The following is a 54,415-nucleotide window of genomic DNA, read 5'->3' on the forward strand; positions in this document are numbered from 1 at the left end:
TCGACGTGTCTGAGTATCTGGTCGAAGAGGGCCACAGCCCGACCACTGACCTGCCCGCTTGGATGAAGGAATGGGGTGTTACTGACCCGGCCAAGCACCGCTCGGGCCTTGCGCCGGAAGGGCCGCAACCCGAAGCGCCAAAACGTCAGGTCACGCTGCTGCAGCGCAAAAAACAGGCGCATGGCAAAGGTTTGGGCAAAACCACCGGCTGGATTCATCGCACGACACTGAAAATGAAGGACGTCAATTTCGTGGGCGGCGTGAACTATGAGCGTATCGATGATGAAGGCCTGCATGTCAGCTTTGGCGAAGAACGCGCCGACCCGACGGTGATTGCGGCGGACACGATCGTTCTGTGTTCCGGTCAGGTGTCCGAGCGCAGTCTGGCAGATGCGCTGATCGAACGCGGGATTACGCCACATGTCATCGGCGGCGCGGATGTTGCGGCCGAACTGGACGCCAAACGGGCAATCAATCAGGGCACGCGGCTGGCTGCGGCGTTCTAAGGAGACGACCCTTCGTTCGGCCTTTGTGGAAATTGGCCGCACACAGGTTTCGGTCTATATCTTAGGTGCTGCGCCCGTCTGCCGGGGCGCAGACCTGACCGGGTGCAACTGTGGAGAAGGCCATGGCAACGGGCGAAGACAATCGGCGCGGGTTTCTCACCGGCGCGGTCACTTTTATCGGGGCGATCTGGGCTGCAGGGCGCACCGCTGCCGCGCAACTGACGCCGAATGCGGCAGAGGGTCCGTTCTATCCCACAGAACCGATGCGCGCCGCCGATGCGGATAACGATCTGGTCAAAGTCGTCGGTCTGGTTCGGGAAGCCGGAGGTGAGGTGATCACCCTAAAAGGACGGATCTCAGACAAGGCCGGGCGTCCCCGGGCAGGATACCGGATCGAGATTTGGCAATGCGACGTGAATGGAAAATACATTCACCCCGGCGACAGGCGGAATGTGCAATACGACCGGGGGTTTCAGGGCTTTGGACACGACATCACGGACGCGCAGGGTCGCTATAGTTTCCGGACAATCAAGCCAGGCAGCTATCCGGGCCGGACGCCGCATATCCATGTCAAGGTTTTAGAAAGAGACCGCGAGGTTCTGACCACGCAGTTCTACGAGGCGGGAAACCCCGGCAATAAGCGGGATTCGCTCTATCGGCGTATGTCCCCGGCCGAGGCCCGCAACGTTTCGATGACATATGTCGAGGTCTCGGGCGGGATAGAAACGACAGTCAACATAGTTGTCTGACAGGAAACGTTGTCAGTATTGCATGGCTCTGCGCGCCAAAAATTTGCCCGCCGTGGTTAACGGTGATTACCGCAAAGTTCGGTGTAAGGCGTTACTCCACCGTAATCGTAATCACCTCGGACACAATCGGCGTCGCATGCGGTACGTGGCCCGCATCGCCCAAAACCAGTTGCAGCGTGTGTTCGCCCGGCTCAAGGTCCAGCGTTACCTGGGTCTGGCCGCCACCGAAATGCAGGTGATTGTCGTCTGCGGGCAGGCCATAGGACAGCTCGTCCGCTCCATCCTCGCCCTCACCCAATGGCGGGCGATCGATCAGCAGGTGGTGATGGCCGGTGTTTTCCTTTTCCGTCCCCGCAGGGGCAACCCCCATGCCGCTGAGGCCAAACACCACCGTGACCGGCGACTGGACGGTGTCACCATCCGCGAGATTGACAAAATAGACCCGGGCGTCGGGGTTTGACGGCGTTTCACCCTGGGCCAACGCAAGCGAAGCGGACAGGCAAAGCGCGGCAACACCAATAAATGTTTTCATGATTCCCTCCCTGGACACAAATTTGCCATTCTCAACATAGCACGATTGGGCAATTGCCCCCTGATTTGCTGACAATGCACGTCCTGTAGCGCGCATGGAAACCACTGTTTCAGCGTTTCCCATGTGCAAACGATCCGAATCAAATCCCAGATATTATCCCATGTCTGCCCCGTTTCCGCCCAAGTTCAGGGCCATGGTCAGGCAAAGAACCAAGACCTGGGGTACGCGAATGGACCGATTGACCGAAATGGAAGCCTTTTCCAATGTAGTGGATCAGGGCGGCTTTACAGATGCGGCCAAAAAGATGGGCATCTCCAAATCGGCTGTCTCCAAGCATGTATCGAGCCTTGAGGCACGATTGGGTGCTAGACTGCTGAACCGGACAACGCGCCGCGTTTCGCCCACCGAGATCGGGCTGGCATATTATGATCGTGCCCGCCGGGTGCTGAATGACGCAGGCGAAGCGGACGCGCTGGTGACATCGATGCAGTCCGCCCCGTCGGGTCTGCTGCGGATCAGCGTGGCCACGGATTTTGGTGTGAATCACCTGTCGCCTGTGTTGTCCGGCTTTTTGTCGGCCTATCCCGACATCACCGTGAACATGGTGCTGAACAACCGGTACGTGGAGCTGATCTCAGAGGGGTTCGACGTCGCAGTGCGAATCGGAGAGCTGGAAGACAGCACGCTACGCGCGCGCAAGCTGACCGAAACCGTCAAACGGATGGTTGCGGCCCCCAGCTATATCGAGAAATACGGACGCCCGCAGAAGATTGACGATCTGAACGAACACAAGCTTCTGCACTATTCCAGCCAGTCATCCGGCAATGTCTGGAAACTGACTGCACCCTCGGGCGAAAAGCGGCAGGTTCGCACCGCCGGATGGCTGAGCGTCAATGACGGCCAATCCCTGCTGAACGCCGCCATCTCAGGGTTGGGTATCGCCTATCTGCCCAGCTATCTTTATGCCGACGCGATGAAGTCCGGCGCGGTGCAGGACGCGATGCCGTCCCTGCCGGATGAGGTACAGGGCGTCTATGCCGTCTACCCGCCCGGCCGCTTCACGCAGCCCAAGGTACGAGCATTCATTGATTTTCTCGCTGATTCATTCAGCGACAAGGGTCCGATGGACTGGTAAATTCTCCCCGTGGAAACTGAACGGCCCGCACGCCTTTTGTGCGGGCCTTTTTTTGTCCCAGCCTAGGCAGGACTGTTAGGTACCTAATTGATCAGCAAAACCGCCTCGACCCGGCGATTTAGATCACGGCCTTCCGGCGTTGCATTCGAGGTGATCGGTGCCAGATATCCAACCCCTTCCGCCTCGATCCGGTCCGGCGCGACGCCATGTGCCTCGATCAGGCGGGTACGGACCGACTGGGCGCGTTTTGTGCTGACCGAGATGTTGGCTTGCAGGTCGCCGGTGTCATCGGTGTTGCCCACAAGCGCCAAGCGCAGGTCGGGATTGTCGCCCAGAAACCCCGCCAGCAGCGCCAACGAGGCAAACGGACCCTCACCCAAATCAACTTCCCCTGTGTTGAAATGCAGGTCGTCCAGAATGACATGCCCATTCTGCTGCAAGTCCGCCAGCAGGCCACCTTCGGTTTCGACGGTTTCCTCGACCACGACCGGGGGCGGCGCGGTTTCCGCCACGGGTGTAACACGGATCATCTGCACGTACCCGTCGGGCGGATTGCGGCTGACCAGAAGGCTCAGCACTTCCTGATCCCGCGAGGCGGACAGAAAACGATAATCCTGAATGGCGACATACATATCAGGCGTCGGTACCACTTCGATGCCAAAGCGGAAATCGAAACCGCCACAGGCGCGGGCCTCACATTCGAACCCAATATCAAAGCCCTGCGCGACAAGCTGATCCCTGAGCGGGGCCAGAATCTGCAAGGTCGTGCTGGATCCGGCCTGAAGCTTCCAGGTAAAGCGTTCGACCCGCCCCTCGACCTCGCGTGTCGGGACTGCGCCATCGGCGAACGGACCGGTCGGCAGCGCGTAACTGTCCAGCGGGCTGGTACGGTCGCTGATCTGACGGGCACCGGTTGGCATCGTCAGGTCCTGCGCCGCTGCCGGAGCGGCCAGCATCAACAGGCAAAGGGCAACGCGGCGGATCATCTGAACTGGGCGTGATATTCGTCGTTCGGGACCATACCCGTGGCGCTGGCCACCCGGTTCGACATGTTGAAAAAGCCGGTCACGTTGGCGATGTCCCAGATATCACGATCCGAGAAACCAACGTCACGCAGCCGCTGGCGGTCGGTTTCCTCGATCTCAGCGCTGGCTGTCGTCATTCTGGCGGCGAAATCCAGCATCGCACGCTGCTTGTCGTCCAACGGCGCCACGCGGTAGTTCATCACCAGCATCTCGCCCAGCTGCGGGTTGCCGGACAATTGCCGGACGGCTGCGCCATGGGCCACAAGGCAATAGAAACACTTGTTGATGGACGAGACCACAACCGCGATCATCTCGCGTTCCAGCTTGGTCAGCCCGCTGTCTGCCAGCATCAGATCGTTGTACATCGCGGTGAACGCGTTCAGCTTGTCGATATCAAACGCATTGGCCTTCAGCACGTTTGGCACCATGCCCAGCTTTTCGACGCAGATGTCGAAATACTTCTGTGTCTCGGGCGGCAGCGGGTCGACCATGGGCAGGTTCAGCGCTGTGGGCATGTCTTGATCGGGCACGGCTGTCTTTCTCCTCAGGCCAGCTGGCGGTAGTGATACTCTCCGGCGATCTCCATCCCAAGAGAGTGATAGAGACGATTGGCGCCGGTATTTGCCTTGGTGCAGATCACGCTAAAGGTATGGGCGCCGTTGTCCAGCGCCCAAAAGGCCGCGGCGCGCATGGCCCATTGTCCCAGACCCTGTCGGCGATGTGCGGGCAGGATTTCCAACGCATGCATCATGGCAACCCCTTCATGTACCGCCACAAATCCAACCCCCGCCGGTTGGTCCTTGCGCCGCAGAAGCAGGCCGGTCTTCGGGCCATCCGCCCGATCCATGACGGCCAGACGTTGCGGCCCGATACCGGCCGTCGCCCAAATCTCGCACATGATCGCAAGCGGTTTCCAGATGGTAAAAACAGTCACGCGCGGCACCGGCACGTCCGTCAGGTGCCCGACCGGGCAGGCATAGATGTTGACCGGATCAAGCACCGTGTAGCCGCGTCCGGCAAGCTGGGCATCCAGCGCGTCGTTCCCCGGACGCAGACAGAAGAGGCGTTTCTGCCCCAGTTCCACCATAGCTTTCTCGGCCGCATCAATATCGGCTTCGGTCGCGGAAGAAGTCGCACTGGCGGCGGACACCCGAGAGCCGCCACCCTGCCCTTGCCGCAGCCGGAACGGCCCGATTGTTTCGTAGGCGGCGGCCGGCCATGTGCCATCCACTACGGCCTCCCAGTTGACGCTCAAAGCTGAAGCTCTTTCGCGAGGCGGGTGGTTGCGGCGTCGATGCGGGCACCATCGGTGCCGCGCACAACGACATTGGCACCAAAGACCCCGTTGATCTGGAACGGGTAGCAGCCGATGGTCAGATCGGAAAACTCCTCGGCCAGCGACGCCAGGGTTTGCGCGATATCCCCTTCACCGCGGTCAATGCGCAGGGTCTGCGACAACAACGGGCTGCCGCCGGTCAGCGTGGGCAGAACACTGGCCACCATGGCCTGAAAGACGGAGGGCACCCCAGCCATCACATGCACGTTTTCGATGGAGAAACCGGGCGCCGTCGAAACCGGGTTTTCGATCAGTGCGGCACCGTCCGGAATGCGCGCCATGCGCAGACGGGCAGCGTTCAGGTCCAGCCCCGACTTGTCGTAATGCGCCTCGAGCAGGGCGCGCGCGTCGGCGCGAATGTCAATTGGGGTGTCAAACGCGCGGGCGATGCAATCGGCGGTGATATCGTCATGGGTCGGGCCGATGCCACCGCTGGTGAAGACATGATCGTGCGCATCGGACAGCGCCCTGACCGCCGCCTCGATGGTCGGTGCCTCATCTGAAACGATGCGGACCTCTTTCAGGTCGATGCCGTGCTTGGTCAGCTCCTGTGCAAGATAGTGCATATTGGCGTCGCGGGTGCGGCCGGACAGGATTTCATCCCCGATCACCAGCATTGCGGCGGTTGGATTGGCCATGTGCGCTCCCCTCTTGATCGACCGTTTGGGCAGGTATAGGCCGTGAGACATGCGATTTGAAACCCCTCTTGTCCCCGCCCGCCTGATCCGCCGATACAAACGCTTCTTGGCCGACTGCACGTTTGAGGACGGGCGCGAGGTTACAGCCCATTGCGCCAACCCCGGCTCGATGATGGGACTGGCCGAACCGGGTGAGCAAATCTGGCTGGAGCCCAATGACGATCCGAAGAAAAAGCTGAAATACGGCTGGCGGCTAGTCGATCACGAAAACGGACATTTCACCGGGGTCGATACATCGGTTCCGAATAAAGCCCTGCGCGCAGCACTGAACGCCGGTGAAATCCCGGAACTGGCGGCATATGAAACCATCCGAGCCGAGGTGAAATACGGCCAGAACAGCCGCATCGATTTCCTTCTGACCGGGCCTAGCCTGCCGGACGCCTATGTCGAGGTCAAAAGCGTCACCCTGTCCCGCCAGCCCGGTCTGGCCGAGTTCCCAGACAGCGTCACCGCGCGCGGCACCAAACATCTGGGCGAGCTGGCGGCGATGGCCACACAAGGACACCGCGCCATTATGCTTTATCTGGTGCAGCGCACCGATTGCGACCGGTTTGCGCTGGCCGACGATATCGACCCCGCCTATGCGGCCGCCTTCGAGGCCGCGCAGGCGCAGGGCGTCGAGCGGCTGGTTTACGGAACGCGGATTTCGCCGGAAGGTGTTTGGGTAAACCCGAGACCCATTCCCACCTAAAGACGCCTTGCACGGCGCAGGCGTTTCGTTTCAACCCAGATTTGGATCACCACGCAGATACCGACGGGTTACCTGCGTTTCCTGACAAGGTGGAGTTCATGGGTCTCCTTGAATTTGGGCCTCTTACTTCACGGCGTCTTGAGCCTCTTCGTACACCTCCGGCCAAAGCTCCGCATCCAGTCGCTTCACAAATGGCGCCAAGTGATCCGCCACCTCGCGCCAACGCCCGACCGACGACGTGCTGACGGGCCGGCGGACCTGAAGGCTGCTGGCGGTTTTGACCGCGTCCGATGAGGATTGCGGCGTCAGCATGCTTTCTTCGAACGACAGGTCGCAAACTTGGGCAAGCTCGGCTGCCGCGTCCTGCAGATTGTTGACCAGATACTCGTACCGGATGTCGTGAATACGGCCCGGCAGTTCCTTGTGCCAGTGCTGCATGTAGCGGCGGTAACGGTTGGCCTCGGCCGCCATCCATTTGAAGTCATGCGTGAAATACATCCCCTGCGCGCCGAAATTCTCGCGCCACATCGACAGGGCGACGTCCCTTGGATCGCGCTGGACGTTCAGGATCAGCGCATTGGGAAAGGCCTGTGCAATCGCGCCGAGATAGGCGTAGTTGCCCGGCATCTTGTCCACAAAGGCCGCGGCGTCCCGGTTCAGCTCGGGCAGGCGCTCGACATAGTAATCCGCCAGTGGTTGCGCCTGTGAATGCAGGCTTTCCTCTTTCATCACCCAGAACTGAACGGTGGCAAGCTCTCCCAGCCCCTGTACCTGTGAATGTGCCGACAGGATACGCTCGACCAGAGTTGTGCCCGATCTGGCAAGGCCGACAACGAAGATCGGTCGGGGAATGTCGGTTCGCGGGTCCGAAGATTCCTTCGGCAAAGGCGCAGCAAGACGGTCGCGGCATTCCTTCTCGCGGCTCTCCTCCAGACTTTCCAAACCGTCGCGCCGCAGTTCGTGCGCCTCGTCCAGATGATGCATCTCCTGCGCCAGGTCCTTGTCCAGACGCGCAAGGCTTGCGGCAGCGAAGTGAATCAGCGAGGCACTTTCACGGTTGGCGATCGGCCCCTCGCCGAGGAATTTTGAGACCTGAGCCTGCAAGGCAGGCAGATCGTCCTGCTTCAGGCCCGGCAGCTTGCAAATGAACTCCAGTGTTTCCGGATGACCGGGCGCCAAGGCAAGCGCTAGACGTGCGTGTTTCAGGGCTTCGTCCAGCCGACCGACCCCGGCCAGAGCCTTGGACAGTCGCAATTGCCCGTACTGAAATTTGGGATGCTGTCTGACAAGCGCCGTCAGGAGCCCGACCGCATCATCCCAGCGGCGCAATTCGTCCAGAATGTCGGCTTTCAGGCACTGCGCCTCGAGATTGCCGGGCTGGCGCTTCAGCACCAGATCAACGGCTTCCAACGCCTTTTGTTCCTTCTGCTCTCGCAGAAACGCCATCGCGCGAATGAACTGCTGGGGTGGCGTCAGGGGTGCGCGTGTGCCGATTTTGTCAATGAACGCTAGCGCCTTGCCAGCGTCGCCACCCTGAACAAGGCTCATGCCGTAATTCTGGATCAAATCCGCGTTTCCGGGTTCCAGCCGCCATGCCCGTTCGAAATAAGTCTGGGCCAGAGGGAATTTGCCCTGCTGGATCGCACACAGACCGGCAAGTCTTGGTAATGCCGACACGTTCGGCCATTTCTTGGCCGCCTTGGTTGCCCGTTTGAAAGCCCGATCGGCCCGGCCTTTCCTGAGCAGATCGCTGATGCTGGCGATTTCGGCCCTCAGCTGATCAGCTTTTTGCATTGCCATGCCTTTCTGTCATTTGCGCAAACCCGGCGGCTTTTGCCATGTGCTATTTCATTCTACCCGCAGGGTCTACCAGAGATGAGGCAACCCTCCGACTGCAGGTGCTACCCTGCACCCTCTGGTACTTTCTGCGCAAGCAGCGTAAAAGGAATGCTGCGCGACACATTTGGAGCTTAGCGTCGATGAAAGAGCATCGTGGCCGTCTGACCAAGGACGGCATCCGCATTTATGAACAGGGTGACTTTGCCGGGATGCATGCGGCAGGGGCGCTGGCGGCGCGGATTCTCGACGACATTGCCGACCATGTTTTTCCGGGCCAGACCACGGGCGCGATTGACGGTCTCATCACGCAGATGGTCGAAGATGCGGGCGCGACTTCGGCTACTATCGGTTACAAGGGCTATCAGCACGCAAGCTGCATCAGCGTGAACCACGTGGTCTGCCACGGCATCCCCGGCGACAAAAAGCTGAAAGACGGCGATATCCTCAATGTCGACGTCACCGTCATTGTTGATGGCTGGTTCGGCGACACGTCGCGCATGTTTGTTGCGGGTAAACTGCCGCGCAAGGCGGAACGGCTGATCCAGGTAACCCATGACGCATTGTTCAAGGGCATCGAAATGGTCAAGCCCGGCAATACGTTCGGCGATATCGGCCATGCCATTCAGACCTATGTCGAGGCCCATCGGATGAGCGTTGTCCGCGATTTCTGCGGCCACGGTCTGGGCCGGGTCTTCCACGCCCCGCCGAACGTGCTGCATTACGGTCGCCCGGGTACCGGAGCCAAACTGGAAGAAGGGATGTTCTTTACCATCGAGCCGATGGTGAACCTGGGCCGCCCCGAAACCAAGACACTGGCCGATGATTGGACCGCCGTGACCCGCGACAAGTCGCTGTCGGCGCAATTCGAGCATTCGGTAGGGGTGACTTCGGACGGGGTCGAGATCTTTACCCTGTCACCGGGCGGAAAGTTCCACCCGACCTATTCTTCCTGATCGGCAGCCTGCTCGCGCAGCAGTTTCAGCAGCATCGTCTCGTCACCCCACGGGGTGATGGCGTCGTGGATAAACACGGGCGCGCGACGCGGTTTTGGCGGCGGGCCGGTCGTTGTGTCGGTATCGGATGTGATCGTCCAGAACGGAGACGGTAAGGCGCGGTCCATATCAGGGATGGTAGCACGCCCGGCTCAAATTCCCAAAAGCTGCGGGGCGTCGGCCATGTCGTGAAACACCTCGGCCCCCAGTTGCGCCAGAGATGCCCCGTCATCATGGGCGGCAAACCCCAGGCACCGCATTCCGGCACGAATGGCGGCAGTGACGCCATTCACACTGTCTTCGATCACCACCGGGGACATCGAACCGAAACGTTCAGCGGCGGCCAGAAACATATCCGGCTCGGGTTTGCCAGTTCCCAGCACATGGGCGGAAAACATCACATCGCTGAACCGGTCCCACAGCCCATTCTGGCCCAATGTGATCCGCATCTTGTCCGGGCTTCCATTGGACGCGACACAGAACGAAATGCCCTTCTGATCCAAAAGCGTCAGCAGGCTTTGCACACCTGCCACCAACGGCACGCTCGCTCGCAGCTTTTCGTATGTTTCCGCATAAACCTGATCGGTCCAGTCCTCGGGCAGGTCCGCGCCCAAAGCCCGCGCTTTGTCCCGGACACCTGCCATGGTTCCACCCACGAACAGAGACATACACTCCGGCAGTGACAGGCTCAGCCCATATCGCGCCAGATTTTCCATCAAGACCCGGTTCGAGATGACCTCACTATCAACCAGAACTCCGTCGCAATCGAATATGACCAGATCGTGCATGGGGTCCTCCGCCTTTTTCGGTTGAGCTAGCCGAGGATCGACCAGCCTGCAAATCTGGGCTCGGCGTCACTCCGCGCAGGCCGTTTCAATCTGAAACGCCACGCTGCATCAATGAGATATGGGTGTCGCCGTATTTCCGTGCATCCAGCAGGCTGAACCCCTCAGGTACAACCATGGCAGAGTTTTCTTCCCAGACCAGAACCGCGTGGTCGCTGATCCAGCCGCCGGTCAGGGCAGCGGCGATTGCCTTCTGGCCCAGCGCCTTTCCGTAAGGCGGATCCAGAAAGATCAGATCACAGGGCGCGCCGGGGTTTTCCCCCAGTCGGGTCGCATCGCGGCGGATCAGGTTGGTGCGGTCGGCACTGCGGGTCAGGTCGATATTGCGTCGGATCAGCCCCTGCGCCACGCGCCCGTCATCGACAAAGGTCACATGAGATGCTCCGCGTGACAGCGCCTCGAGCCCCAATGCGCCTGTGCCCGCGAACAGGTCCAGCACCCGCAGGCCGTCAAATTCGATCTTGTGGGCCAGAACGTTGAACAGGCTTTCGCGGACCCGGTCCGTGGTGGGGCGCAAATGCGCGCCTGCGTCCCCCTTGCCGACCGGGGCCAGCGCGCGGCCCCGGAAGTCTCCGGCGATGATCCTCACGCCTTGAGCAGCGGTTTCAGGTCCGCGTCGGGGTCGGCCACAGTCGCCGGATCCGCCGTCTTGCCCATTTCGATCAGGCGCTTGCCGACCATGTAGGCGCGCGGGTCGTTCATCGCATCAACGGCAATCAACCGATCCCCGCTGTAATACCAGAACGACACCGTCTGACCCTCGCCCTTTCGGGTCACAACGCGGTCATAACCGGTGTTCAGCCCCGCGATTTGCAGTTTCACATCGTACTGGTCTGACCAGAACCACGGCGTTGCAACATAGTCCTTTGCAGCGCCCAGCATGTTCTGGGCCACGATTTCAGCCTGATCGATGGCATTGGGAACGCTTTCCAGGCGGATACGATCGCCCTTGTGCGGGAAGGACGCGCAGTCGCCCGCCGCCCAGATCGACGGGTCCGAGGTGCGGCCATGGGCGTCGGTTTTGATGCCATTGTCCAGTTCCAAGCCTGCCATTTCAGCCAGTTGGGTCGAGGGGGAGATACCAACGCCGACCACCACGAAATCAACCGCAAGCTCGGTGCCGTCGGTCAGTACCGCGCCGGTGACCTTGCCGTTGTCGCCAACCAGACGGTCCAGCCCGACGCCTTCGCGGATGTCGGCGCCATATTCACTGTGCAGGGCGCGGAAATAGTCGCTGGTCTCGCGGGCAGCGACCCGTTGCAGGATGCGGTCGGCCATCTCGACCAGCGTCACCTTGACTCCGCGCTTCGCGCAGACCGCCGCAGCCTCAAGGCCAATGTAACCGCCGCCCACGATCAACGCGCGTGCGCCGTCTGTCACACGGGGCTCCATCTCGTCGATATGGGCCAGATCACGCACCACGTGCACGCCGTCCAGATCCCCGCCTATGGATGCGGGCAGGCGGCGCGGGTCCGATCCGGTGGTCAGTGCCAGCTCGTCGTAAGGAATGACCTCATCGCCCAGAGTAACGGTTTTTGCGTTTGGGTCGATGGCGGAGACACGCTGGCCGAGACGCAGGGTGATATTGTTCTCGGCATAGAAGCTTTCGGGTCGCAGGAACAGGCGTTCCAGCTCCATCTCACCCAACAGGTAGGCTTTGGACAATGGCGGGCGCTGGTAGGGCAGATGCGGCTCGGCCCCGATCAGGGTAATGTCCCCCTCAAACCCGTCCTTGCGCAGTCTGGCAACAAGCGAAGATCCGGCCTGACCGGCACCAATCACGACAATATGGCTCATGTTCCTCCCACCCTGTCGAATTCCCGTGGTTAACTTGATCCGCTCACCTATATTGCGGCAGGGACCGACTCTGCAAATCCAAATGACAGGAGCGCTAAAATGATTTCAACAGGTGATATGCTGCCCGAAGCCACGCTGACCCAGATCGGTGCGGAAGGCCCGGAAGAGGTTCGGGTGTCGGACAAGACCAAAGGGCGCAAGGTGGTGATCTTTGCCGTACCGGGCGCATTCACGCCGACCTGCCATTCGGCGCATGTGCCCAGCTTTATGCGCACCAAGGATCAGTTCAGCGCCAAAGGCGTCGACGAGATCATCTGCATCTCGGTCAACGATCCGTTCGTGATGAAAGCATGGGGCGAGGCGACGGGCGCCTCGGATGCGGGCCTGACCATGCTGGCCGATGCAGCATCCGAGTTCACGAAAGCCATCGGAATGAACTTCGACGCCCCGCCCGCGGGTCTGATCGCGCGGTCGAAACGCTATGCGATGCTGGTCGAAGACGGCCGGGTCGTGGCGCTGAACCTCGAAGAAAGCCCGGGCGCATGTGAAATTTCGGCCGGCGAAGGTCTGCTGGACGTCATCTGAAATTGGCTGGCCCCGGGGCAAGCCGGGGCCGGTTAAAGTGCATTTAACTTGATGCAACGCCCCGAAGTGCGAATACTTGGCACATATAACCGGGGAGTTTGTTTATGATGCTAAAGATTTTTCCTTTGATTTTAGGTGGCGCAGGCTTGTTGGCGGCCTGTGGACCGGCCCCCACACCGCAGCAGCAAGCCGCACGGCAGCATGAGATTGCGTGCCTCAGCGGGACCTTGGGTGGTGCGCTGATTGGCGGGGCCATCGGCAATCAGTTTGGCGGCGGATCGGGCCAAACGATCCTGACGGCAGCCGGTGCGGCAGCCGGTGGCGTGTCCGGTCAACGTTACGCGTGCTGAGGAGAGGCAGGATGAAACGTGGTATTATAGTGATCATGGCCATGATGATGGCCGGTGCCGTTTCCGCGGAAAGCGTCGCCGAATTGCATGAGGGCGAGTTGAACGCCATCGACGGAAACAACGACGGCTTCCTGTCGCGGGACGAGTTCAACGCCTTTTCCGACTATGCCTTTCAGGCAATGGATGAGGACAAGAATGGCACCCTGGGTCAGGCCGAAGCGAAACCCTTTCTAAGTCTCGACATGTTCCGGAAAGTGGACCGCAACAACGATAGCCAGGTTTCTCGTGCCGAATATGACGCACAGATGAACCAAGATTTTCTGGCCGCCGACCAGGACGGCAATGGCCAGCTGGACTGAAACGGACCGGCCGCGGAACAACCGGGGCTGATCTGATGGGACAGGAGCCTTTGATGAACAAATGGATTGGCCTTGGTGTTCTGAGCGTGATGGCGGCCTGTAACGTCCCGCAGGCCCCGGTAGTGACAGGCCCCGACGGGCAGGCGCGTATCCAGATCAACACCAATGGTCTGACCTGTTATCAGACACGTTGTCTCGATATTAACCCGGCGGCGCGCAGCGTCCGGTCGATCGGCAACAAGACAACCCGGATTCCAGGCGGCATCAATGTCAGCGATGGCACGGTTACTCCGGCTGAATTCGAACAGATGGGCGTAGCCGCATCTTTGGCGGGCGGTGTGGGCTCGGGTAGCGACCGGGGCTAGAGCAGACTGTCCATCTTGCGCGCCAGCTTGGCATCCAGCGCGGAAAGGCCGCCTACGTCATGGGTGGACAGGACCACTTCGACCGTGCGGTAGATATTCGACCATTCGGGGTGGTGGTTCCACTTTTCCGCAAAGATCGCCACCTGCGTCATCCAGCCAAAAGCGTGGACAAAATCCTCGAAGATAAAGGTTTTTGTGATTGCATCCCGGTCATCGACCATCGTCCAGCCGTTCCTGAACAACGGATCCAGTAGCGGGCCGCGTGTCTCGGTCGACAGTAGTTCGGTCATTGCTGTTCCTCCGGGTTCGATTTTCTGAACGGGCCATAGTCCGTCAGAATCTCAATCTCTTCTCCCACCGCGCGGGCTTCGGCGTCCAGATAATTCTGCACAGCGTCCGCAAATCCCGGATCGCCGATCCAGTGCAGACTGTGCGTACGCGTGGGCAGATAGCCGCGGGCCAGCTTGTGCTCGCCCTGCGCGCCCGCCTCGACCCGTTTGAGGCCATGAGCGATGGCGAAGTCGATCGCTCTATAATAGCACAACTCGAAATGCAGACAGGGGTGATGCTCGACACAGCCCCAATAGCGTCCGAACAGCGTTTCACGCCCGATGAAGTTCAGCGCCCCGGCAACCGGATACCCATCGCGTTCAGCCAACACCAACGCCATGTCATCTGCCATGGTTTCCTGTGCAATATCAAAGAACTGGCGCGTCAGATAGGGCGCGCCCCACTTGCGCGACCCGGTATCCTGGTAAAAGCGCCAGAAAGCGTCCCAGTGGTCGGGATGCAGATCCGTGCCCGTCAGTGTGCGAATGTCTCCGCCGAAGCCGTTTGCCTGTGCCCGTTCCTTGCGGATGTTCTTACGCTTGCGGGACGACAGTGCCCTCAGAAACGCATCGAAATCGGTGTAGTCGTCGTTGAGCCAGTGAAACTGCTGCGAGGTTCGGTGCATCAGTCCCATCTGCTCACCTGCACGCGCCTCATCATCGGTACAAAAGGTTATGTGGATTGACGAGACCCGGTTGTCGGCTGCCAGCTGCACCGCGCCCTGAACCAGCGCCGACGTGCCGACACCTTCATAGCCGGGGCGCACCAGAAAACGGCGCCCGGTTGCCGGGGTAAAAGGTACTGCGATTTGCAGCTTCGGATAGTAGCGCCCGCCGGCATTCTCATAGGCATGGGCCCAGCTATGGTCGAAGATATACTCGCCCTGGCTGTGCGATTTGGCATACATCGGGGCGGCAGCAATCAGCATCCCGTCCAGATAAGCCGCCAGATATTGCGGCTGCCAGCCGGTACCGCGCCCGACCGAGCCGCTCTCTTCGAGCGCCAGCAGGAACCGGTGCGTGGTGAACGGGTCCAGCGGACGCCCACCATCATCAGTCTCGGGACAAGCGCAACTGTCCCACTCGACCGCAGGTATCTGCGAGAGCGACCCAAGAACCCGAACCTCAATCTGTGCCTGATCCATATCCCCTCCCGCGTCTGTTCTTTATCTGTGACGGCCCGGGGCGGGATCAACCCGGATGTGCCGCCAGATACCCCTCGAAGGTCACGTTGTCGGCAACCTTGCGCGCCTCGGCCTCCTGCTCGGGCGAGCGAACGGTCCAGCACAGGATCGGCACGCCACGCGCCTTGAGTTCAGCCACGCGGGGACGGGAAAGGTCCTCCGCCTCGTGACTGATGAAAGCGGCACCGACCCGGTCGAAATCCGGGATTTCGCGCAAGTGGTCGCAAACCTTTTGCGGCAGAAGCTCCACCTTTGGATCGTAGGAACACGTGACCAGACCACGTGGCAGATGCGGGGCAAGCCGCGCCAGTTCCGCAACGCTGTTGGGGTTGAAGGACATCAGCGCCACGGGGCCTTCATACCCGCGCAGTGCCCGCACGGTGTCGTGTTCCAACGGCCCGATATCAGTGCCCATGGCACCGTCCTGATCCTTGAGCTCGATCAGCAGTGGTACCTTGCCCCCAATCAGCTCCAGCACTTCGTCCAGCGTGGGAATACCGTCATCGCCATGCAGTAGATGCATGGCCTTCGCCTGAGCGCAGGTGGTCTGGCGTATCGGGCCAGGCTGCCCGGTCAGCCGGGTCATGTCATAGTCGTGAAATACCATGGCCCGGTCATCGGCCGTCAGTTGCAGATCAACCTCGATGCCGTACCCGGCCGCGACAGCCGCGCGAATGGCCGCCCGGCTGTTTTCCGGGCGGTGATCCGCAATGTCGTGCAACGCCCGATGTGCAATCGGGGCTCGCAGGAACTCTGCTGGCAGAGATGGCGTCATTGGACTTCGAAAATGCCTTCGATCTCGACCGCGACACCTAGCGGCAGGGATGCCGCACTGACGGCCGAGCGCGAGTGGCGACCGGCTTCGCCCAGCGCCTCGACCAGAAAATCGGACGCGCCGTTGATGACCTGCGGCTGGGCCGTGAAATCAGCGGTCGAGTTCACAAAGCCGGTCAGCTTGATAACGCGCACGAGTTTCTCGATATCGCCGCCACAAGCCGCCTTGACTTGGGCCAGCAGGTTAATGGCGCACACCCTGGCTGCAGCTGCGCCTGCCTCGACATCCATGTCGTCGCCCAGTTTGCCGGTGATCAGATCGTCGGCCTTGGAAATCTGACCCGAGACATAGACGATGTTGCCAACACGTACGAAGGGCACGTAGTTCGCGGCCGGTGCGGGTGCGTCGGGAAGGGCAACGCCCAGGCTTTCCAGTTTCGCTGCAATGCTCATGTGATGATCCTCACCTTGTTTGACTCGGGCGGACGCTAACCGCGAACACGCGGTTGGGAAAGCTGGAAACCGTCATTTTTCATCGCTGATCGGCCTTGGCGAAACTTTTCTTATTCTGAACTGTTGAACTTGAGTCACTTTACCTACTTCCTTTCGGCGGGTTAAACGCTATGTGTTTCAAAGTGATTGCGAAACACATATGTGACGGCGAATTGGGCCTTGAAGCGCTGAAAAAGGCCACATTGATTAAGTATCCGGTGTACCCGCAACGGATGTATTGGAGTAACGAAGACCGTGTCGAGTAAATTCAGCCTGAAATCTCTGATCCTGCTGTCTGTGTTTGCTGTCCTGAGCGCCTGCGCATCCCAACCGCAGGACGAAGCCGCACGCGGAGAAATCTTTGATCCGTATGAAAATGCCAACAGGGGTATCCACAAATTCAACCTTGGCGTTGACCGGTTTCTGTTTCGTCCCGCCTCGAAAGGCTACGTGAAGATCGTGCCCGACCCGATGGTCACAAGCTTCAACCATTTCGCCGAGAACCTGACCATGCCCGGTCAGGCCCTGGACTATCTTTTGCAGGGCAATATCAAACAGTCCGGCAATGCGCTGCTGCGGTTTCTGATCAATACGACCGTGGGCGGTGTGGGCCTGTCCGACCCGGCAAGCGAATTGAACCTGCCGCCTGTGGATACGGATTTCGGTGAAACACTGCATGTTTGGGGGGTCGGTGAAGGCGCCTATGTCGAACTGCCTTTCTATGGTCCGTCGACCGCGCGGGACTCGGTCGGTGTGATCGTCAACCTGTTCTCGAACCCGATCAATTTCAGCCCGGTCCGCCCGGTGGACAACATCGGCGTCTATGCCGAAGTTGTGCGCCGGATGGGTGACCGGGGACGGTTTGCAGACACGGTCGACTCGATCCTGTATGAAAGCGCCGACAGCTATGCCCAGGCGCGCACGATCTACCTGCAAAATCGCCGCTTTGAACTGGCCAGAGACGATGAGGACGCCTATCTGGGTCTTTATACTGACCCCTATGCCGAAACCGGAACCGACCCTGTCAGGGACCCCTATCTAGACCCCTACGAGGACCCCTATGCCGAATAACCCTCTGAACAGACGCGATTTTGTTGCCACCGGATTGGCAGGCCTTGCGCTTGCCCTAGTCCCCCTGCCCGCGCTTGCCCAGACCGAAGCCAGTGCCAAGGCTTTGGTTGTCAGCGTTGTTGACGACATCAATCGCGTGATCGCCTCGGGCAAATCCGAAAATGCCATGTTGCGCGATTTTGAAAAGATCTTCGTGCAATATGCCGATGTGCCGATCATGGCGCGTTATGTGCTGGGCGCCGATGGCCGCGCGGCCAGCCCGACGCAGCTGAAACAGTTCACCAAGGCGTTTCAGGGCTACATTTCCACCAAATACGGACGCCGGTTCCGCGAATTCATTGGTGGCGAAGTAACTGTTCGCGACGCGCGGAAAATCAAGGCTGGCTACGAGGTCAGAACCTCGGTCAAGCTAAAGGGATCCGCGCCGTTCGATGTAACCTTTCTGGTCTCGGACAAATCCGGGCGTGACCGGTTCTTCAATATGTTCATCGAAGGGGTGAACATGCTGCTGACCGAACGGACCGAAGTCGGAGCGATGCTGGATGCGCGTGGCGGCGACCTGAACAGGCTGATCAAAGACATGAACCGGCTCAGCTGATCCCATTCGAGAGATCAAAAAAGCGCCGCGCGAAACCCTCGCGCGGCGCTTTTTCATTTCAGTTGAGGCGTTCGCCGGTCTCTTCGGCGAAATAAGACACTTTGCTCATGTCGAAGGCCAGGTTCAGCATCTGACCAGCCTGTGCGCTGGTTTCCGCATGCAGGCGCGCCGTGACCTGTTTGCCGCCCAGTTCCGAGACCACATAAGTGTCCGCGCCTGCAGGTTCGACCATATCGACCATGCACGCAGCCTCCTGTACGCCCGCTCCGGCACGAAAGCCTGCTTCGGCGATATCCTCGGGGCGCAGGCCAAGGATCACATCCTTTGGCAGGGACAAGTCGCGGGCATCGTTCAACACCAGCATCTCGCCCGCTCCGCGCGAGATAGCGATCTGGGTGCCTGACCCAGTGTTCGATGCTTTGGCCGGGATCAGGTTCATCGCGGGCGAGCCCATGAAGTCAGCGACAAACAGGTTGGCCGGGTTGTTATAGATCTCGGCCGGGCTGCCGATCTGCTGCACGATGCCGCCTTTCAGAACGACGATTTTGGTGGCCAGCGTCATCGCCTCGATCTGATCATGGGTTACATAGACGATTGAGGCATCCAGCGTCTGGTGCAACTTCTTGATCTCGGTCCGCATCTCGACCCGCAGCTTGGCGTCAAGGTTGGACAGGGGTTCATCAAAGAGAAACAGCTTGGGATCGCGCACCAGCGCCCGCCCCATCGCCACACGCTGACGTTGGCCACCAGACAACTGGCTGGGACGACGGTTCAGCAACTGCTCGATTTGCAGCAGTGACGCGACCTCTTTCAGTTTCGCGTCCTGCGTGGCCTGGTCGACGCCTCGCACCTTCATACCAAAGGTGATGTTTTTGGCGACAGTCATGGTCGGATACAGAGCGTATGATTGGAACACCATCGCGATGTCGCGATCCTTGGGGCTGACATGGGTCATGTCGTTGCCACCGATGGAAAGGGTGCCGCCCGAGATCGGCTCCAGACCTGCAATGCAGTTCAACAGGGTGGACTTGCCGCAGCCCGAGGGGCCGACCAGCACCAGGAAATCGCCCGGTTCGATCGAGATGTTGATGTCCTTCAGAATCTCGGTCGCACCGTAATTCTTATACAGGTTGTTGATATCGAGGATGGGAGCCATGGGTTATCCCTTCACGGAACCGGCGGTCAGGCCGCGGATGAAATACTTACCGGCAACGACATAGACGAGCAGCGTCGGCAGCCCCGCGATGATCGCGGCAGCCATGTCGACGTTGTACTCTTTGACGCCGGTGGTGGAGTTTACGATGTTGTTGAGCGCCACGGTCACGGGCTGTGTACCCGCCTGGCTGAACGACACGCCGAACAGGAAGTCGTTCCAGATTTGGGTGAACTGCCAGATCACGGTCACCACGATGATGGGCAGCGACAGCGGCAGGAAGATCGACCAGAAGATCCGCAGGAACCCGGCACCGTCGACCCGAGCCGCTTTGGTCAGTTCGGACGGAATGGTGACATAGTAATTGCGGAAGAACAGCGTGGTGAAGCCCAGCCCGTAGATCACGTGCACAAAGATCAGGCCCGGAATGGTCCCGGCAATCCCCATCATGCCCAACAGGCGCGCCATCGGCAGCAGGACAACCTGGAACGGGATGAAGCAGCCAAACAGCATCAGCGAGAAGATGATGTTCGCGCCTTTGAACCGCCATTGCGCCACGACATAGCCGTTCAGCGCGCCCAGCAGGGTCGAGATGGCCACGGCAGGCACCGCGATCAGGACCGAGTTCCAGAAATAGGGCCGCAGGCCCTCGCACTGGATACCGGTGCAGGCGCCGGACCACGCGGTTTTCCAGGCCTCAAAGCTGACCTCGCGCGGCAGGGAAATCAGGCTGCCCGTGCGAATTTCCTCAAGGCTTTTCAACGATGTGGTCAACATCACGAAAAGCGGCATCAGGTAATAGAGCGCGAACAGTCCCAAAAGGACATAAAGCAGCCAACGCAGGGCAATCTTGCCGGTGGCACTTTGGATGCGGGTTTGGGTTTGGGGCATCGACAGATCAGTCATTTTTCGCCCTCAGCTCTGAGTAAAGATAGGGAACCACGATGGCAAAGACGACCAGCATCATGATCATTGCCGACGAAGCCGCCTGACCGATATCGCCACGCGAAAACGCCATGGCGTACATGTAGGTTGCGGGCAGATCGGTCGCGTAGCCCGGACCGCCACCCGTCAGGGCGATGACAAGGTCAAAGCTCTTGATCGCAAGGTGCGCCAGCACGATGAAGGCAGACAGGAAGATCGGGGCCATCGAGGGGATAATGATTGCCGTATAGATGCGCCATGTGGGGATACCATCGACCTGCGCGGCCTTGATGATCTCACCATCCACCGAACGCAAACCGGCCAGGAACAGCGCCATGACAAAGCCCGAGCTCTGCCAGATCGCAGCAATGACGATGGTGTAGATGGCGTAATCCGGGTTCACCAGCCAGTCGAATTCGAAGTTCGGAAAGCCCCAGCCCTGCACCATCGCCTCGATACCCAGGCCCGGGTTGAGGATCCACTTCCACGCGGTACCGGTCACAATCATCGACAGCGCCATGGGGTACAGGTAGATCGTGCGAATGGCCCCTTCGACGCGGATCTTCTGATCCAGCAGAATAGCCAGCAACAGGCCCAGCATCATCGCGATTACGATGAACAGCGCGCCAAAGATATAAAGGTTGTTGATCGCCGTATCCCAACGGGGCGAGTCGAACAGGCGTTCGTATTGAATGAAGCCCTTGATCTCGTATTTCGGCAGAAGCTTCGATCGGGTCAGCGACACCCATGCGGTCCATCCGATAAAGCCGTAGACAAAGATCAATACGGCGATGAACGACGGTGCCAGCACCACCTTGGGCAGGTGGTTTTCCAGCCATTCGGACATTTTTTCCTCCGGGGAAAGATGCTCTGCCCCTCAGTATAGGGGGCAGAGCGTATTGGATCAGTAGCTGTTTGCCACCGCGTCCGCCAGTTGCTGAACCGCGTCAGCCGAGGACATATCCGAGTTGAAATGCGCGGTCACAACGTCGGTGATCGCACCAGCCTGCGCACCGCGCAGAGCCATACCATGCGCGTAAGAAGGCAGAAGCGAACCGCCTGCCGAGGTCGAGCCCATGTCTTCGGCCGAAATTTGCGCGCAGATGTCGAACGCATCCAGTGCAACATCCGTACGGGCCGGGATCGAGCCTTTGTTCAGGTTGAACACTTCCTGGAAGTTCGGCGCAACGATCAGCTTGGCCAGCAGTTCCTGGCCTGCGCGCTTGTCGTCACCTTCCACGTCAAACATGGCAAAGCTGTCGACGTTGTACAGGTAGCCGTCGCCGGGGGTCGAGGCGCACAGGAAGTCCTCGCCGGGCTTCTTGCCAGCCGCCAGGAATTCGCCCTTGGCCCAGTCACCCATGATCTGGAACGCCGCTTCGCCATTCATCACCATGGCGGTGGCCAGGTTCCAGTCACGGCCCGAGAAGTTTTCATCCACGAACCCGCGCAGGGTGCGCATCTGGTCAAAGACCTGAACCATGGTGTCCGAGGTCAGCGTTTCAGGGTCCAGATCAACAAAAGCCTTCTGGTAGAACTCGGGTCCTCCCAGACCCAAAGCAACCGCTTCGAACACGGTCGCGTCCTGCCACGCCTGCCCACCATGGGCCAGAGGGATCACACCGGCGGCCAGCAGTTTCTCGGCTGCGGCGTTGAACTCTTCCCACGAGGTGGGCATTTCGATGCCGTTGGCAGCCAGCACATCGGCGTTCGCCCAGATCCAGTCGATGCGGTGGACGTTTACCGGAGCGGCGCACCACGTGCCTTCGCACATCATGTGACCGGCGATCGACGCGGGCAGGACATCCGCCCAGCCTTCGGCCTCGGCCACGTTCGAGATGTCAGCCAGAACGCCTTCTTCGTACCATTCCTGAATGGCCGGGCCTTTCAACTGAACTGCGGTCGGAGCATTACCGGCCAGAACACGGGCCCGCAGCGCGGTCATTGCCGCATCACCACCGCCACCGGCAACGGGCATGTCAGTCCAGGTACCGCCATTCGAGGCGAATTCTTCCTGCAGAACGGCGACCGATTTAGCCTCGCCACCTGATGTCCACCAGTGCAGAACTTCGGCCTGCGGCTCGGCCGTAACCGAGGTGCCTGCGACCACAGCCAGAGTCGAAACTGCGGACAATGCAAAACGTTTCATAAAGGGATCCTCCCAGATACTTTTTTAGCCACCGGACCGGCGGCGATGCGCGATACTACGGATAGCGGACGGCCGTCTGGCAATGATTTTCCGGGGTAAATCCCGGCAATGGTGGAATTTTTCCCACCATTTGTTACAGCCTGTTACGTTGGACTTGAATCTGTTGCCGTTCGTTACAATTGGCGAGCCGGACAGAAACCGTGACAGGGAGGAGAAGCGTGACCATTTCGCGCTTGATGGTGGTGGATGACGACCCCGAAATGCGGTCGATGATGACCCAGTTTCTGCAACAGAACGGGTTCATTGCACTCCCCGCCAGCTCGGACAGGGAAATCCGCACGCATATGTCCTCGGGGCGCATCGATCTTATTTTGCTCGATGTCATGCTGGGGGATGAGAACGGCGTGGACATCTGCGCCCGATTGCGGCGCGAACAGGATGTCCCGATCATATTCGTGTCCGCCTTGTCTGCCGATCATCAGCGCATGGCCGGGTACGAGGTGGGCGCGGACGACTATATCGCCAAGCCTTTCAACCCGCATCTGCTGCTGGCGCGGGTGCGGGCCGTGATGCAGCGGACTCGGCGCACGCCGTCTCTGGCCTATCGCCGCCGCACCCGGACCTTTCGCTTTGCCGGCTGGGTATATGACGGAAAACGGGACGAGGTTTTTTCGCCCGAGGGCTATCTGGTGCCCCTTTCTCAGCGCGAAAGCGCTTTGCTCAAGGTGTTGCTGGCCAATCCGCATATCCCGCTGACCCGGGTCGAGATCGCCGCAGCGTTGGACGTCACCGGTGATGGCGACAAGAGCGAGGCACAGGGCCGCGCCATCGATATGCTGGTGGGACGTCTGCGTTCGAAGATCGAGGCCAATCCCAAAGAGCCGCAAATGCTGCGAACCGAACGGGGGCTGGGATATGTCTTTGCCGCGGACGTTTCGGTGGAAGAGGACGCATGAACAGGCCTGCGTTGCGTCTGCGCAGCCTGGGCTGGATCTGGACAATCGCCGCGTTTTCCGCCGGTTTGGTTTCAGCCGGACTGTGGTTTGCGTCTGCGCAGGCGTGGGAGGGTTTCCTGACGCGGGCGCAAGTTGCGGGCTTCGCGGTCTATGAGGACCTGCGTGTCGGCAAAACCCCGCCCTCCGGCATCACGATAACCCGATTGCCCGTGCCAAGCGCCGCTCTGGCCGAAGTCGGCCGGTTCGAACAACTGCCCGGCATGTCGGATCGCAGTTTTGTCACAAACCTGTCGATCTTCACCGACAGTTCCGCCCCGCTGAGCGGGCGCGAACTGACCCTGGCCGTCATGTCGGACCGCCTGGTTTACCCCGTTTCGGACATTCTCTCGGGCAGTGATCAGACTGGGCCGGAAAAGATGGGCAGCCTGACCCGGCTGCTGGCGACCTATTGCAGCGAACCGGTTCTGATCGCCCGCTTTGGGCGCAGTGCGTGGCAGATGGTGGACGGAACCGACGTCTGGGGCTGCGGTGCCGCACCAGCTGATCTCCGGCTGCCCGCAATTCTGGTGGCCGTTGTTGCGTTGGCGATCCTTCTTACCGCGGTCGGGAATGTCAGCGACACATTTACCCGGTTCTCACACGCACTGCGCGACCGAAAGCGGCGCGGCGGGCCGGACAGCTACGATACCGAGGGCCCAGGCGAACTGCGCGAAATCGTCGAGGCCGTGAACGACCATCTTGATGCGGAACGGGCGCAGCTGGAAAAGCGCGCCATTGTCTTGTCTGGCGTCAGTCACGATCTGGGCACACCGGCTACGCGCGTTCGGTTGCGCGCCGCCCTGATCCCCGACCGAGACCTGCGCGAGAAACTCGAGGCTGACGTGGACCAGATGACCGGAATGATCGAAAGCGTCCTGACTTTGACACGGTCCGAACTCAGTGTCGAGGAGCCACGTCAGATCTCGCTGACGGCGCTGGTTGAATCCGTGGTGGCCGATTACCAGGACATGGACCGGCCCGTCACCCTGAAACAGGCCGCCCCTGTTCTGGTCGAAGGCGGGCGTTCAGTTTTCATGTCGCGCCGCGGCCACGGCTCGATGCCTGAAACCCGGCGCATTCTGGTTATCGGGCGGCCAATTTCGCTGAAACGCGCATTGACCAATCTGATCGACAATGCTCTGAAATACGGGCGGCAGGCCGAGGTCGGGCTTGCGACAGATGCCCAGACGGCCACCATCACAGTCGAGGACAAAGGCGCCGACCTGAACGCTGCGGATATCGAGGCACTGATGGCACCGTTCCGACGCGGGTCGAATATCGGATCCTCTGACGGCTATGGCCTGGGCCTCACGATCGCCGCAACCATCGCCGAACAGCATGGTGGGACACTTAGCTTCGAGGCCGGAGAACAGGGATTGCGTGCCCGTCTGCACATCACACGGCAATAGTGGTCATTGTCAGATCGTGTAACTGCGCACCAACGCGCTTGCGATCAGGGACCACCCGTCAGCGATGACAAAAAAGGCCAGTTTAAACGGCAGTGACACGGTAGCCGGGGGAACCATCATCATGCCCATCGACATGAGAACCGCTGCGACCACAAGATCAATGATCAGAAACGGCAGGAAAATCAGAAATCCGATCTGAAAGGCCCGCGCAATTTCCGACAGCATGAAAGACGGCATCAGAACAGATGCCGGCGCGTCCGGCGACAGCGCAATCGTGTCGCCGCCCGGACGCAGGGCCGCCATGGCGTGAAACGTGTCCGGGTCGAGTCGTGCGGCCATGAAGGCGCGAAATGGAACCAGCGCACGTTCCACTTCCATTGTCTCTTCAACCATTGGGCGTATTCCGTTTTCCCAGGCCTCGGTGAAAACCGGCTCCATGATGAAATAGGTCAGGAACAGGGCCAAGCTGACAATCAACATGTTCGGCGGTGACTGCTGCAGGCCGATGCCCTGCCGCAATATGGCCAGAACCGTAACCAGAAACGGAAAGCACGTGATCATGATGGCCAGTCCGGGCGCCAGACTCAGCACGGTGATCAACAGGATCAGCTGCACTGTGCGCGCCGAGATCGATCCACCCTCGCCCAGCGACAAGGTCACATCCTGAGCCGCCGCCAAAGACGGGGTCAGCAGCGCCAGCGCCAAGGCAAGCCAGACCAGCGGACGCATCAGCCGATCCCGCGCTGAAGATCCGATATCTCGGTCAGGCGCACGGCCAGTTGACCGGCCTGATCGCCCTCCAATTCTTCCAGAAGCCCCCGCGCAACCAGCTGGTCGCCAACATACAGGTCAACGGGATCCTCGATACGCTTGTCCAGGGTCAGTACCGCGTTTTCGCCCAACGCCAGCAGGTCGCGGATCAATGGCCGCGCCCGACCGACCGAGACCGTCACTTCGATCGGGACGGTTTCAAACGGATTTAATTTGCCCTTATTTAGGGTCAGATTTTCGCTCATTTGACAGTGCCTTTCTTGCCTCGAACAGATAAGCGTCGAATGCGCTGGAAATCGACGCCAGCAAGGCGTTGCAATCCACCTCCTGCTGCGACATGCCAGCCTGCAGCCGCGCCGTCCCCGGTTCCAACGATGAATCCTCGATCACTTTTGGGGGTGGGCTCAGACCCGGCGGCACAAGAGCGCCGACACCATTCCCCTGCCCCACAGGAACCAGTATTTGCATGGGCTGACCGATCTGCTCGCCAGCCAATTCGCACAACTGCTCCACCAGACGGGTCCCAAAGCCCCGCTCCAGCATTTCCGGCAGAACAAGACGGACGAGCCCCTCGAACATCGGCTCAAGTGACAGCGACATCCGGTTCAGCGCCTCGTGATAGGTGAAGGACATGTCTTCAAGCGAGGCGGCCAGCGCAGCGGACGTCCGATCAAGGCTTTGTTCCTGTGCGGTCAGGGCATCCTCCCAACCTGCCTTGTAGCCGTGTTCAAATGCGGCAAGGCGATGCTCTTCCAGCGCCTCCTCGTCCAGCAGATGCACCTGAACACCACTGGCCTGTGCCGAGAAGTCTTCAAGGAGATGGGCGATGGACATCACACAGCCTCCTCACCTTCTTCAAGCCAGCTGCGCAGAATTTCGACTGTTTCTTCCTGCTTTTCGCCGATCATTGCGCGCAAGCGGTCAACCGGGTCAGCGCTGGCAGGCGACCTCAGCGCGGGAACCTCTGCCTGCTTCGCCTGACCGGGTATTTGCGCAAACTCTGCCCCATCCGCCGTCGCGATTTCACCAACAAGAAACGGAGCGGCCTCAGACTCGTCCGTACGGTCCGCAGGCAAAAGCGCGGTGGCCGCAACCGGCTTTGTTAGAATCGGGCGGATTACAAACAACCCCAGGATCAGAGAGACAATCGCCAGCACCGCCATCTGAATCAGAGACATGGCGTCCAGATGGAGTTTCGGCCAGAAGGAACCGGAAACCAGCACTCCTTGCGGCTCTATCAAAGGCATATCCATCGATTTGAGTGTAATCACGTCGCCCCGCGCAGCGTCGAAACCAACGGCAGACGCGACCAGCTCGCGAAGCGCGTCCAGCTCGGTCTGCGGCAGTGGCACAAAGCTTTCCGCCCCTTCATCCGTCACTTCCCTGGAACCGTTGACGAGAACTGCCACTGTCAGTCTTTTGACCGCACCAGGGGCGTTATGCACTTCCAGTTCGGTCTCGGACACTTCGTAATTCACCCGTTCCCGGGTCTGGGTCGCAGTGGAGTTAGATTCGTCACCGCCCGCCGCGTCGCCATCCGGAAGGTTCGACGCGACGGTCACATCCGAGGACTGGTTGCGCGCACTGTCCGTACGTTCTTCTACATCCGCGCTAATCGCCACGCGCGTTTCGGGATCGATGCGGCGTTCGCGGATCGATTCAGTTCTTGTCACCGTATCGACACTGACTTCGACCACTGCGTTTCCCGCGCCAACGCGGGCCTCGACCAGACGCAAAACCCGCTCGCGCAGGGTTCGGGCCTTGTCATCAGCCGTGTCTGCCGCGGCCTGGCTTTCCTGCGCGCCGATCACCGCTCCGTTTGAATCGATAACCGCCACGTTTTCCGGGGTCAGGCCACTGACCGCCGACGACACCAGAAAGCGAATGGCACGGGCCTGATCTGCTGTAATCTGACCACCCGAAGGCACCAGATACACCGATGCTGTTGGCGCGGCGCTGCGCTGGAACGGGTTGGAAGAACTGTTGGCGATATGAACACGGGCCTGACTGACATAGGCACTGCCGACGATGGTCCGGGCAAGCTCACCTTCCTTGGCGCGCCAGTAGGCGGCATCGAACATCTGCGACGTGGTGCCGAACCCGCTAAGCGAGTCGAGCAGTTCGTACCCGCGGTTGCCGTTTGCAGGCAACCCCTCGCTGGCGAGCGTCATGCGCAGTTCATCCCGCTGCGTTCCGGGGACATAAATCGAACCGCCGCGAATCTCGTATGCAACCCCGCGCTGATCCAGAGCCCGGACAATATCGCCAGCGGCCCCACTTTCGAGCCCGGCATATAACAACGTCATCGACGGTGCCGTCACCAGCCGGGACATGGCAAGAACCCCAAGAAAAACCAGCTCCACCGCACCGGCGACGACAATTTGCCTACGCCTGTCCAAATTTGCCCAGACAGTTCCGATCTGCTGCACGCTCACCTCCGACTCGCCGACATTCTGCCCGGCGCAACCTCTGTTTGGACGATTGCCCTTAACAATCGGTTAGTCCCTGCGGGGTTATGACGGTGGCCGAACGGATGGATGAGGACGCCATGGCGGACGCAACGGCTGAAGAAAGCGAAGCCCCGGTAAAACCGGGGAAAACGGGCCTGATCGTCGGGGCGGTTTTGGCCGTTCTGGGTGCGGCCGGCGGTTATTTTCTGGCAACGTCCGGCCTGTTGCCGCTGGCTGGCGACGGTGCCGAATCCGATGAAGAAATGGCTGAAATCTCTGCCGAAGCAGTGCCCGAGATTGGCTTTGTCGACCTGCCACCCGCGATCATTTCGGTGGATGTCGGCGATTCGCGTCATCTGAGGTTTCATGCCCAGCTTGAAGTGAATGCACCCTACATCGGTGATGTCGAAAAGATGAAGCCCCGCATCATGGACGTTCTCAATGGTTATCTCCGCGCGATCGAAGTCGAGGATTTGGAGGATTCGCTGGCTTTGATCCGCATCCGGGGACACCTGCTGCGACGCATCGAAATTGTCGTGGGCAAAGGGCGCGTCCGCGATGTTCTGGTGATGGAATTTGTACTGAATTAGGAGGCGAAATTGGAGCTGATTGCGGATGTTTTGCTTGTTGCAGGCGCTCTTGGCGCCGGTCTGTATTGTTTTGTGCTGTCGCGGCGGCTCCGGAAATTCACTGATCTGGAGCAGGGTGTCGGTGGTGCCGTGGCGGTTCTGTCTTCGCAGGCGGGCGAGCTAAAAAGATCGCTTGAGTCGGCTCGATCTGCCTCCGATCAATCCGGAGTTGCTTTAAAGGAGCTGACCCAGCGTGCCGAGTCCGTAGCCGGGCGGCTCGAACTGATGATGGCGTCGATGCATGATATTATCCCGGACAGGGACAAAGTTGGCCCAGGTCCGGAAGACCCTGAGCCCGGAGAAGCCGAGCCAGAAAACTCAGCGATTGAACCGGCGGTGGTTCCGGAGAACCCGGCGCCACAGGGTCCCACAAAGCAACCGGATACGGAGAAACACGAGGATACCGAGGTCGCGCCTCAGCCCAAGGGGCAGCCGGGAGGTCTGATGTTTTTCAGGCATGCCCGCAAATCAGGCGAGGCCACGCCATGAAACAACGAAAAACGCCAAGCAGGCGGGGTCGGTCTCGTGGCGGAGTATTGACTGTGATTTCCTTGCTGATGGTCGGGTCCGCCGTGATCCGATTGGGTCTGGAAGCCGGCCCTGCCCTTGCAAAGGCTGCCGACCCGTCTCAGCCACTGCTGCAACCTGCTTCTCAAAAGGCACCGGATGTTCAGGTTCTGCTGACCGAGCTGCTTCGACGGGAAGAACAGTTGACACAACGGGAGAACGCCCTTCTGAACAGGGAAAAGGCCTTAGAAGTTGCAGATCAAGCCATCGAATCCCGCCTGATTGCCCTGCAGCAGGCGGAACAGGACCTGCGAGCCACTTTGGCCATCGCCGACACAGCCGCCGAAAGCGATCTGAGCAAGCTTACGGACATGTACCAAAGCATGAAGCCGAAAGACGCCGCCGCATTATTCGAAACCATGGACCCGGTGTTCTCTGCAGGTTTTCTGGCCCGAATGCCTTCCGATGCTGCGGCCGGCATTCTTTCCGGGCTCCCGCCCGAGGTCGCCTATACGGTGAGCGTCGTGATGGCAGGTCGCAACGCTTCGGCCCCCGAAGAATGATGAAACTATTGGTCGTACCCAAAACACATTTTGCCGGAGAACGCAGATGATCGGACTTGTAGGAATCATCGTCATTTTCGTCATGGTTTTCGGCGGCTATCTCGCAGCTGGCGGCAAGATGGCTATCATTATGAAATCATTGCCTTTTGAAATGATGATGATTGGCGGAGCCGCTGTTGGGGCATTTCTGATCAGCAACGACATGAGCGCGGTCAAGCATACCGCCAAAGACATGGGAAAGGTATTCAAGGGACCCAAATGGAAACCGCAGGATTACCGCGACCTGCTGTGCCTTTTGTTTTCCCTGATCCGCATGGCCAAAGCCAACCCGGTCGAGGTTGAGCAGCATATCGAAGAACCCGAAAACTCTACTTTGTTTTCCGCATATCCGAAAATTCAGGCAGACCGGGAAGCGGTGGATCTGATCTGTGACACGATGCGATCAGCGGCCATGAATTATGACGATCCGCATCAGGTGGAAGAAGTGCTGGAAAAACGGATGGAGGCCAATTTCCACCACGCCATGCATTCCAGCCACGCGTTGCAGACCGTGGCCGACGGGCTGCCAGCGCTGGGAATTGTCGCGGCGGTTCTTGGTGTGATCAAGACGATGGGATCGATCGACCAGCCACCCGAAGTTCTGGGAAAGCTGATCGGCGGCGCCCTGGTCGGCACGTTTCTGGGTGTCTTTCTTGCCTATGGCCTAGTCGGACCGTTCGCAGGGAAACTGAAAGCCGTGGTCGAGGAGGACAACCATTTCTACCAACTGATCAAAGAGGTTCTGGTTGCCAACCTGCACAACCATAACGCTGCAATGTGTATTGAAGTCGGACGACAAAACACGCCAACGCACAACCGCCCCGGCTTTGCCGAACTGGAGGATGCGCTGAAGGAACTCAAACAGGCGGCGGCATGATCCGGGGTGCTCTTCTCGCTATTTCTCTGTTCGTGGTCGCCAATTGTGCCGCGGCACAATCCGTCACGGTTCGATCCGGCGAACATGACGGGCACACGCGGCTTGTCGCGCAGGTTCCTCATGGAACCGAGTGGGCTTTGACCCAGAAAAAGAACGGTGCGCGTCTGAAGGTGGCCATTGACGATGTCAGGTTCGAAACAGGGTCTGTCTTTGCCCGACTCTCAAGCACCCGTTTGAGCACGCTTTCTCAGGCTCGGTCTGGTGCCGAATTGGACATGGAATTCGGGTGCGACTGTGCCGCGTCCGCCTTTCTGTATCAGGAGACGATGATCGTCATCGATATTGCCCCGGTGGATGCCCTGCCACCACTTGGCCCATTGTTGGTGTCCGTGCCAGACATCTCGCAAGGTCCCGAGCAAGAACAATCCGCGTCTGACCGGGCGCCAGAGCCATTTGCACTGCCGCTTCTTGAACAGGGATTGCAAAGAATAGAAGAACGGCTTTCTACGCGGTTCGTGCAAGGCGCGGATCGCGACATTCTTGACCTGAACCTTGCCGGTCAGGGACTGCGCCGGGTGCCTGAGGTCCACGATTTGGAAGATTTGCCGGACCTGGAGCCGAACTTCCGGGTTTCGTCAGTGCTGGAGGACTTGCCGGGCTTTCCGGTGCCGGACATTCCACCGGTGCCTTCGCGCCCGGCCTGTCTGACGCGCGCGGAAATCGGGTTTGATAGCTGGTCAGATGGGCGTTCCTTTTCCGAACAGATAGCCGATCTGCGAGTCGGACTCTTTGAAGAGTTTGATCGTGTGGATTCGGAAACTGTCATGAAACTGGCAAGACTATACGCTTTCCACGGTTTCGGAATCGAGGCTTTACAGGTGCTGGATCTGACCACTTCGCTATCTTCCGATAGGGACCGGATCGCGGCCATTGCCCGGATCATTGACGATCAGACAGTCGCTGAACCGAACCCGTTCGAAAACCTTCAAAGGTGCGCCAGTGACGCCGCGCTCTGGTCGGTATTAAGTGAACAGAAATTGCGGGCCGATGCTGATCTGAAGGCCATTGAACAAGCGTTCCCGCGCCTGCCGGACCATCTTCAGCGCCACTTCGGCCCGTCACTGGCGAATATCCTGGTGGAGGGCCAGAAACTTGAGGCAGCGCGACGGATCCTGCGGACAACAGACAGAGTTGAGCCCGAAAGCCGGCCTGAGGTCAGTCGCGCGAAAGCTGCGGTTGCCAGTGCCGAAGGGGATGACCCGCAAACAGAGGCTTTACTGAACGAAGTCATCTCGTCACCGGATGCCGTGCTGGAAGCCCCGCTGGCGCTGGCGCAACTGATAGAAAAACGCTGGGGGGAAAGGGGTGCGGTCTCGGCTCAGGAAGTCGATCTGGCGGCAGCATATGTGCTGGAGTTCCGGAGATCGGAAATTGGGTCAATGATGTTGCAAGCCCATGCAGTGGCGCTGAGCCTGAGTGACCAGTTCGATGCGGCAGTGGATCTTGCCGAAAGCCTGCCTGCGGGTGAAGGCAGGGCGGGAACGCTGAACCAGGTTATGTTGATGGTGGCGGAACGCTCAGATGACGTGACATTCCTGCGCCGAACCCTAGGCTTGGCGGATGACTTCGTGTCGGATCTGAGCACCGAAACTGCCATCGCACTTTCCGATCGGCTGGCGATGCTCGGGTTTGCTTCAAAGGCCCATTTCTTCGCCAGCCGTCCGCAAGACAGTATCAAACGGTCGGAGCGTGCAAGACTGAGGGCTCGCGCGGCCTTGCTGGGCGGGCGTCCTCATCAAGCCATGCTCGAGCTTGCCGACGATGATAGCGTTCAAGCCGACCTTCTTCGGATTGAGGTGGCCCGTATTGTCGGAGATTTCGAAAAAGCCGGTGAACTATCGAAGAAGCTTGGGACGCTGAATGAAGCCGATAGGTATTTCTGGCTGGCCAATCTGACAGATCAAACAGCAGATCAAAACGGGCAGTTCGCAAAGATTGCCGCAACGACGCGGGCTTTGGCAAATCAACCAGCACGAAACCCGGCCAAACCGCTGGCAGATGCGGCATATCTTTTGAAAGATAGTGAAGATACGCGCCAAAAGATTGCCGAGTTGCTTGCCGCGCTTGATCCTTAACGAAAGCCACTGCCCACGATTGCATGAGTAGATCAAGGGAATAGGCGCATCGGCTGTTCGATCACAAACAGCACTGTTATGCTGTGGGAAAGGTAACTTTGGTCTTACCGGGCTTAATCTCTCCTTACCTTTTGGCAGCACTTTCTCGGTCGATTGATCTTGATGTACAGAGTCTAAGGTTTCGAGAAGCAGTAAGCTTCGATCAAATTTCATTTAGCAGACTGATCAAAAGCAGGCCGATCCGGGCACAATACAATTTGCGCGCATTGTCGCCGTTCAACCTGCCACTATCGGCGACGTGACCGAACATGGGTTGAATTCACACCGAATCGTTCCTTCATTTCCATTGGACGCGAAAAAGCGCGCCAAATTGCTCGCATGGCGAGGGGACAGGCTGGACAAATATCGGCTCAATCAGAAGCCGGTCAGCGGAAATCTTGAAAAGTTCCTAAAATGTTCTATATTTGTTCTCATGTGGAACGGAGGTTTTCGAGCTATGACCAACGCTGCCCGCCAAAGCTGGTTTGATGCGCCCAGCAACGACTATCACATGCTGCCGGTGACGGACCGGCAGATGCGCTATGCCCGTGCCATTGCGGAAAAGTCTGCTCTGGAAATTCCAGTTGAGGCGCAGCGAGACCGAAAATCAATGTCGGACTGGATTTCGGCACACAAACCTAACGATCCTTCACCCTTCGCAAATTACCCGACTGGCAAGCAGGTGGCCTTTGCCGAACGTATTTCACGCAGCAAACGCCGGCCTATTCCTTCCGAGTGCTTTCGCGACAAGCAACGCATGTCGCAGTGGATCGACAGCAACAAATAGACTCTTTTGCGAGGGTATTCAGGGGTCAGTGCGGATGCCTGTTGTGTTCGCGCCCATACAGCCCAACTGCCGCGGCCACGAACAGGCCCAGCAGAATGTAGCCGGTGATCGCTTCGGCCACTGCCAGGCCGCGGCACAGACCGGCGGGCTTCAGATCTCCAAACCCAACGGTCGTGAAAGTCACATATGAAAAGTACAGAACATCGGCCGGACCTTTTGCGCCGACAACACACAGGTCATAATAGCCGAACGCGCCGTAAGCCGCAGCGAACAGAAACGGCACCACCTGTATGAACGATATTCCCATCAACAACAGCTGACGACGGGGAGACGTGACCTGAGTCATGTAGTACCAGGTCTGCGAGATCAGCCACAGCACCAGCGCGCCCGAAGCAATCGTGCCAATCGTATTCCCTGCCGTGGCCTCGTTGAGACTGGAAAGAGCGTACCAGGCCAGAAAGCTGACCAGAACCAGCCCAAAGGCGGCGGCCAAAGTCGATTTCCATTCTTCCAGCGTTCTTGGTTCGGTCGACATGGGTGTTCCGGACAGTTGCGTATGCGCGATCATCCGCATTCCGGCGGAAATCGACAACCCTTAACGCGTGGCGATCAGTTTGCGCCCAAATGCGCGTCCCCACGGGCGCGGGCCAGTGCAATCTGTTTCTGCCGTTCGCGAAAGCGCATCTTGTCCGCCTCCGAGGTCTCATTGATGCAATGATGGCATGAAACGCCATGCTCGTATTCTGGCCGCTTCGTGTCATCCGGCAGAATCGGGCGCCGGCAGCCATGACACAGGTTATGCGGCCCTTCGACCAACCCGTGCCCGACTGAGACCCGGTTGTCGAACACAAAACATTCCCCCCGCCAGGTGCTGTCTTCGGCCGGAACCTCTTCGAGATACCGCAGAATCCCACCTTTCAGGTGATAGACATCGTCGACCCCCTGCCCCAGCAGGTAGTTGGTGGATTTTTCGCATCGGATACCACCAGTGCAGAACATGGCGACACGTTTGTTGTGGAAACGGTCCTTGTTTGCCTCCCACCAATCCGGAAAATCGCGAAAACTGGCTGTTTTAGGGTCTATTGCGCCCTCAAAAGTGCCGATCGCCACCTCATAATCGTTTCGCGTATCGATCAGCACAACGTCATCCGAGCGGATCAGGTCGTTCCAGTCTTCAGGTTCGACATAGTGACCGACGCGCGCCTGCGGATCGACATCCGGCTGCCCCATTGTCACGATCTCTTTCTTCAGGCGCACTTTCATCCGGCCAAAGGGCGGGTGATCCGACGAAGCCTCTTTCCATTCCAGATCGGCGCAACCCGGAAGGGCGCGGATATGGGCCAGAACAGCATCGATCCCGGATCGCGGGCCTGCAATTGTGCCATTGATCCCTTCTTGCGCCAGCAGCAGGATTCCTTTGACGGACTGCGCCTGACACAGTTCCAGCAATGGCTCACGCAGTGCGGCATGATCGGTGAATCGGGTAAAGTGATAGAGAGCGGCGATTGTGTACATGCGCGCGATCTAATATCACCCGCGCAGAGTCGCAAGAGAACGGATTGACGCCCCCCATCTGCCCGCCTACCGATAGATCGACGGAAGGAGGTCCGCATGACTCATGCCCTAATCGTGATCGATGTTCAGAACGATTTCTGCCCCGGCGGCGCGCTGGCTGTTCCCGGCGGCGACGAAGTAGTCGCCCCAATAAGCGACATGATGGACGACTTCGACGCGGTCATTCTGACCCAGGACTGGCACCCGGATGGGCATTCATCATTTGCAAGTTCGCATCCCGGCCGTAACCCATTTGAATCGATCGAAATGCCTTATGGTCCCCAGGTTCTGTGGCCGGATCATTGCATTCAGGGCAGCCAGGGCAGCGCGTTTCATGCGGAGCTCAGAACCGATGCAGATTTGATCATTCGCAAAGGATTTCGCCCTGCCGTCGACAGCTATTCGGCCTTTTTTGAGAACGACCAGAAAACACCCACCGGCCTGGAGGGGTATCTGAACACCCGTGGAATCACCAAACTGACGCTTGTCGGGTTGGCCACTGATTTTTGTGTTCAGTTTTCAGCACTTGACGCGGCGCGTCTGGGATTTGACGTGACTGTCAGGATGGCGGCCTGTCGCGCCATTGATCTGGACGGATCCTTGAAGGCGGCGGAAAACGCCATGCACAAGGCCGGCGTCACCCTGATTTAAGGCGTCGCGCCGGCTGCTGCCAGAAATCTGAGCAGGATAACCAACAGTACAGCCAGACCCAGCGCGATTCCAATGCGCCAGGGCAGCGTCCGCCGTTTGGGCGGCACCGGTTGCGGTGCGCTTTCCGGTTCAGGCTGAATGTAGGGCAGCAACTGTATTGGTGGTTTTCGGCGGCGTTTCCCTTGTGGGCGGGCGGTTTTGATGCCGTTCAGAAACGCCCACAAATCAAATTCACCACAATACTCACCCGCCAGGCCCGTGGCCTTGATATTGGCAAAAAGGCGCTGGATGACGAGGTTTCGCAAATCCTCGTCTTCTGCCCGATAGATACCATTGGGCAAACTGCTGTTCCGGGTTTCAAAATCGAACCCGGCATCCACAAACATCTTGCGGATATTCGGTGACGTGTCGCGCAGGGCTTCTGCCGTCTGAAAGTCGCGGAACAAGGCTCGAGCCCGCGTCTTCCCATTTTGCGAAGCTTCTGTGTCCGCCTGAGCTGGCTCCACTTCGTCCTGTGCAATCGTTACAATATCAAAGTCGTACTCGAGACCCATTCACTAAACTCAACTCACATGTCCATCCCCTCTTTTCACTAACCCGTGAAAAGCACACACAATTTGCCCGCAATGTGACTGGACCTTGTCATTGTCACCAATTGGGCCACTCTTGCCATTCATCGTTCCGATTGATCTAACAATGGAAATCGCAGGAGTTCCACATGGTCGATATTGCGACACGCGTGTACAATCACAAATGGAAGATCGACCCGATTGTCAGGTCTTTGATCGACACGGACTTCTACAAACTTCTGATGTGCCAGTCAGTGTTTCGAAATAAGCCCCAAACGGACGTCGTTTTTTCGCTGATCAACCGGTCGAATCACATTCCGCTGGCGAAACTCATCGATGAAGGCGAACTGCGCGAGCAGCTGGATCATATCCGCTCGCTCAGCCTCAGCCGCGGCGAAAGCACATGGCTGCGCGGCAATACTTTCTACGGAAAGCGGCAGATGTTCCGGTCGGATTTCATGGAATGGTTCGAAAACCTGCGCCTGCCGCCCTATCACCTGGAACGCAAAGGCGATCAGTACGAGCTGACCTTTGAGGGCAAATGGCACGAGGTCATGCTGTGGGAAATCCCGGCGCTGGCGGTGTTGATGGAACTGCGGTCGCGCGCGGTTCTGAATGACATGCGCCGGTTCGAACTGCAGGTACTATATGCCCGTGCGATGACCCGGGTCTGGGAAAAGATCGAACAACTGCGCGGTATTGGCGGCTTGGGGATCGCCGACTTCGGAACCCGCCGGCGTCATTCCTTCCTGTGGCAGGACTGGTGCGTTCAAGCGATGATCGAAGGGCTGGGCAGTTCGTTCACCGGAACGTCGAACTGCCTGATCGCGATGCGACGCGAGGTCGAGGCCATCGGCACCAATGCCCATGAACTGCCCATGGTTTATTCCGCACTGGCCGATAGCGACGCGGACCTGGCCCAGGCGCCTTATGACGTCCTGAGCGACTGGCACGAGGAACATGACGGCAACCTGCGGATCATTCTGCCCGATACCTATGGCACCAAGGGGTTTCTGGACAGCGCGCCCGACTGGCTGGCCGGATGGACCGGCATTCGTATCGACAGCGGCGATCCGGCCGCCGGAGCCGAGATTGCCATCGACTGGTGGAAATCCCGCGGCGAGGATCCGCGCCAGAAACGTATCATTTTTTCGGACGGGCTGGATGTTGCAAAAATTCAGGAATTGCACGGCCAGTTTGCGGAACGGGTCAACGTGTCCTTCGGTTGGGGGACCCTGTTGACCAATGATTTCCGGAGGCTCGTGCCAAATGATGCGCTGGCGCCGTTTTCGCTGGTGTGCAAGGCGGTTTCTGCCAATGGCCGACCGACAGTGAAGCTATCGGACAATCCCGAAAAGGCTATGGGTCCGGCGGATCAGATCGAACGCTACAAGCGTGTATTCGGTGTTGGCGCGCAAAAGGCGATCGAAGTGATTGTCTAGATCATCGCCCGTGGAACGCCGCCACTGTTTTCAGTTGCGAGAACCCGTACAGCGCCTCGAACCCTTTTTCGCGTCCGTGACCGGATTTTCCCACCCCGCCAAAGGGCAATTCGACCCCGCCACCTGCACCGTAATTGTTGATGAACACCTGTCCCGAACGCAATTGTTTCGCCAGCCGCATCTGCCGCGCCCCGTCGCGGGTCCAGATGCTGGCAACCAGACCATAATCGGTGCTGTTTGCAATATTTAGAGCCTGTTCCTCGGTGTCGAAAGGGATCAGAACCTGTACCGGGCCAAATATCTCGTCCCGGGCCAGGACGTGATCCGGCGGCACGTCCGAGAACAGGGTCGGACGAACATAAGCGCCACTTTCCGGCGCACCCTCAGCGATCCGCCCCTGTGCCGCGATGTTCAGATCGGAACCTTTTTCAAGAAACCCGGTCACGATCTGCTTTTGCCGGTCCGAAATCAACGGGCCAACCCGCAAATCCTGCATCGCCGGTCCGACAGACAACTGTTCATAAGCTTCGGCCATACGCGACCGGACCTGATCGTAAATACCGCGCTGCACCAATATGCGAGACGAGGCGGAGCAGGTCTGGCCGGCATTCTGAATCCCTGCGTTCACCAGAAACGGCAGCGCAGCATCCAGATCGGCATCGTCAAACACCAGTTGAGGGGACTTTCCGCCCAGTTCCAGCGTCACCGGCACCACGTTGCGCCCCGCCGCCTGCTGCACCAATGCGCCCGTGGCAACGGATCCGGTAAATGAGATATGGTCGACATCCGGATGTGCCGACAGCGCCGCTCCGGCCTCGGCCCCAAGCCCGGGCACGACGTTCAGCGCGCCGGGCGGCAAGCCGGCTTCAAGCGCCAGATGCGCAAAAGCCAGCGCGGTCAGGCATGCCTCCTCTGCCGGTTTCAGAACACAGGCATTGCCCATCGCCAACGCAGCGCCAACAGACCGGCCGATGATCTGCATCGGGTAGTTCCAGGGCACGATGTGGCCGGTAACCCCGTGCGGCTCGCGCAGTGTGTAGACAGTATAGCCGTCCAGATATGGAATCGTCTGGCCCATGACCTTGTCTGCTGCGCCACCGTAGAACTCGCAATAGCGCGCCAGTGCAACCGCATCTGCGCGAGCCTGGGTCAGAGGTTTGCCGACATCCATCGCCTCGAGAGTGGCAAGGTCTTCGACCTTTTCCAGAACCAGTTGCCCCAAGCGGGTCAGAATACGTCCACGGTCCAGCGCCGTCATTCGGCCCCACGCTCCATTCGAAGCGGACCGGGCCGCGCCAACAGCAGCATCGATATCCTGCTTCGTGCCGCGCGCAATCCGGCAGATTTCTGTTCCGTCCGAGGGATTGGTCAGGGGCAAGGTGCCGCCGCTGATCGGTATTATCCACTCGCCTGCTATCAGACACCGAGTTGGGTCAAACCAGATCTGATCAGTCATTCAATGTCTCCAATTCAGGCTCTAACACGGCAGTTCACGCGGCACCCCGATTGTAATCCGGCAGCTTTGGCGCAGCGGAAATCAGTTTTTGCGTATAAGGATGCTGCGGATTGCTGAAGACGGCTTCAGTCTCACCCTGTTCAACAATTCGTCCGGATTGCATCACCATGACCCGATCCGTGATCGTGCGAACGACGCTCAGATCGTGGCTTATGAACAGATAGGTCAGATCATAGGTCGCACAAAGCTCGGCCAGCAGGTCAAGGATTTGCGCCCGAACCGATACATCCAGCGCCGAGACCGCTTCGTCAAACAGGATCAGTTCCGGCCGAATGATCAGCGCACGGGCGATGGCGATCCGCTGACGCTGCCCACCCGAGAATTCATGTATGTACTTTCCGGCGTCACCGGGGCTGAGGCCAACGGCCGTCAGCATCTCGGAAATCCTGTCCTGCCGCTCTGATCCCGTCGGCGGGGTGTCCAGCAGGTGAAACGGCTCGGTGATCAGCCGCCCGACACGATGGCGTGGGTTGAAGCTGCCAAAGGGGTCCTGAAACACCACCTGCATGTTACGGCGCACCGCAAGATTGGGCTTGTGGGCCGCAAAAACAGGCTGCCCGTTCAACAGAACGTGCCCACCCTGAACATCTTCAAGCCCTAGAATTGCCCGTGTTAGTGTCGATTTTCCGCAACCGGACTCTCCGACCAGACCAAGGCGCTCACCCCGGCTGAGGGTAAAGCTAACGTCATCCACCGCGCGGTGGCGAGCAGGTGTTTCGAATAACCGCCTGCGGGGCAAACGGTAGTCACGAACGACATTTGCCACCTCCAGCAGCGGGCCCGGTCGAACGGGATCGGGAAGTGTAACCTGATGGTCCGAGGCTTCGAACAACATACGGGTATAGGGGTGCTGCATGTTCCGCAGCAGATCGTTCGTTGCACCCCTTTCCACCACTTCGCCATGGCGCATGACGATAATCTGGTCCGCCATGTCGGCGACAACCGCCAGGTCATGGGTGATCATCAGTAATCCCATGCCGTATTCGCGAACCAGCCCCTTCAAAAGGTCCAGAATCTGTGCCTGCGTGGTGACATCCAGTGCGGTGGTCGGTTCATCGGCGATCAGAAGCCGAGGTCGCAAGGCGATGGCCATTGCGATCACAACGCGCTGACGCTGACCGCCAGATAGTTCGTGCGGATAGCGCGATAGCGGAAACCGGTCGGGCGGCAGGCCGACGCGGGTCAGAACCTTTTGCGTTTGCTCGCGGGCTTTGGCGGGTGACATCGCCTTGTGGATCAGAATCGTTTCCGTCACCTGATCACCGATCGTCATGACCGGGTTGAGCGCAGTCATCGGCTCCTGGAACACCATGCCGATGGCCGCGCCACGCAGGGCGCACATTTGGCTCTCGGACCGGTGCATCAGATCCTGTCCGTCCAGCTGAATGGTGCCGTTGGCCACCGCTCCGTTCGGCAACAACTGCATCACGGCCAACGCGGTCATGGATTTGCCGGATCCACTTTCACCGGTTACGGCCACGATCTGTCCGGGATCAATTGTGAGGCCGACTAGTCTGAGGATCGGCGCGCCATGAATCGACAATGACAGGTTTTTGATTTGCAGCAGGCTCATGTGCGGGCCACCCGAATACGTGGATCCAGAAAGTCGCGCAGACCATCGCCCAGCAGGTTCAGCCCCAGAACCGTGACGATGATCGCCACCCCCGGAATCAGAGCCAAATGCGGGGCAAAACTGACCATCGTCTGCGCATCCGCCAGCATCCGTCCCCAGCTTGGCGTGGGCGGTTGCGCACCCAGACCGACATAGGACAGGCCCGCCTCGGCCAGGATGCCAAGGCTGAACTGGATCGTGCCCTGCACGATCAGCAGATTGGCGACGTTGGGCAGGATATGTTCGATCGATATCCGCGCCGCGCCCTTACCCGAGACACGGGCGGCAAGAATAAACTCCCGCTCCCACAGCGACAGGGCTGCGCCGCGGGTAATTCGGGCGAAGACCGGGATGTTGAAGATCCCGATGGCGATGATCGCGTTGATCGCACCGGCACCAAAAACAGCGGTGATCAGGATGGCTATGACCAGCGAAGGGAAGGCAAAGACCAGATCGTTGCCGCGCATGATAACCTCGTCCAGCCAGGATCCTTTGCGGCCGGCCGCCGCCAGTCCCAAGGGCACGCCCAGCGCCATGCCGATGCCGACAGCCACCAGCGCCACCGCAATCGACGTGCGCGCACCGACCATGATCATCGAAAACATGTCGCGCCCGAAATGGTCGGTTCCGAACCAGTGTTTTGGGTCCGGTGTCTGCAACTTGCCGGGGATGTTCAGCGTGGCGTGGTCGTAAGGCGTCCAGACAAATGACAAAAGGGCCGCCAGCAGAACCAGCGAGGATAGCGCAGTGCCGAGGATCAGGTTACGGCTCATGTCCGGCTCCTTAACCTTGGATCAACGGCGGCGTAGGCCAGGTCGACCAAGAAATTGACGGCGATGACGGCGAAGACCAACAGCATGACCACGGATTCCACTACGATCAGGTCGCGCGCCGAGATGGCCTGAAACACCAGTCGCCCGAGGCCGGGCAGATAGAACACCTGCTCGATGATGATCGAACCGGCCAGAAGGAAGGAAAACTGCAGACCGATGATGGTCAACACCGGGATCAGCGCGTTTCTTACGCCATGCCGCCACAGCGCCCGGCGGCGGGTCAGCCCCTTGGCCCGGGCAGTGCGCATGAAATCCTCACCCAGAATGTCCAGAAGGGCCGACCGCATCACACGCGCCAGAATCGCCGCCTGCGGCAAGGCAAGCGCGATTGCAGGCAGGGTCAGGGAATGCAGACCGGTCCAAAGGCCATCTTTCCATCCTGCAAACCCCCCGGCATTGAACCAGCGCAGATTGATGGCGAAGATCAACACCAGCATCATCGCAAACCAGAAATTCGGCACCGCGATGCCCAGTTGCGTGGCACCCATAACGGCCAGATCACCCGGCTTGCCACGGCGGGATGCTGCATAGATTCCGGCGGGAAAGGCGATCAGGGTAGACAGCGTCAACGCATAGAGCGCGAGGGGGAGCGACACCCAAAGACGATCCGCGATCATCTGGGAAACAGGTGTGCGATACGTGTAGGACGTGCCAAAATCCCCCACCAGCATGCCGCCGACCCAGTTCAGATACTGTTGCAGCTTTGTCCCATCCAGCCCAAGTTCAGCCCGCAGCGCCGCCAAAGTATCGGGCTGTGCATTCACGCCTAGCATGAAAGAGGCCGGATCACCCGGCGCGACTTCGATCACCGCGAAGATGACGACCGAGGCGACGGCGAGGCTGATCAGCAAAGAAATCAGACGTTTGAGGGCATAGCGCAGCATCAGGACCACGTTAGGGGCGCATACCGCACGGGTCCAGCACCTAAGGTGTCATCAGAAAGGCAAAAACCGCATAGCCGACGATGGCTGCGTAACCCAGCGGGTAGATCCACTTGATCGCATAGTTGTCCAGGTTTCGTGCCGCGTCCTCGCGACCGGACACTTTCAGTTTGCGCAGCGCAACATTGAACACGATCAGTGCCCCGGTCATCAGGAACATGCATTGCAATATGAAGTCCAGAAAAGTCAGGTAGCCCAGCTTGGGCAGGTCGGCAGAAATGGCCCAGTTGAAGGCCACGAATACCAGCAGGTTACCCCCGGCGATCTCGATCCGGCGGCGGTATTCATCCAGAAAAAACAGCGCCCACCCGACAGAGATCAGCACCAGCATCGGCAGAAATACCCGGATCACATAATAGGTCAGGTGCCGGTGACCCTCGAAGGCAAGCGCGATCTGGTCACTGTCCCGGCCGGACAGTCCGATCACGGTCGAGTGTTCGACCCGGGCGTTGTCCAAAATCCACTCTTCCTCGCCCAGCAGATCGCCGAGGCCTGAATACGCCTCGAGCGGGTAATAGGACACGTATTCAGTCGGAAAAACCGAGACGACTTCGAAATAGAACTGCTGCGTGTCGAAGGGGTATTTCCGGAAATCGAAATGCGGGGCCTGCAAGGTCAGCGAGGATTTCTCGGCATAGACAACATGCCCGTCATGGCGCACCGAGGCGGCGGCTTCATGGACCCACTTGTTGGATTGCTGATTATGCACCACAAACGCAGGCAAAACCGCCCCCAGTTCGCGGGCGTGATTGGCCAGCACCGAAGGGTTGAACACCTGAATTTCGCGTCCGACGTCATCCCGGTCAAAGGCCAGCGTCGGATCGATCCATTCGGCCCTCAATATGACGACGGCCCCATAATTTTCAGCCTTCTGATCCACGCTTGTGATCTGATCGATCCGGATACCGATCCCGACCTGCAACGGGTTTTCCGGTGTCCCCTTCAGCGCGTGAAGCCCGCCGCCCAGCGTATTCTGCGCCAATGCCGGCCCGCCCCCGATCAAAGAGAGGCATGTCATCACAGCCAGGAGACATATGACGCGGACCAGTTTCACATTCGGGCTCGCTTTGAGTTGAGGATCACCGGGGCCGCCAGACGCGGCCCCGGCGTGATATTATTCTGACCAGCTGATCCCGGTCAGATCAATTGCGGCGGTGGGCGCATTCTGCCACAGCCCTTGCACTCCGGCCCGGGCCACGCCCAGCTTTGCCAGCTGGAACAGATATCCATTGACGTAGTCATTCGAAATCAGCCGTTGCGCCTCGCCCAGAAGCCGTGCGCGTTCGTCAGGATCGGTCGTGGAATTCAAGGTATCCATCAGAGCCTGAAAATCAGTGCTGTCATACTGGAAATAATAGTCGGGGCGCGCATAGATACCGATATCCATCGGTTCCGTGTGGCTTACGATGGTCAGGCCGAACTCTTTGCCTTTGAACACCGTCTCAAGCCATTGCGCCCATTCCACGTTGATGATTTCGGCCGTTATACCGACCTCGGCCAGCTGCGCGGCAATGATTTCACCGCCACGGCGGGCATAAGATGGCGGCGGCAGATGCAGCGTGGTTTCGAACCCGTTTTCCAGACCCGCCTCGGCCAGAAGCGCCTTTGCCTTTTCAGGGTCGTATGCAGAATTACCGGTCAGATCGACATAAGCCGGGTTGTGCGGCGCGAAATGAGTGCCGATTGGCGTGCCGTATCCGAACATGGCGCCGTCAATGATGGCCTGGCGATCAATAGCATGAGCCAGCGCCTGGCGAACGCGAATGTCATCGAACGGGGTCAGCTTGTTGTTCGTCGACAGAATCGTCTCGCCCTCGGTCGAGCCGACCAGAACCTGAAACCGCGGATCTGCCTCGAACTGAGGCAGATTCTCGGGGGCCGGGTAAATGTCAAATACATCCACATCCTCGGCCATCATGGCGGCAAAGGCAGCGGTCGGGTCCGAGATAAACTTGAAGGTGGCCGTTTCCAGCGCGGGCTGGTCACCCCAGTAATCAGGATTGCGGTTCAGCGTAATGCTGTCGCCCTGAACCCAATTGCCAAAGGTATAAGCGCCGGTGCCGACCGGATTTGTCTTGATGTTTTCTATGCTTTCGGGCGCAACGATCACCGCGTCGCCCCAGGCCATGTTGAACAGAAAATTGCCATTGGGTTCGGACAAGGTGACTTTGACGATCAGCGGGTCAACAACCTCGACATCCTGAATTCCGGCGAACAACGCCTTCTGCGCATTGGCGCTGTCTTCGGCGCGGGCGCGATCCAGACTGAACTTGACGTCCTCGGCATCCATGGTCGTGCCGTCATGGAACGTCACCCCGTCGCGCAGCGTGAAGGTGTATTCGGTGCCATCATCCGAAATCTCCCAGCTTTCCGCCAAACCCGGAACAACGGATCCGTCACCCATGAAACGGGTCAGGCCCTCGAAGATATTGGTGTAAACGACCGAATCTATCGCTTGTGCCGCCGCGCTTGTCGGGTCCAGATGCGGCGGCTCAAGCCCCATCGCTATTGTGATATCTGATTTGGCCAGGGCCTGGCTGGCAAACAGGCTGGCACTGACGGCCAGTGCTGACACAAAGGGTCGAAACATCTGTATTGTCACGAAATTAACTCCCCACTGAAAACAGACCGGCTCATGCTGTCACCGGCTTTATTGATAACAATGTCACTCTAAACCTCGGGTCATTCAAGGAAATGTTCGCGCAACCGGGGTTTCTTCGCCAGCGCGCGATCTGCTATGCTGCACCGCAACATTGACCCTGCAGGAACGAGCATGAGCGCCACAGCCCGCAAAAAAGCCCCAAATGCCGAGGATATTCGCGCCCGAAAAGGCGGTGATCCATTGGTCAGCCTGACCGCCTATACCACTCCGATGGCGCGGCTGATGGATGCCCATTGCGATTTTGTTCTGGTGGGCGACAGCGTCGGCATGGTGCTGCACGGGCTGGAATCGACCCTTGGGGTGACGATGGAGATGATGATCCTGCATGGACAGGCCGTCGCGCGCGGGTTGGAGACGGCCTTGATGGTCATCGACATGCCCTTTGCCAGCTACGAACACGACCCGGCACAGGCGTTCAAGAACGCGGCCCGCCTGATGGCAGAGACCGGCGCGGGAGCCGTCAAGCTGGAAGGCGGCGTTGAGATGGCCGAGACGATCCGCTTTCTGGTCAGGCGTGGCATCCCGGTGATGGCTCATATCGGCCTGACGCCGCAATCGATCAACACGCTGGGCGGCTACAAGGTACAGGGCCGAGATGGTCAGGCCCACGCCGTGCTGGCCGACGCCCATGCCGTCGCCGAAGCCGGCGCATTTTCCGTCGTGTTAGAGAAAGTTCCGCAAGGGTTGGCCGACCGCATTACGGCTGAGATTGCGATACCGACGATTGGTATCGGTGCGTCCGCCGGGTGCGATGGGCAGATCCTGGTGGTAGACGACATGGTGGGATTTTTCACCGCTTTCAAACCGAAATTCGTCAAACGGTATGCCGAGCTTGGCCCTCTGGCCGAGGCTGCCATTACCGAATACGCCGCCGAAGTGCGGGCGCGGACTTTTCCGGCGGACGAACATGTCTTTGCCGACCGGGCGCCGTCCAAGGGACCCGGGAAATGACCGCTCCAATCCTTCGCCGTCTGGCGGATTTGCGCGCGCTGACCACCGATTGGCGTCGCAAGGGCGAGGTGATCGGGGTTGTTCCCACAATGGGTGCGTTGCACCTGGGGCATCTGTCGCTGGTCGAGGCCGCGAAGGCGGGCACCGACAGGGTGATCGTCACGATCTTTGTGAACCCCAAACAGTTCAACAACCCCGAGGATCTGGCCAATTATCCGCGCACCGAAATCGAGGACGCGCAGAAACTGGCCCCATTGCGTGTCGACGCGATCTATGTGCCCGAGCCCGAGGAAATCTACCCGCAGGGCTTCGCCACCAATGTATCTGTCATGGGTCTGACCAATGTGCTTGAGGGCGAATTCCGCCCCGGTCACTTTGACGGAGTCGCCACGGTGGTCGCAAAACTGTTCCTTCAAACACAGTCAGTTCGAGCCTATTTCGGGGAAAAAGACTATCAGCAACTGTTGGTCGTTCGTCGGATGGCGCGGGATCTGGATATCCCCATCGAGGTGATCGGCTGCCCCACGGTGCGCGAACCCTCGGGTCTTGCCATGTCCTCGCGCAATCTGCGCCTGTCACCCGAAGGGCTGAAGACTGCAGCGAAGATGAGCAGGGTCATGCAGGAACTGGCGGACGCGCTGGATGGCGGGGTAGCTTTCGATCCGCTGGCTTCGAAGGCGCACACTGCCCTGCTGGCTGCTGGCTTTGCGCAGGTGGAATATTTGAAACTGCACTGCGCCGAGACACTGGAACCCTTGAGCCATGCTGAGCGGCCCGCTCGTCTGCTGGCGGCGGCCTGGCTTGAAGGTGTTCGGCTGATCGACAACATTCCTGTCTGAACGCTCTGGCACGATTGTCATTGTTTGCGCTAAAGTCCTGCAAAACCAAACGGGAGAGGGCGCAGGCGTGACCTATATTCTTGCCATTGATCAGGGCACCACATCATCGCGGGCCATTTTGTTCGACACGGATATGCAGCGCGTCGGCACCGCGCAGCACGAATTTACTCAGCACTTCCCGCAGGAGGGCTGGGTCGAGCATGATGCCGAGGAAATTTGGGAAAGCGTCCTGCGTGTCTGCCGCGAGGTGATGGACAACACCGGCGTAACCGCAGATCAGATCGCTGGCATCGGTATCACCAATCAGCGCGAAACCACCGTCGTCTGGGACCGCGCCACCGGCAAACCGATCCACAACGCCATCGTCTGGCAGGACCGCCGGACCGCCGAGATCTGTGCCCGCTACAAGCAGGCCGGTTGTGAAGATGACGTCACCGCCCAGACCGGTCTGCTGCTTGATCCCTATTTTTCGGGCACCAAGGTAAAATGGCTGCTGGACACCGTACCCGGCGCGCGGGAACGGGCCGAAGCCGGAGAGTTGATGTTCGGCACCATCGACTGCTTCCTGATCTGGCGCCTGACGGAAGGGCGCAGCCACGCCACCGACGCAACCAACGCCGCACGCACTCTGCTGTTCGACATTCACAAGGGTGAGTGGAGCGCCGAAATCTGCGATCTGCTGGATGTGCCGATGAATATGCTGCCGAAGGTACATGACTGTGCGTCGGACTTCGGAAATACGTATCTATTTGGGGGCAATATTCCGATCCTGGGCGTGGCCGGGGACCAGCAGGCCGCCACCATCGGACAAGCCTGTTTCCAGCCCGGGATGATGAAGTCAACCTATGGCACGGGTTGCTTTGCGCTGCTGAACACCGGACCAACGCCGGTCAAATCCAACAATCGCCTGTTGACCACCATCGCTTATCAGCTGGACGGTCAGCGGACTTACGCGCTGGAAGGGTCGATCTTTGTCGCCGGGGCGGCGGTTCAATGGCTGCGCGACGCGCTCAAGATTATCGACTCGGCGCCGGAAAGCGGAGAACTGGCGCAGCAGGCCGATCCCAACCAGCATGTTGTGCTGGTTCCGGCCTTCACCGGCCTTGGGGCGCCCTATTGGAAGCCGGATTGCCGCGGCGCGGTGTTTGGCCTGACCCGCAATTCAGGCCGCGCCGAGTTTGCCAAGGCTACGCTGGAAAGCATCGCCTACCAGACGCGCGACCTGTGGCATGCCATGCAGGGTGATTGGGGCGCGGATACCGATGTCACCCTGCGCGTCGATGGCGGGGCGAGTGCATCGGATTGGGCGATGCAGGGCCTGTCGGATTATCTCGGCGCCGAGGTTGACCGCCCTGTGATGCAGGAAACCACCGCCCTGGGTGCTGCCTGGCTGGCCGGGATGCGCGCCGGCATCTACCCGGAGCAGCAGGGATTCTCGGAAACCTGGGCGCTGGATCGCCGGTTTGAACCGGAAATGTCCGCCGAAGACCGCGATGCGGCCTATGACCGTTGGAAACGTGCCGTTTCCGCCGCAATGGCGTTCTGAAACCAGTGAAGGATCAGCTGTGATCCTTCATCAACCGCTGCTTCTGCCGTGACCAATCGCGCTTGGCCTGGGTTTCGCGCTTGTCGTGCAGCTTCTTGCCCTTGGCGATGCCGATCTTCAGCTTCGCGCGGCCCTTGTGGTTGAAATACAGAACCAGCGGCACCAGTGTCATGCCCTTGCGCTGGGTCGCGTTCCACAGGTTCGACAATTCCTTGCGCGAAACCAGCAGCTTACGGCGGCGGCGTTCCTCGTGCTTGAAGACCTTGGCCTGTTCGTAGGGCGCGATGTAACTGTTGATCAGCCACAATTCTCCGTCATCGACCGAAGCATAGCTTTCGGCGATGTTCGATCCGCCAGCGCGCAGGGACTTGACCTCGGACCCCTCCAGCACAATGCCGCACTCGAGATCGTCCTCGATCGCGTAATCGAAGCGGGCACGCCGGTTTTCGGCGATGACTTTGTAGTTCGGGTCTGTCTTCTGTTTGGCCATGACGCGTTGATTTAGGCGGCTTGGGCGGACCTTGCAAGCCGTAGACGTCAGGATGGCGCCGAGATGATCAGATCGGGGCCAAAAATCGTGTCAGAGTGGTTGTGCAGATAGATCTTCAGCCACGGCGTAAACCGGGATGGGTGGCGCTGCACTTCGGCCAGAAGATCGTGATAGTCGATCCAGCGAATCTCCATGACTTCTTCCGGATTAGGCTCGATTTTCAGAGAACCACGAGCCCTGGCCAGAAACACGTCGACGACTTCATGTTCGATCATGTTGTTGCCGACATCGGCGTGGTATTCCAGCCGATGACGGTATTCCGGGTATAGCCCTGTAATCCCAAGTTCCTCGCGCAGACGGCGCACAGCGCATTTGGATGCGGTTTCACCCCAGTCAGGATGTGTGCAACAGGTGTTCGCCCACAGGCCCGGCGTGTGGTACTTTCCCAACGCCCTGCGCTGCAGCAGAATCTCTGTCCCGCGCACGACAAAGACCGACACCGCCTTGTGTCGCAGGCCCTTTTCATGCGCCTCAAGCTTGTCGACGGGGGTCAGTTCGCCATCGACCCATGCCGGGATCATGATACCCATTTGTTGTCTCCTGCTGCCAATCCGCCTGTGTGACGGGACGTTGCGGATTACCTTTGGCCGGATCGGCTTGGCGTCGCGGCATCACATGTTCAGAGCGTGACTGGCCGCGCATTCCCAACGTGGCGCTGATATTACCGGTTATCAACCGCACGAAAGGCCGCAGGGGCTGCGGCCTTTTGTACTCACACAGGTCGTCTGATGGCTGGAGATTATTCGCCCGAAACGCTGACGATATAGGCGTAGACGTCTTCGCCGCCGCTTTTCAGCTTGAAGGTCATCTTGGACTTGGCAGCTGTGTCATCCAGATAGGATTTCAGAAAGGTCTTGGGATCTTGCGAATACTCGACAAAGGTCGCTTCATCCCAAACCAGCCCGTTTTCACCTGCAGCCACGATGCTGTCGCCGTATTTGAACCCTTCGACGGTGCCTGCGGTCCGACCCGCGATTCCATACAGGTTCGGGCCGGTCTTGCCGCCCTTGACGATCACTTCGCCAGCAGGATCGGCGATCTGGTGGCAGGATTTGCATTTGTTAAAGGTCTTTTTGCCGGCCTCGGCGTCGCCTTCTGCATATGCGGGTAGGGCCATCAGGCCGACGATTGCGGTTGCAAGGATGCGATTCATAGCTTTTGCTCCGATACGAATTGGCTGCACCGAATGGATCGTCGGCGCAAAAAAGAGTCAACGCGCAGATTGCCGCGCGCGGCCACTGTGCCACTGCGGCATAGTGGCCGTCCTTAACTTATGTCATGTGACCCGGACCAACAGGGCAAAAGATCGCCAGCCGCTGGTGTTGCCAGATAAATCGCCCGCGCGATGGCGCGCGCCAGACATAGTGAGGCGGCGTGCCCGATCATTCCCAGCACTGCCTCGTTCTCCAAAGGCATTGACCCGGTACTGACACCAAAGACCAGATCACCGTCGCCCGGCGTATGGGCGGGCAGGATGGCGCGTGCAATGCCATCATGCGCGGCCACGGCCAGCCTTTGGCATTGCGGTTTGGTCAAAGCGGCGTCCGTCGCCACGACAGCGATGGTTGTGTTGGTCTTGTCCGGCTCGGCCGGGCGCATGGCCTGCGCCTTGCGGCTGACCTGAGGCAGCCCCAGGCCTGCGCTGGAATCAGGCCCTAAACAGCCGAATTCGTCGCCAATTTCATAAGGCGCGGCCCAGAAATGACGGTCGCCGGGCGTGGTGACACTGCCCAGCGGGTTGGCTGCGACCAGAGCCCCGACGGTGACGCCCGTGTCCAGAACAAGCGATGCAGACCCAAGCCCGCCTTTGTGCATAGCGGCCAGGGCTCCGGTCCCTGCACCGGCCGTGCCCAGCGCAAAGTCCTTTGAGGCCGCGTCAAAAGCGGCGCGCCCCAAGGCACGGTACGGGTTCTCGGTCCAGCTTTTGTCACCGCCGTTGAGCAGATCGAACAGGATGGCCCCGGGCACGATCGGGACCACGGTATGGCCGACCGGATACCCCCGGCCTTGCGACCGAAGCGCATCCGACACGCCTGAACTGGCATCCAGTCCAAAAGCCGATCCGCCGGACAGCGTGATGGCATCTATCTTTGTCACCGTTTTGTCGGGGGCCAAAAGATCGGTTTCGCGCGTACCCGGCGCGCCGCCCATCACGTGCACGGACGCGGTGAAAGGCTGGTTGGCCGTCAGAACGGTAGTGCCGGATTTCAACCGGTCATCCTGAGCATTTCCGACCAAAAGCCCGGGGATATCGGTGATCAGGTTCTTAGATCCGGGTTTCATCGAGAGGGTTTCCCTTGTCTCAGCAAAGCGCTGCCCCCGGTGGGGGTGCTTTTCAACAAAAGAGGGCGCAGGTCAGATACAGCGGCCACCGTCAACCTCCAGCGCGGTTCCGGTGATCATGCTGGCCTCGTCCGAGCACAGGAAACAGGCGGCGTTTGCCATGTCCTGAGGCGTGGAAAACCGGCCCAGTGGAATGGTCGACAGGAACTTGGCGCGAATCTCGGGTGTGTCTTCGCCCATGAAGGATTTCAGCAAGGGGGTTTCTCCGGCCACCGGGCAGATCGCATTCACGCGAACGCCAAAGGGCGCCAGTTCGACGGCCATCGTCTTGGTCGCGGTGATCATCCAACCCTTTGAGGCGTTGTACCAGTTGAGGTTCGGGCGCGGCGACAGACCTGCCGTGGAAGCAACGTTCAGGATCGCGCCCGAGCCCCGCGACTTCATTGCTGGTACAAATGCCCGCGCAGTGTGAAAGACGGATTTCATGTTAACGCTGAAGACGCGGTCGAAATCCTCCTCGCTCACTTCCTCCAGCGGTGTCGGCAGATGCGTCACGCCTGCGTTGTTCACCAGAATATCAACCTGCCCAAACTGGGCGATGGCGGCGTCTGCCATTGTTTGAACGGAAATCGCGTCGGCGACATCAACGTGCTGGGCGACGGCTGCCGCGCCAAGGGTCGCGGCCATTTGCTTTGCCGCATCCTTGTTGATATCGGCGATCATCACGCGCGCGCCCTCGTCAAGAAACTTCTGGGCAATCCCGGCCCCAAACCCCGAGGCGCCGCCAGTCACGATTGCGGTTTTATCCTTAAGCCTCATCGCGTTACCCCTCTGCCGATGCTCCGGGTCAGACTATCAACGCCCCGGCAAGATACCAGATTAATCTTCGGACACCTTGCCCCGCAGCGCTTTGACGTCGCCACGCGCCTTTTTTGCCGCAAGCCGACGCTTGACCGAACCGTAGGTGGGCTTGGTTGCAATACGCCGCTTGGGCTTGACCAATGCGCGGGTGATCAGCTCGGCCAGTCTGGCGCGCGCGATTTCACGGTTGCGCGCCTGCGAGCGGGTCTCTTCGCACTGGATGATGATCGCGCCCTCTTTGGTCCAGCGTCGCCCGGCCAGCCGTTTCAGCCGGGCTTTGACCGGATCCGGCAGAGACGGGGAGCGCGCCGCCTCAAACCGCAGCTCGACAGCGGTGGAAACCTTGTTGACGTTTTGCCCGCCTGGACCGGACGAGCGCACAAAGCTCTCGGTCATTTCCCAGTCCTGCAGGATGATATCGTCCGTAACGCGCAACATGCGCGCGACCTTACAGGTGGCGCGCAGAAACAAAAAGGGCCGCCCCGGCGGGACGGCCCTTCGAAAGTTCAGGAGGTCGGGTCGGTTAGATCAATCGACCAGCCGGAGCGAGCGCTCCGCCAAGGGCTGCCTTAACAGGCGATCCCCCCGGTTGTTCCGACACCTCTCTCCAATCTCTTTCTCGACACTGGATCACCTCCTTTTCTATCTGTTGCGGTTGAAAAGAAGCGTGACACAAGTTGTGCCAATCTCAAAGCACTTTTTTACACAGGCTGAGCGGTCAGTCGCGCAACGATCACTTTGAACGGGATCAGTGCGATCATCGCCAGCGACAGTTTCACCAGCCAGTCGGCAAAGGCCAGCGTTACCCACAAAGGTGCCATTGGACCGGACAGCATGAAGGGAACAGGTTCCCATGCCCAGCTGATGGCCGCATCGGCATTGGCGCCGAAGAACGTGACCGACGCCGAGAATGCGATGGTGAAGAACAACGCGGTGTCCAGCGCCGAGCCGACCAAAGTCGAGACCAGCGGCGCGCGCCACCAGCGGCCGCCGCGCATCGCGTTGAACACAGTAACGTCCGTCAGCTGCGCGATCAGGAAGGCGGTTCCGGACGCGACGGCAATCCGCAGCGGCACTGCGGCATAGGTGAAGCCATCGCCCTGCAGCATGATCTGGCTGCCGATGAGCGAGCAGATGATACCGGTGACAAACCCGGCAAACACGACCTTGCGGGCCGGACCCACGCCATAGACGCGGTTCATGATGTCAGTGACCAGAAAGGCCAGCGGATATGTGAAGGCACCCCAGGTCAGCAGGCCGTCAAGGATCAGGAACTGGACCAGGATGTTCGAGGCCACAACGATAGTGGCCATGGCAATAATGCCGGGAATAAAGCTGCGTTGCATTTTCAGATGCCCGTTTTGACAAGGTAGCGGCGACTTGGCCAAGGGTTCATCCCAAGGCAAGCCGCGCTTCTAGCGAGTCGAATCGTGTTTGGCAAGTCATTCGGGCAGCAGGTATTCCACCAGTTCGGTACGCTGCAGGACCAGAAAATTGTCGTCCGAGATCATCGTCGCCCGCAGACGCCCCTGACCGTCGCGCCAGACCGACAACCCTTCGAGGTTATCATGCGTTCCGGTACCGGTTTCAAACAGGGTCTCTTCGGACATGGGTGTGTCTGCATTGATCTGCCAACGGCGCAGGCGCGAGCGGAAGCCGGTAAGCGATACGGCACGTTCGAGAACATACAATCGGCCATCCGGGCCGAAATCTGCGGACACCGGCAGGAACCGGCCCCGCTGCGGCAGGACAAACGGCGTGGACCACGCCTGACCGTTCCAGCGATAGACCGGGATATTGCCTTCGGCGGTGCGGTTCCTTTCCGGCAGGGTATACAGCCGCCCCTGAGTGTCGATCGCCAATCCCTCGAACGATCCGTTGCCCTCCAGACCGTCGAACGCCTTGGGGCGCGGCAGAACGCGCGCG

At 59.4% G+C, this 54,415-nt stretch carries 63 protein-coding genes (2 of these 63 running past the window's edge); 24 read left to right on the forward strand and 39 right to left on the reverse strand.

Annotation, left to right across the window (positions count from 1 at the left end):
* Both AC2FIR_RS14650 and AC2FIR_RS14655 read left to right on the forward strand, forming a co-directional pair.
* Positions 1 to 506, forward strand: the end of a protein-coding gene (locus AC2FIR_RS14650) for an FAD-dependent oxidoreductase (RefSeq protein ID WP_480912018.1). The gene continues 1,522 nt to the left of window position 1, outside the view; 506 of the gene's 2,028 nt are visible here — the last part of the coding sequence; its start codon lies beyond the left edge, outside the window; the stop codon is at positions 504 to 506.
* Positions 507 to 628: 122 nt separating this feature from the next.
* On the forward strand, positions 629 to 1,255 hold the full coding sequence (locus AC2FIR_RS14655; protein ID WP_321249789.1) for a dioxygenase family protein: 627 nt from the start codon (positions 629 to 631) through the stop codon (positions 1,253 to 1,255).
* Positions 1,256 to 1,346: 91 nt separating this feature from the next.
* Here AC2FIR_RS14655 and AC2FIR_RS14660 read toward each other — a convergent pair whose 3' ends face one another.
* Complete coding sequence (locus AC2FIR_RS14660; protein ID WP_321249790.1) at positions 1,347 to 1,787, reverse strand: DUF4399 domain-containing protein; 441 nt, start codon at positions 1,785 to 1,787, stop codon at positions 1,347 to 1,349.
* Positions 1,788 to 2,016: 229 nt separating this feature from the next.
* On the opposite strand from AC2FIR_RS14660, the gene AC2FIR_RS14665 reads away from it, so the two are divergent.
* Complete coding sequence (locus tag AC2FIR_RS14665; RefSeq protein ID WP_170679902.1) at positions 2,017 to 2,922, forward strand: LysR family transcriptional regulator; 906 nt, start codon at positions 2,017 to 2,019, stop codon at positions 2,920 to 2,922.
* Between the two features lie 83 nt (positions 2,923 to 3,005).
* Here AC2FIR_RS14665 and AC2FIR_RS14670 read toward each other — a convergent pair whose 3' ends face one another.
* Genes AC2FIR_RS14670 through AC2FIR_RS14685 form a run of 4 tightly spaced genes read right to left on the reverse strand, consistent with a single transcriptional unit; the run spans position 3,006 to position 5,921 of the window.
* Positions 3,006 to 3,908, reverse strand: coding sequence for an OmpA family protein (locus tag AC2FIR_RS14670; RefSeq protein WP_496746876.1), 903 nt, complete (start codon positions 3,906 to 3,908; stop codon positions 3,006 to 3,008).
* On the reverse strand, positions 3,905 to 4,477 hold the full coding sequence (locus AC2FIR_RS14675) for a peroxidase-related enzyme (protein ID WP_480536559.1): 573 nt from the start codon (positions 4,475 to 4,477) through the stop codon (positions 3,905 to 3,907). The genes AC2FIR_RS14670 and AC2FIR_RS14675 overlap by 4 nt, the downstream gene beginning before the upstream one ends.
* Before the next feature lie 14 nt (positions 4,478 to 4,491).
* Entirely contained in the window at positions 4,492 to 5,202 is a 711-nt protein-coding gene (locus tag AC2FIR_RS14680; protein ID WP_496746878.1) for a GNAT family N-acetyltransferase, read from the reverse strand.
* Entirely contained in the window at positions 5,199 to 5,921 is a 723-nt protein-coding gene (locus tag AC2FIR_RS14685) for a competence/damage-inducible protein A (RefSeq protein ID WP_496746879.1), read from the reverse strand. Before AC2FIR_RS14685 ends, AC2FIR_RS14680 begins: the two co-directional genes overlap by 4 nt.
* A gap of 49 nt (positions 5,922 to 5,970) precedes the next feature.
* Here AC2FIR_RS14685 and sfsA point away from each other — a divergent pair, with 49 nt between their 5' ends.
* The gene (gene sfsA / locus AC2FIR_RS14690) at positions 5,971 to 6,672 is read left to right on the forward strand and encodes a DNA/RNA nuclease SfsA (protein WP_496746880.1); all 702 of its coding nucleotides are present in this window, start codon (positions 5,971 to 5,973) and stop codon (positions 6,670 to 6,672) included.
* A 123-nt stretch (positions 6,673 to 6,795) separates the two neighbouring features.
* On the opposite strand, the gene AC2FIR_RS14695 is transcribed toward sfsA, so the two are convergent.
* Positions 6,796 to 8,472, reverse strand: coding sequence for a tetratricopeptide repeat-containing sulfotransferase family protein (locus AC2FIR_RS14695; RefSeq protein ID WP_496746882.1), 1,677 nt, complete (start codon positions 8,470 to 8,472; stop codon positions 6,796 to 6,798).
* 179 nt (positions 8,473 to 8,651) lie between these two features.
* On the opposite strand from AC2FIR_RS14695, the gene map reads away from it, so the two are divergent.
* The gene (map, locus tag AC2FIR_RS14700) at positions 8,652 to 9,464 is read left to right on the forward strand and encodes a type I methionyl aminopeptidase (RefSeq protein WP_496746883.1); all 813 of its coding nucleotides are present in this window, start codon (positions 8,652 to 8,654) and stop codon (positions 9,462 to 9,464) included.
* Here the strand turns inward: map and AC2FIR_RS14705 are convergent.
* The 4 genes from AC2FIR_RS14705 to AC2FIR_RS14720 form a co-directional block, all read right to left on the reverse strand.
* Entirely contained in the window at positions 9,452 to 9,631 is a 180-nt protein-coding gene (locus AC2FIR_RS14705; protein WP_170613006.1) for a hypothetical protein, read from the reverse strand. The genes map and AC2FIR_RS14705 overlap by 13 nt on opposite strands.
* Positions 9,632 to 9,655: 24 nt before the next feature.
* Complete coding sequence (locus AC2FIR_RS14710) at positions 9,656 to 10,291, reverse strand: HAD family hydrolase (RefSeq protein ID WP_496746885.1); 636 nt, start codon at positions 10,289 to 10,291, stop codon at positions 9,656 to 9,658.
* Positions 10,292 to 10,376: 85 nt separating this feature from the next.
* Positions 10,377 to 10,937 carry a 16S rRNA (guanine(966)-N(2))-methyltransferase RsmD gene (gene rsmD, locus AC2FIR_RS14715; RefSeq protein WP_170679920.1) on the reverse strand — a complete coding sequence of 187 codons (561 nt, stop codon included), beginning with the start codon at positions 10,935 to 10,937 and terminating at the stop codon, positions 10,377 to 10,379.
* A complete protein-coding gene (locus tag AC2FIR_RS14720) occupies positions 10,934 to 12,145 on the reverse strand; it encodes an FAD-dependent oxidoreductase (protein ID WP_170807027.1) in 1,212 nt (403 codons plus the stop codon). The genes rsmD and AC2FIR_RS14720 overlap by 4 nt, the downstream gene beginning before the upstream one ends.
* A 99-nt stretch (positions 12,146 to 12,244) precedes the next feature.
* Here AC2FIR_RS14720 and AC2FIR_RS14725 point away from each other — a divergent pair, with 99 nt between their 5' ends.
* The 4 genes from AC2FIR_RS14725 (at position 12,245) to AC2FIR_RS14740 (ending at position 13,804) form a co-directional block, all read left to right on the forward strand.
* Positions 12,245 to 12,730 carry a peroxiredoxin gene (locus AC2FIR_RS14725; RefSeq protein WP_496746887.1) on the forward strand — a complete coding sequence of 162 codons (486 nt, stop codon included), beginning with the start codon at positions 12,245 to 12,247 and terminating at the stop codon, positions 12,728 to 12,730.
* Positions 12,731 to 12,834: 104 nt separating this feature from the next.
* Positions 12,835 to 13,080, forward strand: a complete 246-nt coding sequence (locus AC2FIR_RS14730; protein ID WP_170612996.1) for a glycine zipper 2TM domain-containing protein — start codon at positions 12,835 to 12,837, stop codon at positions 13,078 to 13,080.
* A gap of 11 nt (positions 13,081 to 13,091) precedes the next feature.
* Entirely contained in the window at positions 13,092 to 13,439 is a 348-nt protein-coding gene (locus AC2FIR_RS14735; protein ID WP_170612994.1) for an EF-hand domain-containing protein, read from the forward strand.
* A gap of 53 nt (positions 13,440 to 13,492) precedes the next feature.
* Positions 13,493 to 13,804: a hypothetical protein gene (locus AC2FIR_RS14740; RefSeq protein ID WP_170612992.1), complete on the forward strand. Its 312-nt coding sequence runs from the start codon at positions 13,493 to 13,495 to the stop codon at positions 13,802 to 13,804.
* On the opposite strand, the gene AC2FIR_RS14745 is transcribed toward AC2FIR_RS14740, so the two are convergent.
* From AC2FIR_RS14745 to AC2FIR_RS14760, 4 genes are read right to left on the reverse strand one after another with little or no spacing between them, the layout of a single operon-like run.
* The gene (locus AC2FIR_RS14745) at positions 13,801 to 14,094 is read right to left on the reverse strand and encodes a 4a-hydroxytetrahydrobiopterin dehydratase (protein ID WP_170612990.1); all 294 of its coding nucleotides are present in this window, start codon (positions 14,092 to 14,094) and stop codon (positions 13,801 to 13,803) included. The genes AC2FIR_RS14740 and AC2FIR_RS14745 overlap by 4 nt on opposite strands.
* Positions 14,091 to 15,278, reverse strand: coding sequence for a GNAT family N-acetyltransferase (locus tag AC2FIR_RS14750; RefSeq protein WP_480912051.1), 1,188 nt, complete (start codon positions 15,276 to 15,278; stop codon positions 14,091 to 14,093). The genes AC2FIR_RS14745 and AC2FIR_RS14750 overlap by 4 nt, the downstream gene beginning before the upstream one ends.
* Positions 15,279 to 15,324: 46 nt before the next feature.
* A complete protein-coding gene (locus AC2FIR_RS14755; RefSeq protein WP_480912053.1) occupies positions 15,325 to 16,092 on the reverse strand; it encodes a glycerophosphodiester phosphodiesterase family protein in 768 nt (255 codons plus the stop codon).
* Positions 16,089 to 16,544: a RidA family protein gene (locus AC2FIR_RS14760; protein WP_170612984.1), complete on the reverse strand. Its 456-nt coding sequence runs from the start codon at positions 16,542 to 16,544 to the stop codon at positions 16,089 to 16,091. Before AC2FIR_RS14760 ends, AC2FIR_RS14755 begins: the two co-directional genes overlap by 4 nt.
* A gap of 294 nt (positions 16,545 to 16,838) precedes the next feature.
* Between AC2FIR_RS14760 and AC2FIR_RS14765 the strand changes: the two genes are divergently transcribed.
* Together AC2FIR_RS14765 and AC2FIR_RS14770 are read left to right on the forward strand one after the other, a co-directional pair.
* Entirely contained in the window at positions 16,839 to 17,654 is an 816-nt protein-coding gene (locus AC2FIR_RS14765) for an MlaA family lipoprotein (protein ID WP_496746889.1), read from the forward strand.
* Complete coding sequence (locus AC2FIR_RS14770) at positions 17,644 to 18,252, forward strand: MlaC/ttg2D family ABC transporter substrate-binding protein (RefSeq protein WP_170612982.1); 609 nt, start codon at positions 17,644 to 17,646, stop codon at positions 18,250 to 18,252. The genes AC2FIR_RS14765 and AC2FIR_RS14770 overlap by 11 nt, the downstream gene beginning before the upstream one ends.
* Positions 18,253 to 18,310: 58 nt before the next feature.
* Here the strand turns inward: AC2FIR_RS14770 and AC2FIR_RS14775 are convergent, their stop codons facing one another.
* From AC2FIR_RS14775 to AC2FIR_RS14790, 4 genes are read right to left on the reverse strand one after another with little or no spacing between them, the layout of a single operon-like run.
* A complete protein-coding gene (locus tag AC2FIR_RS14775; protein WP_480912059.1) occupies positions 18,311 to 19,408 on the reverse strand; it encodes an ABC transporter ATP-binding protein in 1,098 nt (365 codons plus the stop codon).
* Between the two features lie 3 nt (positions 19,409 to 19,411).
* Positions 19,412 to 20,311, reverse strand: coding sequence for a carbohydrate ABC transporter permease (locus tag AC2FIR_RS14780; protein ID WP_480813783.1), 900 nt, complete (start codon positions 20,309 to 20,311; stop codon positions 19,412 to 19,414).
* The gene (locus tag AC2FIR_RS14785) at positions 20,304 to 21,176 is read right to left on the reverse strand and encodes a carbohydrate ABC transporter permease (RefSeq protein WP_170612976.1); all 873 of its coding nucleotides are present in this window, start codon (positions 21,174 to 21,176) and stop codon (positions 20,304 to 20,306) included. The genes AC2FIR_RS14780 and AC2FIR_RS14785 overlap by 8 nt, the downstream gene beginning before the upstream one ends.
* Positions 21,177 to 21,233: 57 nt before the next feature.
* Positions 21,234 to 22,478, reverse strand: a complete 1,245-nt coding sequence (locus tag AC2FIR_RS14790) for an ABC transporter substrate-binding protein (protein ID WP_170619080.1) — start codon at positions 22,476 to 22,478, stop codon at positions 21,234 to 21,236.
* Between the two features lie 218 nt (positions 22,479 to 22,696).
* Between AC2FIR_RS14790 and AC2FIR_RS14795 the strand changes: the two genes are divergently transcribed.
* The gene (locus tag AC2FIR_RS14795) at positions 22,697 to 23,434 is read left to right on the forward strand and encodes a response regulator transcription factor (protein WP_496746891.1); all 738 of its coding nucleotides are present in this window, start codon (positions 22,697 to 22,699) and stop codon (positions 23,432 to 23,434) included.
* Positions 23,431 to 24,882: a sensor histidine kinase gene (locus AC2FIR_RS14800; RefSeq protein ID WP_496746893.1), complete on the forward strand. Its 1,452-nt coding sequence runs from the start codon at positions 23,431 to 23,433 to the stop codon at positions 24,880 to 24,882. Before AC2FIR_RS14795 ends, AC2FIR_RS14800 begins: the two co-directional genes overlap by 4 nt.
* Positions 24,883 to 24,891: 9 nt before the next feature.
* Here AC2FIR_RS14800 and fliP read toward each other — a convergent pair whose 3' ends face one another.
* The 4 genes from fliP to fliF are packed head-to-tail and all read right to left on the reverse strand — an operon-like array spanning position 24,892 to position 28,082.
* Positions 24,892 to 25,611 carry a flagellar type III secretion system pore protein FliP gene (gene fliP / locus AC2FIR_RS14805; protein ID WP_496746894.1) on the reverse strand — a complete coding sequence of 240 codons (720 nt, stop codon included), beginning with the start codon at positions 25,609 to 25,611 and terminating at the stop codon, positions 24,892 to 24,894.
* Positions 25,611 to 25,898 carry a FliM/FliN family flagellar motor switch protein gene (locus AC2FIR_RS14810; protein WP_496746896.1) on the reverse strand — a complete coding sequence of 96 codons (288 nt, stop codon included), beginning with the start codon at positions 25,896 to 25,898 and terminating at the stop codon, positions 25,611 to 25,613. Before AC2FIR_RS14810 ends, fliP begins: the two co-directional genes overlap by 1 nt.
* Complete coding sequence (locus tag AC2FIR_RS14815) at positions 25,873 to 26,487, reverse strand: FliH/SctL family protein (protein WP_496762611.1); 615 nt, start codon at positions 26,485 to 26,487, stop codon at positions 25,873 to 25,875. Before AC2FIR_RS14815 ends, AC2FIR_RS14810 begins: the two co-directional genes overlap by 26 nt.
* Positions 26,487 to 28,082 carry a flagellar basal-body MS-ring/collar protein FliF gene (fliF, locus tag AC2FIR_RS14820; protein WP_496762616.1) on the reverse strand — a complete coding sequence of 532 codons (1,596 nt, stop codon included), beginning with the start codon at positions 28,080 to 28,082 and terminating at the stop codon, positions 26,487 to 26,489. The genes AC2FIR_RS14815 and fliF overlap by 1 nt, the downstream gene beginning before the upstream one ends.
* Before the next feature lie 119 nt (positions 28,083 to 28,201).
* Here fliF and AC2FIR_RS14825 point away from each other — a divergent pair, with 119 nt between their 5' ends.
* The 6 genes from AC2FIR_RS14825 to AC2FIR_RS14850 all read left to right on the forward strand — a co-directional run bounded on the left by AC2FIR_RS14825 (position 28,202) and on the right by AC2FIR_RS14850 (position 33,679).
* On the forward strand, positions 28,202 to 28,693 hold the full coding sequence (locus AC2FIR_RS14825) for a flagellar basal body-associated FliL family protein (RefSeq protein ID WP_496746900.1): 492 nt from the start codon (positions 28,202 to 28,204) through the stop codon (positions 28,691 to 28,693).
* Positions 28,694 to 28,702: 9 nt separating this feature from the next.
* Positions 28,703 to 29,221 carry a hypothetical protein gene (locus AC2FIR_RS14830; RefSeq protein WP_496746901.1) on the forward strand — a complete coding sequence of 173 codons (519 nt, stop codon included), beginning with the start codon at positions 28,703 to 28,705 and terminating at the stop codon, positions 29,219 to 29,221.
* Entirely contained in the window at positions 29,218 to 29,802 is a 585-nt protein-coding gene (locus tag AC2FIR_RS14835; RefSeq protein WP_496746903.1) for a MotE family protein, read from the forward strand. Before AC2FIR_RS14830 ends, AC2FIR_RS14835 begins: the two co-directional genes overlap by 4 nt.
* Positions 29,803 to 29,848: 46 nt before the next feature.
* Entirely contained in the window at positions 29,849 to 30,718 is an 870-nt protein-coding gene (gene motA, locus AC2FIR_RS14840) for a flagellar motor stator protein MotA (protein WP_480906097.1), read from the forward strand.
* The gene (locus AC2FIR_RS14845) at positions 30,715 to 32,853 is read left to right on the forward strand and encodes a hypothetical protein (protein ID WP_496746904.1); all 2,139 of its coding nucleotides are present in this window, start codon (positions 30,715 to 30,717) and stop codon (positions 32,851 to 32,853) included. The genes motA and AC2FIR_RS14845 overlap by 4 nt, the downstream gene beginning before the upstream one ends.
* Positions 32,854 to 33,151: 298 nt before the next feature.
* Positions 33,152 to 33,679 (forward strand): hypothetical protein, encoded by a 528-nt coding sequence (locus AC2FIR_RS14850; RefSeq protein WP_496748801.1) that lies wholly within the window; start codon positions 33,152 to 33,154, stop codon positions 33,677 to 33,679.
* 25 nt (positions 33,680 to 33,704) lie between these two features.
* On the opposite strand, the gene AC2FIR_RS14855 is transcribed toward AC2FIR_RS14850, so the two are convergent.
* Together AC2FIR_RS14855 and trhO are read right to left on the reverse strand one after the other, a co-directional pair.
* Entirely contained in the window at positions 33,705 to 34,247 is a 543-nt protein-coding gene (locus AC2FIR_RS14855; protein ID WP_480440990.1) for an ion channel, read from the reverse strand.
* Between the two features lie 41 nt (positions 34,248 to 34,288).
* On the reverse strand, positions 34,289 to 35,194 hold the full coding sequence (gene trhO, locus AC2FIR_RS14860) for an oxygen-dependent tRNA uridine(34) hydroxylase TrhO (protein WP_170612950.1): 906 nt from the start codon (positions 35,192 to 35,194) through the stop codon (positions 34,289 to 34,291).
* Between the two features lie 96 nt (positions 35,195 to 35,290).
* Here trhO and pncA point away from each other — a divergent pair, with 96 nt between their 5' ends.
* Positions 35,291 to 35,884: a bifunctional nicotinamidase/pyrazinamidase gene (gene pncA / locus AC2FIR_RS14865; protein WP_170612948.1), complete on the forward strand. Its 594-nt coding sequence runs from the start codon at positions 35,291 to 35,293 to the stop codon at positions 35,882 to 35,884.
* Here pncA and AC2FIR_RS14870 read toward each other — a convergent pair.
* Positions 35,881 to 36,438, reverse strand: a complete 558-nt coding sequence (locus tag AC2FIR_RS14870) for a hypothetical protein (RefSeq protein WP_496746906.1) — start codon at positions 36,436 to 36,438, stop codon at positions 35,881 to 35,883. The genes pncA and AC2FIR_RS14870 overlap by 4 nt on opposite strands.
* Positions 36,439 to 36,602: 164 nt before the next feature.
* Here AC2FIR_RS14870 and pncB point away from each other — a divergent pair, with 164 nt between their 5' ends.
* On the forward strand, positions 36,603 to 37,895 hold the full coding sequence (gene pncB, locus AC2FIR_RS14875) for a nicotinate phosphoribosyltransferase (RefSeq protein ID WP_496746907.1): 1,293 nt from the start codon (positions 36,603 to 36,605) through the stop codon (positions 37,893 to 37,895).
* 1 nt (position 37,896) lies between these two features.
* Here the strand turns inward: pncB and AC2FIR_RS14880 are convergent, their stop codons facing one another.
* From AC2FIR_RS14880 to AC2FIR_RS14905, 6 genes are all read right to left on the reverse strand, one after another.
* Positions 37,897 to 39,351: an aldehyde dehydrogenase family protein gene (locus AC2FIR_RS14880; protein WP_496746909.1), complete on the reverse strand. Its 1,455-nt coding sequence runs from the start codon at positions 39,349 to 39,351 to the stop codon at positions 37,897 to 37,899.
* A gap of 34 nt (positions 39,352 to 39,385) precedes the next feature.
* Positions 39,386 to 40,984: an ABC transporter ATP-binding protein gene (locus AC2FIR_RS14885; protein WP_496746910.1), complete on the reverse strand. Its 1,599-nt coding sequence runs from the start codon at positions 40,982 to 40,984 to the stop codon at positions 39,386 to 39,388.
* Positions 40,981 to 41,796, reverse strand: coding sequence for an ABC transporter permease (locus tag AC2FIR_RS14890; protein ID WP_496746911.1), 816 nt, complete (start codon positions 41,794 to 41,796; stop codon positions 40,981 to 40,983). Before AC2FIR_RS14890 ends, AC2FIR_RS14885 begins: the two co-directional genes overlap by 4 nt.
* Positions 41,793 to 42,740 carry an ABC transporter permease gene (locus AC2FIR_RS14895; RefSeq protein WP_496746912.1) on the reverse strand — a complete coding sequence of 316 codons (948 nt, stop codon included), beginning with the start codon at positions 42,738 to 42,740 and terminating at the stop codon, positions 41,793 to 41,795. The genes AC2FIR_RS14890 and AC2FIR_RS14895 overlap by 4 nt, the downstream gene beginning before the upstream one ends.
* A gap of 40 nt (positions 42,741 to 42,780) precedes the next feature.
* Positions 42,781 to 43,779, reverse strand: coding sequence for a ligand-gated ion channel (locus AC2FIR_RS14900; protein ID WP_496746913.1), 999 nt, complete (start codon positions 43,777 to 43,779; stop codon positions 42,781 to 42,783).
* A 132-nt stretch (positions 43,780 to 43,911) separates the two neighbouring features.
* Complete coding sequence (locus AC2FIR_RS14905; protein WP_170807232.1) at positions 43,912 to 45,387, reverse strand: ABC transporter substrate-binding protein; 1,476 nt, start codon at positions 45,385 to 45,387, stop codon at positions 43,912 to 43,914.
* Between the two features lie 183 nt (positions 45,388 to 45,570).
* Here AC2FIR_RS14905 and panB point away from each other — a divergent pair, with 183 nt between their 5' ends.
* From panB to glpK, 3 genes are all read left to right on the forward strand, one after another.
* Positions 45,571 to 46,410, forward strand: coding sequence for a 3-methyl-2-oxobutanoate hydroxymethyltransferase (panB, locus tag AC2FIR_RS14910; RefSeq protein ID WP_170612936.1), 840 nt, complete (start codon positions 45,571 to 45,573; stop codon positions 46,408 to 46,410).
* On the forward strand, positions 46,407 to 47,249 hold the full coding sequence (gene panC, locus AC2FIR_RS14915; protein ID WP_496746915.1) for a pantoate--beta-alanine ligase: 843 nt from the start codon (positions 46,407 to 46,409) through the stop codon (positions 47,247 to 47,249). Before panB ends, panC begins: the two co-directional genes overlap by 4 nt.
* Before the next feature lie 67 nt (positions 47,250 to 47,316).
* Positions 47,317 to 48,795 (forward strand): glycerol kinase GlpK, encoded by a 1,479-nt coding sequence (gene glpK, locus AC2FIR_RS14920; RefSeq protein ID WP_496746916.1) that lies wholly within the window; start codon positions 47,317 to 47,319, stop codon positions 48,793 to 48,795.
* 13 nt (positions 48,796 to 48,808) lie between these two features.
* Here glpK and smpB read toward each other — a convergent pair whose 3' ends face one another.
* The 8 genes from smpB to AC2FIR_RS14960 all read right to left on the reverse strand — a co-directional run.
* Positions 48,809 to 49,285 (reverse strand): SsrA-binding protein SmpB, encoded by a 477-nt coding sequence (gene smpB / locus AC2FIR_RS14925; protein ID WP_170679982.1) that lies wholly within the window; start codon positions 49,283 to 49,285, stop codon positions 48,809 to 48,811.
* A 47-nt stretch (positions 49,286 to 49,332) separates the two neighbouring features.
* Complete coding sequence (gene idi, locus AC2FIR_RS14930; RefSeq protein WP_170612928.1) at positions 49,333 to 49,875, reverse strand: isopentenyl-diphosphate Delta-isomerase; 543 nt, start codon at positions 49,873 to 49,875, stop codon at positions 49,333 to 49,335.
* Between the two features lie 209 nt (positions 49,876 to 50,084).
* Positions 50,085 to 50,498, reverse strand: a complete 414-nt coding sequence (locus tag AC2FIR_RS14935; RefSeq protein ID WP_170612926.1) for a c-type cytochrome — start codon at positions 50,496 to 50,498, stop codon at positions 50,085 to 50,087.
* A 113-nt stretch (positions 50,499 to 50,611) separates the two neighbouring features.
* Positions 50,612 to 51,628 (reverse strand): P1 family peptidase, encoded by a 1,017-nt coding sequence (locus AC2FIR_RS14940; protein ID WP_496746918.1) that lies wholly within the window; start codon positions 51,626 to 51,628, stop codon positions 50,612 to 50,614.
* A 72-nt stretch (positions 51,629 to 51,700) separates the two neighbouring features.
* Positions 51,701 to 52,447, reverse strand: coding sequence for a glucose 1-dehydrogenase (locus AC2FIR_RS14945; RefSeq protein ID WP_321249836.1), 747 nt, complete (start codon positions 52,445 to 52,447; stop codon positions 51,701 to 51,703).
* A gap of 60 nt (positions 52,448 to 52,507) precedes the next feature.
* On the reverse strand, positions 52,508 to 52,927 hold the full coding sequence (gene arfB / locus AC2FIR_RS14950) for an alternative ribosome rescue aminoacyl-tRNA hydrolase ArfB (protein ID WP_170612920.1): 420 nt from the start codon (positions 52,925 to 52,927) through the stop codon (positions 52,508 to 52,510).
* Between the two features lie 263 nt (positions 52,928 to 53,190).
* A complete protein-coding gene (locus AC2FIR_RS14955; protein WP_170679990.1) occupies positions 53,191 to 53,835 on the reverse strand; it encodes a queuosine precursor transporter in 645 nt (214 codons plus the stop codon).
* Positions 53,836 to 53,931: 96 nt separating this feature from the next.
* Positions 53,932 to 54,415, reverse strand: the 3' portion of a protein-coding gene (locus tag AC2FIR_RS14960) for an esterase-like activity of phytase family protein (RefSeq protein WP_496762617.1). 401 nt of this gene lie beyond the right edge of the window; 484 of the gene's 885 nt are visible here — the last part of the coding sequence; its start codon lies beyond the right edge, outside the window; it ends in the stop codon at positions 53,932 to 53,934.

The sequence above is a fragment of the Ruegeria sp. CDSB136 genome, from assembly GCF_059610965.1.

Bases quoted from the DNA above. Each gene is read 5' to 3' on its own strand.
- AC2FIR_RS14955 (WP_170679990.1), bottom strand. From the start codon at position 53,835: ATGCAACGCAGCTTTATTCCCGGCATTATTGCCATGGCCACTATCGTT.
- motA (WP_480906097.1), top strand. From the start codon at position 29,849: ATGATCGGACTTGTAGGAATCATCGTCATTTTCGTCATGGTTTTCGGC.
- AC2FIR_RS14755 (WP_480912053.1), bottom strand. From the start codon at position 16,092: ATGACGCCATCTCTGCCAGCAGAGTTCCTGCGAGCCCCGATTGCACAT.
- AC2FIR_RS14725 (WP_496746887.1), top strand. From the start codon at position 12,245: ATGATTTCAACAGGTGATATGCTGCCCGAAGCCACGCTGACCCAGATC.
- AC2FIR_RS14810 (WP_496746896.1), bottom strand. From the start codon at position 25,898: ATGAGCGAAAATCTGACCCTAAATAAGGGCAAATTAAATCCGTTTGAA.
- smpB (WP_170679982.1), bottom strand. From the start codon at position 49,285: ATGGCCAAACAGAAGACAGACCCGAACTACAAAGTCATCGCCGAAAAC.
- AC2FIR_RS14770 (WP_170612982.1), top strand. From the start codon at position 17,644: ATGCCGAATAACCCTCTGAACAGACGCGATTTTGTTGCCACCGGATTG.
- AC2FIR_RS14890 (WP_496746911.1), bottom strand. From the start codon at position 41,796: ATGAGCCGTAACCTGATCCTCGGCACTGCGCTATCCTCGCTGGTTCTG.
- AC2FIR_RS14695 (WP_496746882.1), bottom strand. From the start codon at position 8,472: ATGGCAATGCAAAAAGCTGATCAGCTGAGGGCCGAAATCGCCAGCATC.
- AC2FIR_RS14775 (WP_480912059.1), bottom strand. From the start codon at position 19,408: ATGGCTCCCATCCTCGATATCAACAACCTGTATAAGAATTACGGTGCG.
- AC2FIR_RS14845 (WP_496746904.1), top strand. From the start codon at position 30,715: ATGATCCGGGGTGCTCTTCTCGCTATTTCTCTGTTCGTGGTCGCCAAT.
- AC2FIR_RS14880 (WP_496746909.1), bottom strand. From the start codon at position 39,351: ATGACTGATCAGATCTGGTTTGACCCAACTCGGTGTCTGATAGCAGGC.
- AC2FIR_RS14940 (WP_496746918.1), bottom strand. From the start codon at position 51,628: ATGAAACCCGGATCTAAGAACCTGATCACCGATATCCCCGGGCTTTTG.
- AC2FIR_RS14745 (WP_170612990.1), bottom strand. From the start codon at position 14,094: ATGACCGAACTACTGTCGACCGAGACACGCGGCCCGCTACTGGATCCG.
- AC2FIR_RS14935 (WP_170612926.1), bottom strand. From the start codon at position 50,498: ATGAATCGCATCCTTGCAACCGCAATCGTCGGCCTGATGGCCCTACCC.
- AC2FIR_RS14665 (WP_170679902.1), top strand. From the start codon at position 2,017: ATGGACCGATTGACCGAAATGGAAGCCTTTTCCAATGTAGTGGATCAG.
- AC2FIR_RS14870 (WP_496746906.1), bottom strand. From the start codon at position 36,438: ATGGGTCTCGAGTACGACTTTGATATTGTAACGATTGCACAGGACGAA.
- AC2FIR_RS14740 (WP_170612992.1), top strand. From the start codon at position 13,493: ATGAACAAATGGATTGGCCTTGGTGTTCTGAGCGTGATGGCGGCCTGT.
- AC2FIR_RS14670 (WP_496746876.1), bottom strand. From the start codon at position 3,908: ATGATCCGCCGCGTTGCCCTTTGCCTGTTGATGCTGGCCGCTCCGGCA.
- AC2FIR_RS14855 (WP_480440990.1), bottom strand. From the start codon at position 34,247: ATGATCGCGCATACGCAACTGTCCGGAACACCCATGTCGACCGAACCA.
- AC2FIR_RS14800 (WP_496746893.1), top strand. From the start codon at position 23,431: ATGAACAGGCCTGCGTTGCGTCTGCGCAGCCTGGGCTGGATCTGGACA.
- AC2FIR_RS14835 (WP_496746903.1), top strand. From the start codon at position 29,218: ATGAAACAACGAAAAACGCCAAGCAGGCGGGGTCGGTCTCGTGGCGGA.
- sfsA (WP_496746880.1), top strand. From the start codon at position 5,971: ATGCGATTTGAAACCCCTCTTGTCCCCGCCCGCCTGATCCGCCGATAC.
- fliP (WP_496746894.1), bottom strand. From the start codon at position 25,611: ATGCGTCCGCTGGTCTGGCTTGCCTTGGCGCTGGCGCTGCTGACCCCG.
- AC2FIR_RS14685 (WP_496746879.1), bottom strand. From the start codon at position 5,921: ATGGCCAATCCAACCGCCGCAATGCTGGTGATCGGGGATGAAATCCTG.
- AC2FIR_RS14815 (WP_496762611.1), bottom strand. From the start codon at position 26,487: ATGTCCATCGCCCATCTCCTTGAAGACTTCTCGGCACAGGCCAGTGGT.
- AC2FIR_RS14790 (WP_170619080.1), bottom strand. From the start codon at position 22,478: ATGAAACGTTTTGCATTGTCCGCAGTTTCGACTCTGGCTGTGGTCGCA.
- AC2FIR_RS14785 (WP_170612976.1), bottom strand. From the start codon at position 21,176: ATGTCCGAATGGCTGGAAAACCACCTGCCCAAGGTGGTGCTGGCACCG.
- AC2FIR_RS14905 (WP_170807232.1), bottom strand. From the start codon at position 45,387: ATGTTTCGACCCTTTGTGTCAGCACTGGCCGTCAGTGCCAGCCTGTTT.
- arfB (WP_170612920.1), bottom strand. From the start codon at position 52,927: ATGTTGCGCGTTACGGACGATATCATCCTGCAGGACTGGGAAATGACC.
- AC2FIR_RS14780 (WP_480813783.1), bottom strand. From the start codon at position 20,311: ATGACTGATCTGTCGATGCCCCAAACCCAAACCCGCATCCAAAGTGCC.
- AC2FIR_RS14710 (WP_496746885.1), bottom strand. From the start codon at position 10,291: ATGCACGATCTGGTCATATTCGATTGCGACGGAGTTCTGGTTGATAGT.
- panC (WP_496746915.1), top strand. From the start codon at position 46,407: ATGACCGCTCCAATCCTTCGCCGTCTGGCGGATTTGCGCGCGCTGACC.
- AC2FIR_RS14705 (WP_170613006.1), bottom strand. From the start codon at position 9,631: ATGGACCGCGCCTTACCGTCTCCGTTCTGGACGATCACATCCGATACC.
- AC2FIR_RS14730 (WP_170612996.1), top strand. From the start codon at position 12,835: ATGATGCTAAAGATTTTTCCTTTGATTTTAGGTGGCGCAGGCTTGTTG.
- AC2FIR_RS14760 (WP_170612984.1), bottom strand. From the start codon at position 16,544: ATGAGCATTGCAGCGAAACTGGAAAGCCTGGGCGTTGCCCTTCCCGAC.
- AC2FIR_RS14945 (WP_321249836.1), bottom strand. From the start codon at position 52,447: ATGAGGCTTAAGGATAAAACCGCAATCGTGACTGGCGGCGCCTCGGGG.
- AC2FIR_RS14660 (WP_321249790.1), bottom strand. From the start codon at position 1,787: ATGAAAACATTTATTGGTGTTGCCGCGCTTTGCCTGTCCGCTTCGCTT.
- map (WP_496746883.1), top strand. From the start codon at position 8,652: ATGAAAGAGCATCGTGGCCGTCTGACCAAGGACGGCATCCGCATTTAT.
- AC2FIR_RS14655 (WP_321249789.1), top strand. From the start codon at position 629: ATGGCAACGGGCGAAGACAATCGGCGCGGGTTTCTCACCGGCGCGGTC.
- AC2FIR_RS14750 (WP_480912051.1), bottom strand. From the start codon at position 15,278: ATGGATCAGGCACAGATTGAGGTTCGGGTTCTTGGGTCGCTCTCGCAG.
- AC2FIR_RS14825 (WP_496746900.1), top strand. From the start codon at position 28,202: ATGGCGGACGCAACGGCTGAAGAAAGCGAAGCCCCGGTAAAACCGGGG.
- pncA (WP_170612948.1), top strand. From the start codon at position 35,291: ATGACTCATGCCCTAATCGTGATCGATGTTCAGAACGATTTCTGCCCC.
- AC2FIR_RS14895 (WP_496746912.1), bottom strand. From the start codon at position 42,740: ATGCTGCGCTATGCCCTCAAACGTCTGATTTCTTTGCTGATCAGCCTC.
- panB (WP_170612936.1), top strand. From the start codon at position 45,571: ATGAGCGCCACAGCCCGCAAAAAAGCCCCAAATGCCGAGGATATTCGC.
- pncB (WP_496746907.1), top strand. From the start codon at position 36,603: ATGGTCGATATTGCGACACGCGTGTACAATCACAAATGGAAGATCGAC.
- trhO (WP_170612950.1), bottom strand. From the start codon at position 35,194: ATGTACACAATCGCCGCTCTCTATCACTTTACCCGATTCACCGATCAT.
- idi (WP_170612928.1), bottom strand. From the start codon at position 49,875: ATGGGTATCATGATCCCGGCATGGGTCGATGGCGAACTGACCCCCGTC.
- AC2FIR_RS14735 (WP_170612994.1), top strand. From the start codon at position 13,092: ATGAAACGTGGTATTATAGTGATCATGGCCATGATGATGGCCGGTGCC.
- AC2FIR_RS14720 (WP_170807027.1), bottom strand. From the start codon at position 12,145: ATGAGCCATATTGTCGTGATTGGTGCCGGTCAGGCCGGATCTTCGCTT.
- AC2FIR_RS14885 (WP_496746910.1), bottom strand. From the start codon at position 40,984: ATGAGCCTGCTGCAAATCAAAAACCTGTCATTGTCGATTCATGGCGCG.